We start from the raw sequence: 56435 nt of genomic DNA on the forward strand, positions 1-56435 counted from the left end.
TACAGCCGGATCGACCGGCTCCCCACCGAGGAGGTCGCCCGGCTGATGAACGCGGCCGACGCCACGGTGCCGACCGCGGTGGCCGCGGCGATCCCGGTGATCTCCGCCGCGGTCGACGCCGTCGTCGCCCGGATGAAGGCCGGAGGCCGGCTGTTCTACGTGGGCGCCGGGACCTCGGGCCGGCTGGCCGTACTGGACGCCTCCGAGTGCCCGCCGACCTTCGGCACCGACCCCGACCTGGTGCAGGGCATCATCGCGGGCGGCGAGCCGGCGCTGACCCACTCGGTCGAGGGCGCCGAGGACGACGCCGCCGCGGGGGCCGCCGCGATCGCCGGCCGGCGGCTGGGGGCGCTCGACTCCCTGGTGGGCGTCTCCGCCAGCGGCCGGGCCCCGTACGTGCTCGGCGCGCTGGCCGAGGCCGGCCGCCGCGGAGCGCTGACCGTGTCGCTCTCCTGCAACGCCGGGAGCCCGCTCTCCGGGGCGGCGCTGCACCCGATCGAGGTGATCGTCGGCCCGGAGGTGGTGGCCGGCTCGACCCGGCTCAAGGCCGGGACCGCGCAGAAGCTGATCCTCAACATGATCTCCACGATCGCGATGGTCAGGCTGGGCCGGACCTACGGCAACAGCATGATCGAGATGTCCGCGATCAACTCCAAGCTGGCCGGACGTGCGGCGCGGATGGTCGGCGACATCACCGGCGCGAGTCTCTCCGTCGCCCGTCCCGCGCTGGAGGCGGCGGGGTGGCAGGTGAAGGTCGCGGTGCTGATGATCGAACAGGGCCTCGGCCCCGACGACGCCCGCGCCCTGCTGGACGGGCACGGCGACAACCTGGAGGCGGCCCGGGCAACGCCGGCGGGGCCGGGGGAACGGGCCTCGGAGGACGCGCGGGGTGCCTGAGTCCTCCGGGGCGGCCGGAGTGATCGGCGTCCCCGGGAGATCCGGGCGGCTCGGCGCCGTTCTGGCCGCGGCCGTGCCGGGCGTGTGCTCGGCGGCGGTCGCGGTGATCTCCGTCGGCGGGACCACGGTGGCCGCGGGGGCGGTGGGGGAGCTCGTCCGGTACTCGGGCCCCTCCGAGGCGCTCCTGGCCGGGCGTCCGGCCGCCCGCCGCGACTCGATCTTCGATCTGGCCTCGCTCACCAAGCTCTTCACGACGGTCGTCGTCCTGTCGCTGGCCGAGGAGGGGCGCCTCGACCTGGGTGAGCCCGTCACGGCCTGGCTGCCGGACGCGCCCCCCGGGGTCACCCCGCGGCACCTGCTCACCCACACGGCGGGCCTGCCGGCCGGTCACCGGGCCCACGAGGAGATCCCCGGTGACGGGCCCGAGGTCCACGCCGCCCGCCTGGCGCGCGTCGTCTCGACGCCGCCGTCGCGTCCACCCGGCGGCCACCACCTCTACTCCGACGTCGGCCTGATCATCGCGGGCCGGGTGGCGGAGATCGCCGGAGCGGCTCCGCTCGACGAACTGCTCCGCACCCGGATCACCGGGCCGCTCGGCCTGCCGGACACCGGATACCGGCCCGCGCCGTCGCTGCTGCCCCGGATCGCCGCCACCGAGTACATGCCCGGGCGCGCCGGCCCCGGATGCGTGCGCGGTGAGGTCCACGACGAGACCGCCCACGGCCTGGGCGGGGTCGCCGGACATGCCGGGATCTTCGCCACCGCCGACGACGTGCTGCGTTTCGGTGAGGCGCTGCGCACCGGCGGAGCGCCGATCCTGCGCCCGGACACGGTCGCGGAGATGACCCGCGACCAGGGCGTCAGGGGGGCGGCGTTCGGCCAGGGGCTGGGGGTGCGCATCGACGACCCCGCCGTCGCCGGTCCGCTGACCGGCGCCTACGGCCACTCGGGCTTCACCGGCACCTCCGTCGTCGTGGCCCCGGAGCGCCGCCTGACCGCCGTGCTGCTGACTAACAACGTGCACCCCGTCCGGGGCCGTCCGGGCATCCGCGACCTGCGGCACGCCGTCGCGGCGGAGGCCCTGCGCCTGTCCTGACGCTCCTCGCCTCCGTGCGGGCCGGGGAGAACCTCCGTGCGGGCCGGGGAGACGGGGCACGGCAGGCCGCCGCGCCGATTCCCCGCGACTCACCTCCTCGCAGGCGCGGGAGACGGTGGCCTGTGCCACCCTCACCTGCCGCGACGGCGGGTGTCGGCCAGGAAGTCGCCAAGCGCGTCCCTGGTGGCCCGGAGCGCCGCCTCCGAGGTCTCGAAGGTTCGCTGTGCGACGCCGACGAAGATGCAGTCCACGATCAGGAGCTGACTGATCCGGCTGGCCAGCGCGCCGGGGCGGAACGCGGTCTCCCGGCCGGCCGAGACCAGGACGTGGTCGGCGAGCTCGGCCAGCGCGGAGCGCGGGTTGTTGGTGATCGCCACCGTGGTCGCGCCCGCCTTCCGCGCCACGCCCATCGGCGCCAGCACATCGGGGGTCTCGCCGGTGCAGCTCACCCCGACCGCGACGTCGCCGGCCCTTACCAGCGCCGCGCTGGTAAGGGCGAGGTGCGCGTCGGTGAAGGAGTGGCCGGGCAGGCCGATCCTCATCAGCTTCTGCGCCATGTCACCCGCCACCAGACCGGAGGCGCCGATTCCGTAGACGTCCACCCGGCGGGCACCGGCCACGGCCTCGACGACCAGGCCCAGCCGGTCCGGGTTCAGCTGCGCCGCGGTGTCGGCCAGCGCCTCGGACTCGGCCCTGGCCACCTTCGCGATCACGTCGGTGAGCGGGTCGTCGGGCCCCAGGTCGCCCGGGACCAGCCGCTCGGGCGCCTGCCGCGCCACCGCGCCGGCCAGGGCGAACCGCAGCTGGGAGTAGCCGGCGAAGCCGAGGGCCCTGGCGGTGCGCACGATCGTGGCCTCACTCGTCCCCGCGGCCGCGCTGAACTCGGTGATGGTGCTGCGGGCCACCAACGCGGGGTCGTCGAGGATGAGGCGGGCGATGCCCTGGGCCGCGGGGGTGAGCGAGGGCAGGATGGCCCGCACGGTGGCCACCAGGTTCACGGGGGTGGGGCCGTTCTGGTCGAGCATGGGGGTACCTTTTTCTGTTGAGATCAAGCCTGTCGGCCACCGTGAGATCAGGTCCTCCGGCCGCCGGCCAGCCACTGTGCGACGACACGGGCCGAAGCCCGGGAGATTCCGTGCGTGGCGACGTACACGGCGCCGCAGGGCTCGCCGGGCAGTCCGGTCTCGACGACGATCGCGTCGGGGCGGAGCCGGACGGCCCGGGCCAGCAGCTCCCGGACCCACGGGTGGCGCGCGGCGTCGTACACCACCAGCACGAGCGGGCGCCCGAGGTCGCCGATGTCCGGCAGCTCCGCCGCCTCGGCGGTGATCGTGTGTCCCGTGGTGCCCGGAAGCAGCTCGGTCACGGCGCCGATAAGGCCGGTGGGGATGTCCGGATCGACCGCCGGGTTGAGCCGGGGGGCGATGTCGAGGATCAGCGGTGGTCGCGCGAACCGGGGCGGAGCGCCCGGAACCACCGGGGCGCCCGGTGCCGTACGGTCTCCCGCCACGACCACGCGCAGTGCCGCGCGGGCGGCCAGCAGGCCGAGCTCCTCGCCGTCCCCGGGCCGATCTCCCGCCCCGTTCCGGCGGTCTCCCTCCCCGTCCCGGCCGTGCCTCCCGCCCCGGTCGCGTCCTCCGGGTCGGCCGTGCCTCCCGCCCCGGTCGCGTCCTCCGGGTCGGCCGGGCTCCCCGTGCCGGTCCCGCCCCGGGATCCTCGGTCCGGCGGTGTCCCCGGTGTCCCCGGTGCTCTCGGCGTGCCAGGCGGCCAGGGCGAGTACGCGCGCCGCCGCCTCGGCCAGGCGCTCCTCGGCCAGGCTTCCGTCGCGCACCGCCTCCACGATCGCGTCGCGCAGCGCGTGGACGCTCTCGCCGCCCGGAGAGGACCTGCTGACACAGATCGCGTCCGCCCCCGCCGCCAGCGCGCGGACCGCGATCTCGCCGGGCGGATACAGGGCGGCGACCGCGCCCATCTCGATCGCGTCGGTGACCAGCACGCCGCCGAAGCCCAGTTCCTCGCGGAGCAGCCCGGTCAAGATCCGCCTGCTCAGCGTGGCGGGGTTGACGGGATCGAGCGCCGGAACCAGCAGGTGACCGCACATCACGGCCCGTACCCCCGCCTCCACCGCCGCGCGGAACGGCGGCAGGTCACGCTCCCCGAGCAGTCCGGCGGAGGCGTGCACGGTCGGCAGCGCGTGGTGGGAGTCGGTGACGGTGTCGCCGTGGCCGGGGAAGTGCTTGGCGCAGGCGGCCACCCCGGCACTCTGCAGCCCGCTGATCCAGGCCGCGCCGTGCCGCGCGACCAGTCCGGGGTCGGGGCCGAAGGAGCGGACGCCGATCACCGGGTTGGCCGGGTTGGCGTTGACGTCCACCACGGGGGCGTAGTCCAGGGTGATGTCGGCGGAGGCGAGGAGGCGGCCGATCTCCCGGGCGACCAGCCGGGTCCGCTCGACGTCGTCGGCCACGCCGAGCGCCCGGTTGCCCGGCCACGAACTGCCGGTCCCGGCCTCCAGCCGGGTGACCGCGCCGCCCTCCTCGTCCACCGCGACCACCACGGCGGGGTTCTCCCGCCGCAGGGCCGCCACGAGCCCGGCCGTCTGCTCGGGACCTTCGAGGTTGCGGGCGAACAGCACCGCCCCGCCGAGCCCCTCGGCGAGCGCCCGGCGCAGCCAGCCGGGCGGCGAGACGCCGTCGAAGCCCGGCTGGAGCACGGTCATGGCCAGCCGGGCCAGACCGGGGCTGCTGTGCGGCATGGAGGCACCCTTCGCGGAGACGTCTCCGGGTAGATTACCGGCTAATGGCACTTTCTTTCACTTTCAATGCACTGGAAGGAATTTTCTGTCATTTCCTCCTGTCGGAACCCTCGTGATCGGCACGGTCTCCGCGCCGCGGCGTCCCGGCGGACGCCCCCGGCTCCGGCGATGCCCCCGGTCCGGGGCCCTTCGGCGCGGGACCGGGTACGGCTCCCGCCGGGGAGCCGCCTCCGCCGCTCATCGCCCATCGCGGATCAGCCGGCGGTGCGCGGCGCGGGCGTCGGCGTCCCGGCCGGAGGTGCACCCGGCAGGGGGCCCGGTGGCGTGCAGCGCGAGCGCGGCGGCTCCGGCCGCGCCGTCGCGGGCGGTGATCACCGCGCCCGGAAGGCCGGCGCGGACCCGTGCGGCCAGAAGCGTCGGCTCGGTGAGCAGCGAGCCCGCCAGCACCAGCGGGCCGGGGCAGGGGCCCAGCGACCGGACGGTGCCGGTCAGCCGCCGGGCGGCCTCCCGGAGGATCTCCGCCGCCGTCGCGTCGCCCGCCCCGGCCGCCGCCTCGACCACCGGCGCGAGCCGTGCCAGCCACGAGGGCCCGGTCTCGGCGACACCCGCGTGGACGGTGTTCACCAGCCACCGGATCGGCGTGCCGCCGGGGGGAGCCTCCCCGGGACCGGTCCCGGCATCCTCGGGATGGACCGCGCCGCCGGACACGCCGCCGGACATGAGGTCGCCGAGGAGCGCCCCGCACAGAGCGGTGGGCCCGGCCCGCCCGTCGAGCGAGGCCAGCACGGCCTGTACGGCCCGCCGCCCGATCCACGTCCCCGACCCCTGGTCGCCGAGCAGCCAGCCGTACCCGTCGGCCCGGCGGACGATCCGCCGGTCCTCGATCCGCGCGGCCACCGCGCCGGTGCCCGCGATCAGGACCGTTCCCGACGGCTCGTCGGTCGCCCCGGCGAAGGCCACGAGCATGTCGGGCACCACAGAGGGCCGCCCGGAGAGCCCGGCCGATCGCCACGCCTCCACGGCGATCGACTCGGCCCGCTCGCGCGCCGAGTCCGCGCCCGCCAGCCCGAACACCCCGGCCGTCACCCGGGCCGGGTCGAGATCGCCCAGCGCCTCCCGCAGCGCGGAGCGCAGGCTCGCGCCGGGGGCGGCGGCCGAGAGCGCGTTGGCCCCGCCGCCGTACCCCCGTCCGGCCACCTCGCCGGAGTCCGTCGCCACCACACAGCGAGTGCTCGTCCCCCCGCCGTCGACGCCGATGACCAGTGTTGTCACACGTACTCCATGTGTAGATAATCTCCTTAATATCTCATTCTTGTGAAGAATTCCTGCAAGGGGCCGGGCGAGCCCGCGGGGAGGTGTGGTCACGGCCGTGGCCACACCCCGGCAGCCGTCGTGCTTGGCCAAGAAAACACCGGTTTATGCCTGATGAGTACGGGGGATCATGTTCGTTGCCGTTTTTCCGGGGAAGGGCCGGACATGATAAAGGGCGAAGCCCGGCGGCGACGGTGCCCCGGCGGTGACCGGGAGAGTCCCCGGCGTCCCGGGCCCGGGAACCGGCGGGGCGCCGTGCCTGGCCGTACGGGGACACCGGGAGCGCGAGGGAGGACCCGCGGTGGCCGACTCGGGGGATGAACGGGCGCTGCGAGCTCTGGGGACGGCGCTCGACGCGAACGCGCCGGTGGTCCGGCACGGGCTCAGGCGGTTCCCCGAGGGCACACCGTTCCTCTGGCTGAGCTCCCCGGAGTCGGGGGACGCCACCGTCTTTCTCGACCACCGCCAGTGGATCTACCTGAACGAGCCGGAGCCGGGCCGTCCGGCCGGCCAGTTCGCCGCCGGCCGGGTGGAGGACGATCCCGAGGTCGTCGTCGAGCGGCTGATGTCCGTCATGGTGCCGGACCGCCGGCGTTCAGGCCGCCTCTCCCGCGCCCTGAAGTGCGGCGGTCCCGGCCTGGCCGCCGGTGCCGGGATGGGCTTCCTGAGCGCGATGATCATGGCGGTACTCGTCGGGGGCAACGGCTACGTCTCCGACGCCTCGACCGCCGGGGTGTACGTCCTGGCCACGCTCGTCGGCGTCGCGACCGCGCTGTGGGTGGGCATCCGCCGGTGGAGGCGGCTGCGCCGGCGGTGAGGCGCCCGCACTCAGCCGAGCGACTCCGACACCAGGCTCCTGGCCGCCTCCTGCACCCGCGCGAGGTGCTCGGGCCCCTTGAAGGACTCGGCGTAGATCTTGTACACGTCCTCGGTGCCGGAGGGCCGGGCGGCGAACCAGGCGCTCTCGGTGGACACCTTGACGCCGCCGAGGGGGGCGCCGTTGCCGGGGGCCGAGGTGAGAACCCGCGTGATCGGCTCGCCCGCGAGCGTCTCGGCGGTGACCTGGTCGGCCGAGAGCCGGGCGAGCACCGTCTTCTGCTCCCGCGTTGCGGGGGCGTCGACCCTGGCGTAGGCCGGGTCGCCGAACCTGGAGACCAGGTCGGAGTAGTGCTCGCTGGGTGAGCGGCCGGTGGTGGCGATGATCTCTGCGGCCAGCAGCGCCAGGATCATGCCGTCCTTGTCGGTGGTCCACACCGAGCCGTCGCGGCGGAGGAACGACGCTCCCGCGCTCTCCTCGCCGCCGAACCCGAGCGAGCCGTCGAGGAGCCCGGGTACGAACCACTTGAACCCGACGGGCACTTCGAACAGGTGCCTGCCCAGGTCGGCGGTCACCCGGTCGATCATGCCGCTGCTCACCAGCGTCTTGCCGACCCCGGCGTCCGCGGGCCAGCCGGGCCGGTGGGTGTAGAGGTAGGAGACGGCCACGGCGAGATAGTGGTTGGGGTTCATCAGGCCCCCGTCCGGGGTGACGACGCCGTGCCGGTCGGCGTCGGCGTCGTTGCCCGTGGCGACGTCGAAGGCGTCGCGGCGGGCGATGAGCGAGGCCATCGCGTACGGCGACGAGCAGTCCATCCGGATCCTGCCGTCCCAGTCCAGCGTCATGAACCGCCAGGTCGGGTCGGTCAGCGGGTTGACCACCGTCAGGTTCAGCCGGTGACGCTCGGCGATCTCGGCCCAGTAGGCCACGCTCGCCCCGCCCAGCGGATCGGCGCCGATGCGTACCCCGGCCTCCCTGATCGCGTCGATGTCCAGCACCGAGGGCAGATCGTCCACGTAGTGGCCGAGGAAGTCGTGACGGCCGGTGGTGTCGGCGGCCAGTGCCCTGGCATAGGGGATCCGCCTGACCTCCTTCAGCCCTCCGGCGATCAGCGCGTTGGCCCGGTCCTGGATCCACAGGGTGGCGCCGGTGTCGGCCGGTCCGCCGTACGGCGGGTTGTACTTGAAGCCGCCGTCACCGGGAGGGTTGTGCGAGGGGGTCACCACCACGCCGTCGGCTGACCTGATCGTGCGTCCTCCGTTGTGGGTGAGGATGGCGTGCGAGATCGCGGGGGTCGGGGTGTAGCCGTCGCGGTCGTCGATCAGGACCCGCACCCCGTTGGCGGCGAACACCTCCAGCGCCGACACCCGCGCGGGCTCCGACAGCGCGTGACTGTCGGCGCCGAGGAACAGCGGGCCATCCACCCCCTGTGCCGCGCGGTACTCCACGATGGCCTGGCTGGTGGCGAGGATGTGATCCTCGTTGAAGGCGGCGTTCAGCGACGAACCGCGATGCCCCGAGGTCCCGAAGGCGACCCGCTGGCCGACCTCCCCGGGGTCGGGGTGCAGCGCGTAGTAGGCGGTCACCAGGCGGGCCACGTCAATCAGGTCGGACGGCTGTGCCGGCTGCCCCGCGCGATCGTGTGTCAATGCGATCTCCTTAGCTCATCACGGCCAACGGTACCCAGCCTCAAACAGGGAGAACTGTCGTGAAAGCCGTCATTTCCCCCAATCTTCGAGTTCCGCTGGAACGCCGGGAGTGACGCGGAGAATCGGGCCGGCTGGTCAGCGGGCCCGGCCGGCCCCCTCGGTGCCGCCATCCGTGCCGCCGGAGGTCTCGCCCTTCGGGGTCTCCTCCAGCCGGGCCCGGAGCCGGGCCCGGATCTCGTCCGGGGTGTAGGCCCGCCGCCGCCGTTCGGCCCGGGCGATCACCACTCCGGTCGCCGCGACGCCCGCGACCCCGGCCAGGCCGATTACCTTCCACCATCGCATGTGCCTAGGCTACAGAGATGCCCGGCAAGAGCATCGGCCTCGACGAGGCGGTCAACCTGGCCCGTACCGGCGACGTGTGGCTGTTTCGCGGCCGCACCGTGCCCGATCGGGCCATCCAGACCGTGACCAACAGTCCCGTCAACCATGTCGGCATGTCCGTCGTCGTCGACGACATGCCTCCGTTGATGTGGCACGCCGAGCTCGGCCGGTCGCTGCCCGACCTGTGGGCCGGGGTCCACCAGCGGGGGGTACAGCTGCACGACCTGCGCGAGGCGGTCTCCGTGTGGGCCACCAGGTACGGCCAGCGCGCGTGGCTGCGCCAGCTCGAACCCCTGGTCACCCGGGAGATGGAGGACGCCGTGCTGCGCACCGTCGCCCGCCTGGACGGCACGCCGTTCCCCTCCACGGCCCGGCTCGCCGGGCGCTGGGCGCGCGGCCGGATGCCGAGGCTCCTGGGGCGGGGCGCCGGGGAGGGCGCCCTGGAGAGCGCCTACTGCGCCGAGGTCGTCGCCGTCACCTACGAGGCGATGGGACTGCTCGGGGGCGGGCGCCGGCCGAACTGGTACGACCCCGGCCGCTTCTGGAGCGGAGACGACCTCAAGCTCTCCGGGGGGTTCCGGCTCGGTGGGGAGATCACCGTGGACACGGGGGCGGCCCGGAGGGCGTGACCCGGGAGGAGGCCTCCGGCGGCGCGATTTTTGTGCCCGTGGTCTGTTGTACGGTGACGCGTCATGCTCGATTGCCGATCGGATCTTTCTGGGAGATATGTAGTCAAGAGTCACTCTATGGGGCATTTATCGTGAAAGTAGAGGGCATTGATCTACGAACAGATCGATGAGGCAGGCGGGACCCGTTCGGCGGGCCCAGACGTCCCATCCGTCCAATCAAGGAGATCATCGTGAAGAAGAAGTCTCTTCTCGCATCCGCTCTCGCCGCGGCGGCCCTGGCCGCCTTCCCCGTCGCCGCCCAGGCGACCGCCACGGGTTCCGCCCTCACCCTCTCGCCCACCCCCGAGCCCTCGGAGATGACGTCGGGCGCCCCCTCCGAGATGCCGTCGGAGGGTCCCTCGGAGAACATGTCGGGCGCCCCGTCGGAGGGCGGTGAGGCCGCCCTGCCCTTCGGGCCGGGGTGCGCCGCGCTGCCCAGCTCGGGGCCGGGCAGCATCGCGAGCATGGCCAAGGAGCGGGTCGCCACCGCCGCGGCCGGTAACCCGAGGCTGTCCCAGCTGGTCGGCGCGCTCAAGGAGGCCGGACTGGTCGACACGCTCAACTCCGCCGAGGGCATCACGGTGTTCGCGCCCAGCAACGAGGCGTTCTCCCAGATCCCGCAGGAGGTCAGGGAGAAGCTGAAGTCGGACAAGGCGTTGCTGAAGAAGGTTCTCACCTACCACGTGGTCTCCGGGAAGGTCACGCCCAAGGAGCTGAAGAGCGGGACGCTGGAGACGCTTGAGGGCGGCAAGCTGACCGTCAAGGAGGAGAACGGGGAGTACACGGTCAACGATGCCAAGATCATCTGCGGCAACGTGCCCACCGCCAACGCGGTCGTCTACATCATCGACAAGGTGCTCGTCCCGCCGCAGTAACCGCGCTCCGGCCGCCGGAGGGGTGCCCGCCGTGAGGCGCCCCTCACGACGGCCGCCCTCGCCGGCCGTCCGTCTTGCGGGCGACCCCGGCCACGGCCCATGTCTTCTCCGGGACCTGGGAGGTGAGGGGGTTGTCGGGACGCCAGTGGCGGAGGTGGACGAGCCCCGGGTCGACCAGCTCCAGCCCGTCGAAGAAGCGCAGCACCTGCGCGCGCGTGCGCGAGACGTTCTGGTCCCGGCCGAGGGCCTGGCGGTAGACGTTGAAAACCGGCTCCGCCACCTCGGGGCACATGCCGAAGACGGCGTGGGCGATGACGAGATGACTGTCGGCCGTCATCGAGTCGCGGAGCAGGGCGACGCTCTTGAAAGGGTCGTCCTCGTCGGGGATGAACTGGAGCGCGGAGCCGATCAGCACGGCCACCGGGCGGTCCAGGTCGATGAGCCGCAGCAGTTCGGGGTCGGAGAGCATCTCGTCGGGGTGGAGCACGTCGCCCCTGACCACGGTGGTGCGGGGGTTGGTGACGAGCAGGGCCTGGCAGTGGGACAGGACCACCGGGTCGTCGTCGATGTAGACCACGCGGGCGTCCGGGCGGAGGGACTGGGCGATCTGGTGGATGTTGTGCCGGCTGGGCAGTCCGGAGCCGAGGACGAGAAACTGGTCGATGCCCTGCTCGGTGAGGTAGCGCACCGCCCGGCCCAGAAAGGATCGTCCCTCGCGCGCCATGTCCCTGATCTCCGGGGCGACGGCGAGAACCTGCTCGGCGGCCTGGCGGTCGGCCGCGAAGTTGTCCTTGCCGCCGAGGAAGTAGTCGGTCATCCGCGCGAGGTTGGGCACGCTGGTGTCCAGTCCCGTCGGTGATCGCCTGACCATGTTGCCCATGCACCATCTCCTCGGTTGCCTGTGAGACAGAGGAGTCATGACGTCCATTGGCGGATGTCATGTCTCAGCAGTGAGAGAAGAAGGTTGATTGTCGCGCTTCTGACGGGCGATGTTAATAGTTTGGAGAGTTAAGGAATATTTGTTCGTTTTTATCGTGCGGGCCGGCCGGGCCGCGCCCCGGACCCTCGGCGCGGGTCTCAGTGGCAGGGCTCCAGGTGCCGCAGAGCCCTCGCCGGGAGGGTGAAGACCGCCCAGACGGCCTTGCCCCGGGTCTCCAGGGGGGTCCAGCCCCACATCTCGCTGGCTCCCTGGATCACCTGCATTCCCCGGCCGCTCTCCGCCTCGTAGTCGGGTTCGCGCAGGCAGGGTCCCTGATCGCTGGGATCGGTGACCACGCACAGCACTGAGCGTTCCGTGTGGCAGAGGATGACCCTGACGTCCTGCGGGCGGTGGGGGTCGGCCACGCCCCTGATGCCGTGCCGTACGGCGTTGGTCACCAGTTCCGAGACCACCACGCCGGTGTCGTCGACCAGCGGTTCGAGTCTCCAGGCGCGGAGGGCCGCGGAGGTGAACTCCCGGGCGGTCCGTGCCGCGCAGGGGTCGTGGCGGAGACTTCGCACCGCCATCTGTAGTTGGTTGGTGTGGCCGTCTCCGGCCGCCCATGGCGGCAGGCCGTTCGGCGGAAGTATGTGATCAAGCATTGACAACCATCGTTCCCAGCCATCGATCTCTGTCCGGAGGGGTGTGACGTGATGCCTTTGGCGAGCAGTCATCTGCGACCTTGGGGGGGGTGTGACGATCGCGTTGCGGGAGCAATCCGTGTAGTCATCTTGCACGCGCCGATGTGCAGAAGCAAGTACAGATGCACGTGCATTTGCACAAAGTCGTATGCTCCTATCGGTGTTTCCCTCCCTGAACATGTGAGAGGCGAGGATGAATCAGCTGTACAACGGCATGTCGGCCACCCTGCTGGACGGGGTCGTCTGGCGGAAAAGTCACTTCAGCAATCCCAGCGGCAACTGCGTGGAGGTGGCCGCGTTACCGGACGGGGGGGTGGCCATCCGCAACTCGCGAGACCCCCAGGGGCCCGCGCTGATCTACACCCCCCGCGAGCTCGACGCCTTCGTCCGGGGCGTCAAAGGCGGCGATTTCGACGACCTGATCCCCAACTTGATTGAAGAATAAAATTCCCTATAGCCGGGAATGAGCGACCGGAGTACGGTGAAGGCTCGCAGCGACCACAACGACCAAATAAGTTGGCAGGGACTGGTGTTCCGGGCCTGAAGGACTGTAGATGATCACACCTCACACCGAAGGCGAGCCGGTTCCCCCGACCCCCATAGCCGTGCCGCGAGGAAGTTCCACGGTGCTGAGGATCGTGCTGGGTGCCCAACTCCGGCGACTCCGCGAGCATCGGCACATCACCCTGGAGGAGGCGGGGCGCGCCCTTCGCGCCTCGCACTCCAAGGTCAGCCGCATGGAGTGCGGCAGGGTCAGCTTCCGTGCCAGGGACGTGGCCGATCTGCTCACGCTGTACGGCGTGGCGGACGGCGAAGAGCGCCAGACGCTGCTGGCCCTTGTGGAGCGGGCCAATCTCCCCGGCTGGTGGCACAACTACAACGACGTCCTGCCGAACTGGTTCGAGACGTACGTCGGCCTGGAGGAGTCCGCCACCGGCATCCGCAACTACGAGGTCCAGTTCGTGCCCGGCCTGCTCCAGAGCGAGGAGTACGCCCGGGCCGTCGTCCTGCTGGGGTACCCCAACGCCGCGGAGGCGGAGGTCGAGCGGCGGGTACGGCTGCGCCTGGCGCGTCAGCGGATCCTGCTCAGTCCCGACCCGCCCCACCTGTGGGCCGTGCTGGACGAGGCGGTGCTGCGCCGCCCGCTCGGCGGGACCGAGGTGATGCGCGGCCAGATCGACCACATCCTGCGAGCCCTCGAACTGCCCAACGTCACCGTCCAGGTCGTGCCGTTCAGCGTGGGCGGCCACGCCGCGGCCGGCGGGCCCTTCAGCATCCTGCGCTTCTCCCAGCCCGACCTGCCCGACGTGGTCTACATGGAGCAGCTCACCAGCGCCGTCTACCTGGAGAAGCGCGACGACGTCGACAGCTATCTGGAGGTCATGGAACGTTTGTGTATCGAGGCCGAGCCGGCGTCGCACACCAGGGAGATCCTCCTGCGGATCCGCGAGGAGCTGTAAGGCCCCGCCTCCCGCCGCGAAACCGCCCGGGCCACCGCACCGGTGCGCACGGCGGACCCCCGCCCGAGGCCGAGGCCGGGGGCGCCGGCCCTCGCGGGCCCGGTTCCGGCGTCACCGAGCCGTGCCCGGCGGCCCGTTCCTGGCGTTCGCCCGGGGCGGTGGAATCGATCGGTCACGCGTGATGTTCGATTGACCCGTAGGCATACCGCCAATCGGGGAGGTTTTCATGGGAAAGCTGAACGACGACGCCAAGGAGCTGCTCCGCCGGCCGATTCACGGCTGGGTGACCACCGTCAGGCCCGACGGCTCGCTGCACAGCACGGTCGTCTGGGTGGACGTCGACGGGGACGACGTCGTCTTCAACACGGCCGTCGGCCGTGCCAAGGAGCGCCACCTGCGCGCCGACCCCCGGGTGTCGGTGAGCGTCCTCGACCCCGGGGACGCCTTCCACCTGGTCAGCGTCGCGGGCACCGCGGAACTGGAACTTGAGGGCGCCGACGAGGTCATCGACCGCCTGGCGAACAAGTACCTCGGGGTGGAGACCTACCCCTACCGTCAGCCGGGCGAGCGGCGCGTCACGGTCCGGGTCAAGCCCGACCAGGTCATCTACAACGCGGGCGGCTGACGGTCGTTCTCCGGGAGCGCCCGGCTCCGGGTAGTCTGCTGCCGCGAACGACACGTGGCGGACCTGGAGGCGTTTCGGATGGAAGCAAGCGGCGAGGGCACGGCCCGGCCGATCACCTTTGTCGGCGAGCCGGTACTGCACCGCCCGTGCGCGGAGGTGACCCGCTTCGACGCGGAGCTGGCCGCGCTGGTGGCGGACATGTTCGCGAGCATGTACGCCGCCGAGGGGGTCGGCCTCGCGGCCAACCAGATCGGGGTCGGGCTGCGGGTGTTCGTCTACGACTGCCCGGACGAGACCGAGGAGTACCGCAAGGGCGTCGTGGTCAACCCGACCCTGGTGCTCCCCGCGCCCGGTGAGCGGAACCTCGCCGACTACGAGGAGGGCTGCCTGTCGGTGCCCGGGCAGCGCGCGTCGCTGGCCAGGCCGGACCTGGCCGTGGTGCGCGGATTCGACGTCACCGGCGCGCCGATCGCCGTCGAGGGCACCGGGGTGCTCGCCCGCTGCCTGCAGCACGAGACCGACCATCTGGAGGGCCGCCTGTACATCGACCGCCTCCCGGCCGAGCGCCGCGCACAGGTGCTGGCGGCCTACCAGGGGGAACGGGACGGGCAGGCCGTCACGGGGTGATCCCCCGCGGGCCCGGTGGAGGCGGTCGCCCACCGGGCACACCTCCCGGCTAGCATGTCGCCCGTTGGCAGGAGAACGGGAGGTTACGGGTGCTGGAGCATCGCGGAGACGGGTTCCACGCCTTCTGGCGGGAACGTCACCTGAGCACGCTGACCACCGTGCGGGCCGACGGCACACCGCACGTCGTCCCGGTGGGGGTGACGCTGGACGTGTCCGCCGGCGTCGCCCGGGTGATCACCTCGGACGGCTCGTACAAGGTGCGCCATGTGCGCGCCGGAGGGCCGGCCGGGGCCGCGGTCGCGGTCTGCCAGGTGGACGGCGCCCGCTGGTCGACCCTGGAGGGGCGCGCCGTCATCCGTGACGACCCCGAGTCGGTCGCCGACGCCGTGCGCCGCTACGCCGAGAGGTACCGGCAGCCCCGCGAGAACCCGGCCCGCGTCGTGATCGAGATTCGCCTCGCCCGGGTGCTGGGCAATGTCTGACCCGGTCGTCGTCGTCGGCGTCGGGGCCGACGGCTGGGCCGGTCTCTCCCCGGCGGCCCGGCGCGAGCTGCGCGCCGCCGAGGTGGTGATGGGCAGCGCGCGGCAGCTCGCGCTGGTCCCCGAGCCCACCGCCGAACGCCTCACCTGGCCCTCGCCGCTGCTCCCCGCCCTGCCCGCGCTGATCGCCTCCCACCGGGGCCGCAGGGTGTGCGTGCTGGCCAGCGGCGACCCCATGTTCCACGGCCTCGGCACAACGCTGGTCCGGCTGCTGGGCGCCGGCCGGGTCCGGGTGCTGCCGCATCCGTCCTCGGTCTCGCTGGCCTGCGCCAGGCTCGGCTGGGCCGCCGACCGGGTCGAGGTGGTCAGCCTCGTGGCCCGGCCGGTCGAGTCGGTGCACACCGCGGTCCACCGGGGCCGCCGGATGCTGGTGCTCAGCGCCGACGGCCACACCCCCGCGCGGGTGGCCGCGCTGCTCACCGCCCGGGGATACGGCGCAAGCCCGATGACGGTCCTGGAGTGCCTCGGCGGCGCCGAGGAGCGCGTCGTCTCCGGTACGGCGGGCCGCTGGTCCCCGCGGCCCGTCCACGACCTCAACGTCGTCGCCGTGGAGTGCCGCGCCGACCCCGGGACCGTTCCGCTGCCCTGCCTTCCCGGCCTGCCGGACGAGGCCTTCGAGCACGACGGCCAGCTCACCAAGAGCGAGGTCCGCGCGGTGACCCTGTCCCGGCTCGCGCCCGTCCCCGGCGAGCTGCTCTGGGACGTCGGCGCGGGCGCCGGAAGCGTCGCGATCGAGTGGATGCGCGGCCATCGGGCCAACCGGGCGGTGGCGGTGGAGGTTCATCCGGAGCGGGCCGCCAGGATCGCCCGCAACGCCTCGGCGCTGGGCGTGCCCGGTCTGGAGGTGGTGACCGGGGCCGCGCCCGGGGCGCTCGCCGGGCTGGAACCGCCCGGCGCCGTCTTCATCGGCGGCGGCGTGACCGTTCCCGGCGTGCTGGAGGCGTGCTGGGCGGCGCTGCGGCCCGGCGGCAGGCTGGTGGCCAACGCGGTGACCGTCGAGTCGGAGGCCGTCCTGGCCGCCGGGCACGCGGAACTCGGCGGCGACCTGGTCCGGCTGGCCGTCGGCAGGGCGGCCCCGGTCGGTGGCTTCACCGGCTGGCGGCCCATGATGCCGGTGACGATCTGGACGGCGGTCAAACCGGGCGCTGAGGGCGCCGAGGAGGGGAAGCCGTGACGGTACGGTTCATCGGAGCGGGGCCGGGCGCCGCCGACCTGATCACCCTGCGAGGCCGGCGGGCGATCGCCTCCGCCCCCGTGTGCCTGTACGCCGGATCCCTCGTCCCGGTGGAACTGCTGGAGAACTGCCCGCCGGGGGCGCGGCTGGTGGACACCGCCAGGATGGCCCTGGAGGAGATCGTGGCGGAGATGCTCGCCGCCCACGGGGCCGGTCGGGACGTGGCCCGGCTGCACTCCGGAGATCCGTCGGTGTTCAGCGCGATGGCCGAGCAGATGCGGCGGCTGGACGCCGCAGGCGTGCCCTACGAGGTGGTCCCCGGCGTGCCCGCCTTCGCCGCGGCCGCCGCCTCGCTCAAACGGGAGCTCACCGTGCCCGGGGTGGGCCAGACGGTCGTGCTGACCAGGACCTCGGCACGCGCCACCCCCATGCCCGACGGCGAGGACCTGGGCACGCTCGGCCGAAGCGGGGCCACGATGGTCCTCCACCTGGCCGTGCAGCGCATCGAGGAGGTCGCCGGGGAGCTCATCCCCAACTACGGGGCGGACTGCCCGGTGGCCGTGGTGGCCCGGGCCAGCAGGGACGACGAGGTGATCCTGCGCGGCACCCTGGAGGGCATCGCCGCCGAGGTCCGCGCCGCCGGGATCCTCCGCACCGCCGTGATCGTGGTCGGCCGCGTGCTGACCGCGTCCGAGTTCCCCGACAGCCACCTGTACTCGGCCGCCCGCCGCCGTGACTGAGCCCGGTGCCCCGCGCGCCGGTGGTCCACCCGAGGCGCGAGGACGCCGTGCCCACGCTCAAGCCCCCGCCGGGTACGGCGGGGCGACGTCCCGCGAGGGAAGAGACCGAGGAAGGGCCGCGGTGTGCTGAACATCCTGGTGCTGGGCGGCACGGACGAGGCCAGGCGGCTGGCCGCCGCGCTCGCCGGATGGGCCGGGACGCACGTGGTGTCCTCGCTGGCAGGCCGGGTGCGCGACCCCAGACTGCCGGTGGGTGAGGTGCACGAGGGCGGCTTCGGCGGCCCCGCCGGGCTCCTGACCTGGCTCGGTGATCGCCGGATCGACGTCGTCGTGGACGCCACCCACCCGTTCGCCGCCCGGATGACCGCCTCGGCGGTGGAGGCGACCGGCCGGGCGGGGGTGCCGCTGCTGATCCTGCGGCGCCCCGGCTGGCGGGCGGGCCCCGGCGACGACTGGCGCTGGACGCCGTCGCTCGCCGCCGCGGCCGGGCTGCTGCCCGCGCTGGGCGGGCGGATCTTCCTGACCACCGGCCGCCGCAGCCTGCCGGTCTTCGCCGGCCTCGACGACCTGTGGTTCCTGGCCCGCTCGGTGGACCCGCCGGAGCCGCCCGTCCCGTGCCGCCTTCAGGTGCTGCTCAGCCGGGGCCCGTTCACCGTGGACGGCGAGCTGGCCCTCATGCGGGAGCACCGCGTCGACGTGCTGGTCACCAAGGACAGCGGCGGCCGGATGACCACCGCCAAGCTGCTCGCGGCCCGCGAGCTCGGGCTGCCCGTCGTGATCGTACGGCGCCCGCCGCGTCCCGCCGGCGTCCCGGCGGTGGAGACCGTCGAGGAGGCACTCGCCTGGCTGGCGGTCACGCGGGATAGCGGCGGGGGGTGAACACCACCCGGCCGCCGTCGCCCCGCTCGGCGATCCGGGTGGTCGAGGAGCCCACCAGGAGCAGGCAGCGCATGTCCACCGCCGCCGGGTCCAGCTCGGCGAGGGTGGTGACGGTCACCCGCTCCCCGGCGCCGCCGACGTCGCGGCCGACGACCACCGGTGTCTGCGGCGCGCGGTGCTCCAGCAGCAGGTCCCTGGCGGCGGCGACCTGCCAGGTCCTGCTCTTCGAGGCGGGGTTGTAGATCGCCAGGACCAGGTCGGCCCGGGCGGCGGCGCCGATCCGCTCGGCGACGACCTCCCACGGCTTGAGCAGGTCCGACAGCGACAGCACGCAGTAGTCGTGGCCGAGCGGCGCCCCCGCCCTGCTGGCCACCGCGTGCGCCGCGGTCAGGCCAGGCAGCACCCGCACCGGCACGTCCGCGAACCGCGGCTCGCAGGCCGTCTCCAGCACCGCGCTGGCCATCGCGAACACCCCGGGATCCCCCGAGGACACCACGGCCACCCGGGACCCGGCCCTGGCCAGCCCCAGCGCGTGCGCGGCCCGCTCGGCCTCCACCCGGTTGTCCGTGGGGTGGCGGCGCTGGCGAGGGTTCGGCGGGACCCGGTCCAGGTAGGGGCCGTACCCGACGAGCTCGTCGGCGGCGGCCAGCGCCTCCTGCGCCTCCGGGGTCAGCCAGGGGCGCCCGGCCGGGCCGAGCCCGACCACCACCACCTCGCCGGGGATCCCGTTCCGGCGCTCCCCGGCCGCCGGGGGGCCGCCCTCGGCCGAGGCCCCGGCGGTCGCGGGCATGGGCGCGGGCGCGTCGCCCCCGGCCCCGTCCGCGCCCCGGGCCGGGGCGCCGGCCGTGTCCGCGGGCGCGTCCGCGTCGACGGGGGGTCGCGCCGGCGGCCCGGGGTGTCCCGCGTTGACCGGGCTCGGGATCAGCGCCAGCGAGAAGTACGGCACGGTGCCCGGATCCACCTCGGCCAGCGGGGCCAGGCGCTGGGCGCCGGTGGTGGCCCGTTCCACGTACCAGGCCTCGTCGAGCCGTCCGGCCTCGGCCAGCGCCTCGCGCACCTTGACGAAGGTCCGGCCGAGCTTGAGGACCGCCGCCGAGTCGGCCGCGGCGAGCCGTTCGGCGAGGACCTCCGCCGGGAGCGTCCCCGGCAGCACGGTCAGCGTCTCGTCCCGCTCGACCAGCGGCCGGCCCAGGACCGCGGCGGCGCCGCTCACCGACGTCACCCCGGGGACCACCTCGGTGACGTAACGGTGCGCGAGACGCTTGTGCATGTGCATGTAGGAGCCGTAGAAGAGCGGATCGCCCTCGCACAGCACCACCACGTCCCGGCCGGCGTCCAGGTGTGCCGCCAGCCGCAGCGCGCAGGCGGCGTAGAAGTCGTCGATGGCGCCCTGGTATCCGCCGGGATGGTCGGTGGTCTCCGTGGTGAGCGGGTAGATGAGGGGTTCCTCGATCTGGCCGTCCCGCAGGTACGGGGCGGCCACCGAGCGGGCGATGCTCCGGCCGTGACGGGCGCTGTGGAACGCGACCACGTCCGCCTCGCCGATGAGCCTGGCGGCCTTGACGGTCACCAGCTCCGGATCTCCCGGCCCGAGTCCCACGCCCCGGAGCCGTCCTGCCGACATGTCGTTCACTCGTCCTCACTCGCGATCGCGTTGACCGCCGCGGCGACCATCGCACTTCCACCCCGGCGGCCGTGCACGACCAGGTGCTCCAGGCCGGCCGGATGCTCGGCGAGGGCCTGCTTGGACTCGGCGGCGCCGATGAAACCGACCGGGATCCCGAGCACGGCGGCCGGCCGCCCGGCCCCCTCCTCGACCATCTCCAGCAGCCGGAACAGCGCGGTCGGCGCGTTGCCGATCGCGACCACCGACCCCGCCAGCCGGTCGCGCCAGAGTTCGAGCGCCGCGGCGCTGCGGGTGGTGCCCAGCCGTTCGGCGAGCTCCGGCACGCGGGGGTCGCCCAGCGTGCAGACGACCGGGTTGTCCGCGGGGAGGCGGCGGCGGGTCACCCCGGAGGCCACCATCGTCGCGTCGCACAGCACCGGGGCACCCGCGCGCAGCGCCGCGCCCGCCGACGCCACCACGCCGGGCGACCACCCCAGGTCGGTGACCAGGTCGACCATCCCGCAGGCGTGGATCATGCGGACCGCCACCCGGGCGACGTCCGCCGGCAGGCCGCACAGATCGGTCTCGGCGCGGATGGTCGCGAAGGAACGGCGGTAGATCTCCGCGCCGTCACGGACGTAGTCGATCACATTTCCCTCCTCAGGGCCGTCACCGCGGCCGTGGTCTCCTCGATGCCCGCACAGTCCAGTCCCCGGCCGTCCAGGGCCACGTGATAGCCGCCGGCGGTGGCCACCACCTCCGCCACCCGTCCCCCGGGGCGGCCGCAGCGTCGCTCACAGCCCGCCCAGTGCACGGGGAGCGTACCGGGGCGCGGGGAGCCCGCCACACCCGGGGCGGCTCCCGGCCCTCCAGCGCCGGGGGGTTCCCCCCGGCCTCGGTCGCCGGAGCCGGAGGCGCCGCCCGGGACCGCGGTACGGCCCCCCGGAGACGTGAACCGCTCCGGAGACGGCGGAACGGACCGGGCGGCGTCGGCCCGCACGTCGGCCAGCGACCTGGCGCAGCCGGGACGGCCGGCGCAGGCCGTCACGCCGATCCAGGGCGAGGCGGGGTCGGTGACCAGGCCGGCGGCGGTGAGCAGGGCGGCCGACCGGGTGGCCTCGGCACGGTCCAGGCCGCTCAGGACCACCCCGCGCCAGGGGGTCAGCCGTACCTCGCCGCCGGCCGCCAGGTCGGCGAGCAACTCCGCCTGGGCGGCGGCCAGCCGCCCCAGCGGCACCGCGACCCCGAGCGCCACCCGGCCGCCGGGCAGCTCGATCACCCCCACCGGCTCCCGGCCCGCCGCGGACGGCTCGCCACGCAGCCGCTCGGCGGCCGGGGACCGCACCCCGCCGGCGGAGTGCGCCAGGGCGGCGCGGACCCGGGCCGCGACCCGCTCGGCGCCGCCGGGCAGTTCGCCGATCCGCCAGGCACGCCCCCCCTCGGCGGCGGGCTCGGCCAGGAACGCCTCGGCGGCGGCCAGCAGGGCGGTCACCGCCGAGCCCACCGGCACGCGCAGACCGCTGTCGGCACCCGCCAGGATCAGGGCGGCCTCGTCGGCGCCGGTCGGCAGGATCCCGGCGTCCGGGCCGAGCCAGGCCACGTCACCCCGGCCGTCGTCCAGCGCGAACAGGAAACGCCCCGGCAGTCCGGCGAGGCCCGGCCGGGCGCACAGCCGCCGGTCCAGCTCGTCGACCAGCGGGCCGGCGTCGAGTGTCCCCCGCGCGTCGCAGCCGGTCAGCGGGGAGGCGAGGATGTTGCGGACCCGCTCGTGGGTGAGCGAGGGCAGCAGCCCGGCGGCCGCCATCCGGGCCGCGAAACCGGCCTGCGCCCCGTCGCCGAGCCCGCGCACCTGGACGTTCGCCCGCGAGGTCAGCTCGATGACACCGCTCCCACAGCCGGCGGCGGCCCCGGCGAGCTCGCGGAGCCGGGAGGCCGTCAACCGGCCCCCGGGCACCCTGATCCGCGCCAGCCCTCCGTCGGCGGCGGCGTGCACCTGAAGTGCTCCGGGGCAGGCGTCGGCTCGCGATCGCCGGGAAAAGTCGCCAATCTGCACGTTGAGGATGGTAGGCCCTGCCCCCGAGGTCTTCCGCCCGCGGCCGCCGCCCGGGCGGCACCCTCCGGCGGCGTCGCCGGCCGCCGCGGCACGCCGCAGCCCCCTCCTCCGCCGGGGAACCGGGCACCCATACCGGTTTCCTGCCGGAAGGACGCTGCCGTAGTCTCATCGTTGGCGACGGCAAAGGGAGGAAGCCGGTGTGAGTCCGGCGCGGTCCCGCCACTGTAACCGGGGAGCGAACCCCATCCAGGCCACTGTCCGGCGACGGACGGGAAGGCCGGGAGGAGCGTCGATCCGGGAGCCAGGAGACTCCAGCCGTCGTAGCCGACGACGACCCGGGGCGAGGACCCCGAGGGAGGAAGCCCCGTGCGTTTTTCGCCGTTCCCCCGTCCGCCGCTGGCGGCGCCGAGCCGTACCGCTCCGCCCCGCGTGGAGCGTGGCGCGTGATCCTGCTGCTCTCGACCTCCGACACCGACCTGCTCAGCGCCCGCGCGAGCGGCGCCGACTACCGGCTGGGCAACCCCGCCAGGCTCCTCGCCGAGGACCTGCCGCTCCTGGTGGAGGGCGCCGATCTGGTCGTGGTCCGGCTGCTCGGCGGGCGCCGCGCCTGGGAGGAGGGGCTGGACGCCCTGCTCGCCGGGCCCCGGCCCGTCGTCGTGCTCGGCGGCGAGCAGGCACCGGACGCCGAGCTGATGGAGCTGTCCACCGTGCCGGGCGGGGTCTGTGCCGAGGCGCACGCCTACCTCGCCCACGGCGGACCGGCCAACCTCGCCGAGCTGCACCGCTTTCTGTCGGACACCCTGCTGCTGACCGGTCACGGGTTCGCCCCGCCCGAGCCCACGCCCGGCTGGGGCGTGCTGGAGCGCCGGGAACGCCGCGAGGACGGGCCGGTCGTCGGGGTGCTCTACTACCGGGCCCACCACGTCTCCGGGAACACCGCCTTCGTCGAGACCCTCTGCTCGGCCGTCGAGGACGCCGGAGGCCGGGCGCTGCCCGTCTACTGCGCCTCGCTGCGCAGCGCGGAGCCCGGCCTGCTGGAGGCGCTGCGCACGGTGGACGCCCTGGTCGTGACCGTGCTCGCCGCCGGCGGCACCCGCCCGGCCACCGCGTCGGCCGGTGGGGACGACGAGGCGTGGGACGTCGGCGCGCTCGCCGGGCTGGACGTGCCGATCCTCCAGGGACTCTGCCTGACGAGCAGCCGGGCGTCCTGGGAGGGTAACGACGACGGGCTGTCCCCGCTCGACGCGGCCACCCAGGTCGCCATCCCCGAGTTCGACGGGCGCATCATCACGGTCCCCTTCTCCTTCAAGGAGATCGACGAGGACGGGCTGACCGTCTACACGGCCGACCCCGAGCGCGCCGCGCGGGTGGCCGGCATCGCCGTCCGGCACGCCGTGCTCCGGCACGTCCCGCCCGCCGAGCGGCGGATCGTGCTGATGCTGTCGGCCTACCCCACCAAGCACTCCAGGATCGGCAACGCGGTCGGCCTGGACACCCCGGCCAGCCTGGTGCGGCTGCTGGCCGCGATGCGCGAGCACGGCTACCGCGTCGGCGCCGAGGGCGAGCTGCCCGGCGTGACCGAGCAGGACGGCGACGCGCTGATCCACGCGCTGATCGCGGCCGGCGGCCAGGACCCCGACTGGCTCACCGAGGAGCGGCTCGCCGGAAACCCGGTGCGCATCGCGGCCGGCCGGTACCGCGACTGGTACGCCACGCTCCCCGCGGACCTGCGCTCGCGGATGGAGCGGCACTGGGGGCCGGCCCCCGGCGAGTTGTTCGTGGACCGCTCGCGCGACCCGGACGGCGAGATCGTGCTGGCGGCGCTGCGCGCCGGGAACGTCGTGGTCATGGTGCAGCCGCCCAGGGGGTTCGGGGAGAACCCCATCGCGATCTACCACGACCCCGACCTGCCGCCCAGCCACCACTACCTGGCGGCCTACCGCTGGCTGTCCGACGGCTTCGGCGCGCACGCCGTGGTGCACGTGGGCAAGCACGGCAACCTGGAGTGGCTGCCCGGCAAGTCCACCGGGCTGTCGGCCTCCTGCGGCCCCGACGCCGCGCTGGGAGACCTGCCACTCGTCTATCCGTTCCTGGTCAACGACCCCGGCGAGGGCACCCAGGCCAAACGCCGCGCGCACGCCACGCTGGTGGACCACCTCGTGCCGCCGATGGCCCGCGCCGACACCTACGGGGACATGGCCAGGCTGGAGCAGCTGCTCGACGAGCACGCCTCCATCGCCGCGATGGACCCGGCGAAACTGCCCGCGATCCGCGCCCAGATCTGGACGCTGATCCAGGCCGCCAGGCTCGACCACGACCTCGGCATCGAGGACCGCCCGCACGACGCCGAGTTCGACGACTTCCTGCTGCACGTCGACGGCTGGCTGTGCGAGGTCAAGGACGTCCAGATCCGCGACGGCCTCCACGTGCTGGGCGCGGCCCCCGAGGGACCACCCCGCGTCGACCTGGTGCTGGCGATGCTCCGCGCCCGCCAGATCTGGGCCGGCGGCCAGGCGCTCCCGGGGCTGCGCGAGGCCCTGGGGCTGAGCGAGGACGGCACGGCCGGCCGTACCGGCACCGACGAGGCCGAGGCGCTGGCCCGGTCGCTGGTCGAGGAGATGGAGCGCCGCGGCTGGGACCCGGCCGCCGCCGCCGGGACGGCCGGGACCGTCCTGGCCGCAGCCCCGGCCGGCGGCGGGGCCGACCCCGGGGCGGTGGAGCGGATCCTGCGGTTCGCGGCCGATGAGATCGTGCCCCGGCTGGCCCGCACCACCGACGAGATCGGCTCGATCCTGCACGCCCTCGACGGCGGTTACGTGCCGGCCGGGCCGAGCGGATCGCCGCTGCGCGGCCTGGTCAACGTGCTCCCCACGGGGCGCAACTTCTACTCGGTCGACCCCAAGGCCGTGCCGAGCCGGCTGGCCTGGGAGACCGGGCAGGCGATGGCCGACTCCCTGCTGGAGCGCTACCGCGCCGACACCGGGGACTGGCCGCGTTCGGTCGGGCTGTCGGTCTGGGGGACCAGCGCCATGCGCACGGCCGGGGACGACGTCGCCGAGGTGCTGGCGCTGCTCGGCGTACGCCCTGTCTGGGACGAGGCGTCGCGGCGGGTCACCGGGCTGGAGCCCATCCCGGCCCGGGAGCTCGGGCGCCCCAGGGTGGACGTCACGATCCGGATCAGCGGGTTCTTCCGGGACGCCTTCCCGCACGTCGTGGCGATGCTGGACGACGCCGTACGCCTGGTCGCCCACCTGGAGGAGCCGGAGGAGGACAACTACGTCAGGGCGCACGTCCTGGCGGACGGCCGGAGCCACGGCGACGAGCGCCGGGCCACCATGCGGATCTTCGGGTCCCGTCCGGGGGCCTACGGCGCGGGACTGCTGCCGCTGATCGACAGCCGCGGCTGGCGCGACGACGCCGATCTCGCCGAGGTCTACGCGGTGTGGGGCGGATTCGCCTACGGCCGGGGCCTGGACGGGGTCCCGGCCCGCCAGGACATGGAGACGGCCTACCGGCGGATCGCGGTCGCGGCCAAGAACGTCGACACCCGTGAGCACGACATCGCCGACTCGGACGACTACTTCCAGTACCACGGCGGCATGATCGCCACGGTCCGCGCGCTCACCGGCAAGGCTCCGGCCGCCTACATCGGCGACAGCACCCGCCCGGACGCGGTCCGCACCCGGACGCTCTCGGAGGAGACGTCCAGGATCTTCCGGGCCCGGGTGGTCAACCCGCGCTGGCTGGCCGCCATGCGCAGGCACGGCTACAAGGGCGCCTTCGAGCTCGCCGCCACCGTCGACTACCTGTTCGGCTACGACGCCACCACCGGCGTGGTCGCCGACTGGATGTACGACAGGCTGGCCGCCGTCTACGTGCTGGACCCGGAGAACCGGGCCTTCCTCGCCGAGTCCAACCCGTGGGCGCTGCACGGCATCGCCGAGCGCCTGCTGGAGGCCGCCGGGCGGGGCATGTGGGAGCACCCCGACCCCGGCATCCTGCGGGACCTCCAGGAGGTCTACCTCACGTCGGAGGGGGACCTGGAGGACGGAGCCTGACCGCTCCGGGCGGGGATCAGCGGTTGGTGATCACGCCACAGGCGACGCGACCGCCGGAGTCCCCGGCCTTGAGGGTGGCCTCGTCGGGTCCGGCCTTGCCACCGGCGCCGGTGTAGCGGGCGGGGACGTTGGCGTGGTTGTCGGCGAGGGCGTGCACGACGACGGCGCTGCCGTCCTTGTCGAAGAGCTGTTCGACCCGGAAACGGTCGGTCACCGTGGAGGCGCTGCCGGTGCCGTCGGCCCCGACCAGGAGGTTGGGCAGGTCGCCGGAGTGGTCTGCGTGGCCGCCGGCGCCGAGGGTGAAGTGGCCGCCCGCGCTGAAGTAGGGGCTGCCGGTGGCCGGGTCGACGGACCTCGGGTCGCAGACGCCGGTGGTGTGGATGTGGAAGCCGTGGTAACCGGGGGTCAGGCCCCTGACGGTGACGGTGACGCCGGACTTGCCGTACCGCCGGTGCTTGACCTGGAACCGGCCGATGATCCGGCCGCCGGCGTTCCTGATGACGGCATGGGCCTGGCGTCCGCCGCGGTCCGGCCTCGCCTCGGCCACCGCGGCGACGCCGACGGAGACCACGCCGACGCCGAACGCCGCGACCAGGGCCAGGTGGGTCTTGCGAAGCATGGCAGGGCTCCTCAGTTCGGATGGGGTTACTGAGGAGCATGCTCCGTGTCTCGCGGACGGTCCACATCTTCGGCCGCCGCCGGACAATAAAATGCGGGAAAAACATGGGGGAGCCCCATTTCATCCCTGTGTCTGCCTGTGCCGGGCCGTTCCTGTCCCCGACCCTGTCGCCGTGTCCGTGTCCCCTTCCGGTGCCGTCGCGTCTCCGGGCGCCCTCCGGCGTGGGCTCGGGCGCACGGCGTGCGCTCAGGTGTAGAGACGCAGCAGGTCCTCCTCGGTCTCCCGGCGCACGATCACCCGGGCCGCGCCGTCGCGGACGGCGACCACCGGGGGCCGCGTCACGTGGTTGTAGTTGCTCGCCATCGACCGCTGGTAGGCCCCGGAGGCGGGTACGGCGAGCAGGTCGCCGGGCCGTACGTCGGAGGGCAGCGTCAGGTCGCGGACGAGCACGTCGCCGCTCTCGCAGTGCTTGCCGACCACGGTGACCTCGCGCGGGGGGGCCGATGAGGAGCGGGAGGCCAGGATCGCGGTGTAGGCGGCGCCGTACATGGCGGGGCGGGGGTTGTCGCTCATCCCGCCGTCCACGCTGACGTAGGTGTTGACGCCGGGGATCTCCTTGACCGTGCCCACCTCGTACAGCGCGACGGTGGTGGGCCCGGCGATCGAGCGGCCGGGCTCGACGGCGAGTCGCAGGCGGGCCGGGAGGACCTCGCGCAGCGCCGCGACCACCTCGGCGGGGCGCGGGGGAAACGGGTCGCCGGGGCGGTAGACGATGCCCAGGCCTCCGCCCAGGTCGAGCTTGGGGATGCTCACGCCGTGCTCGCGCTCGACGCCCAGCAGGAAGCCGGCCATCCGGCGGGCGGCCAGCGTGAAGCCGCCGAGGTCGGTGATCTGCGAGCCGATGTGTGAGTGCAGCCCGGTCAGCTCCAGCGAGGGTGCCGCCAGGACCCGGCGGACCGCCTCGGCGGCCAGCCCGGCGCCGAGCGAGAAGCCGAACTTCGAGTCGTCGCCCCCGGTGGCGATGAACTCGTGGGTGTGCGCCTCCACGCCGGGGGTGACCCGGATCATCACGCTCTGCCGTACCCCGGCCTCGCCCGCGAGGAAGGCCAGGCGCTCCATCTCGGCGAAGGAGTCCACGACCACGCAGCCGACTCCCCAGGCGACGGCGCGGCGCAGCTCGGCGCCGGACTTGTTGTTGCCGTGGAAGACCACCCGGGCGGGGTCCATGCCGCCGGCCACGGCGACGGCCAGCTCGCCTCCGGTGCACACGTCCAGGCAGAGCCCGGCCGTGTCCAGCCAGCGCACGACCTCGGGGCAGAGGAACGCCTTGCCGCCGTAGTGCACCTCCCCGCCGGGCAGCGCCTCCCGCCACTCCGCGCAGCGGGCGTGGAACTCCTCCTCGTCGAGGATGTAGGCGGGGGTGCCGAACTCGGCGGCGAGCTCCCGTACGCCCATCCCGCCGATGCGTAGTTCCCCGCCGGTCCATGCCGCGGTGCGCGGCCAGCCGCTTTCGATGACCAAGCTCATGGGGTCGAAGGTAGAGCTTTACGGCTTTTGTTCGTTATCAGCATCGAAGATTTCGATGCTGAGGCCCGCAAGCATTCACCTGTATTGGGACCGTTACCTGCCGTCGGCACCATAAACTCAACTATTCGCAAAAGGGGAGTTTAAGTGACAAAGAGGCTGTATTCGGTCATTGCTGCCGCGCTGGTCGTCTCGGCGTTCGCCGGCGGTTGCGGGCGCTCGGCCTCGCAGACCGAGGCGACCGAGGGCGCCACCTCGGCGGCCGGCAAGACCGCCAGGGATCTGGTCCCCGAGGCCGTGCGCAAGACGGGTGAGCTCCGGATGGCGACCTCCGAGGGCTACCCGCCCATGGAGATGTACAAGAAGGGCACCCAGCAGCTCATCGGCGTCGACCCCGACCTCGCCGCCGCGATCGCCGCCAAGCTCGGCCTGAAGCCCACCGTGACCAACGCGGCCTTCGACGGACTGATCCCCGGCTTGCAGGCGGGACGGTGGGATGTGGTCATGTCCTCCATGAGCGACACCGAGGAGCGCCGGGCGGCCGTCGACTTCGTCGACTACTTCAACGCCGGCGGAGCCATCATGGTCAAGAAGGGCAACCCCGAGGGCGTCAAGACCCTTGAGGGCCTGTGCGGCCGTACCGTCGTGCTCGCCAAGGGCAGCTCGAACCTCGCCATCGGGCAGCGGCAGGACGAGAAGTGCGCCAAGAAGATGCAGATCATGCAGAGCGAGGACGCGCCGACCGGCCTGCTGAGCATCGACTCCGGGCGCGCGGTGGCCACCATCGTGGACTCGCCCGTCGCGGCGATGTACGCCAAGGAGACCGGCAAGTACGACGTGCTCTCCGAGCAGTACGACGCCGGCCCCTGGGGCATCGCCGTGGACCGCCGCAACAGCGGGCTGCGCGACGCCGTGGCCAAGGCCATGGAGGAGCTGCTGGCCGACGGCGGCTACAAGGCGATCCTGGACAGGTACGGCGTGGTGAGCAACGCCGTACCCGAGGTGATGGTCAACACCAAGCCGTGGAAGTGACCAGAACCCCCGCGACGGCCGGGGACCGGCACCTCCCGATCGACGCGCTCCGCCCGCCCCGCCCCGGCCGGTGGGTCGCGGCGGCGCTGGCCGCGTTCGCCCTGGTCTGGCTGCTCCACACGATCGTCGTCAACGAGAACCTGCACTGGGACGTGATCGCCGAGTACCTGGCCGACGGCAGGGTCCTCGGCGGCCTGTGGGTCACGATCCAGCTCACCGTGCTGTCGATGCTGATCGGCCTGGCGCTGGGCATCCTCGCCGCGGTGATGCAGCTCTCCGGCAGCCCCGTGCTGCGGGGGGCCTCGGCCCTCTACACCTGGTTCTTCCGGGGCACCCCGCTGCTGGTCCAGCTGATCTTCTGGTTCAACATCGGGCTGGTCTTCCCCTCCTTCGGCATCGGCGTGCCGTTCGACGGCCCCAAACTGATCGAGTGGCAGGCCAACCAGCTGATCACGCCCTTCACCGCGGCCCTGCTCGGCCTGGCGATCAACGAGGGCGCCTACATGGCCGAGATCGTCCGGGCGGGCATCCGCTCGGTCGACCCCGGGCAGCGCGAGGCGGCCGAGGCGCTCGGCATGTCGCACCGGCGGGTACTCCGCAGGGTGGTGCTTCCCCAGGCGATGCGCGTGATCATCCCGCCCACCGGCAACCAGTTCATCTCGATGCTCAAGACCACCTCGATGGTCTCGGTCATCGCCGGCGCCGAACTGCTGACCGTGTCCCAGCGCATCTACCTCGGCAACTTCGAGGTCATCGCGCTGCTCATCGTGGCCTCCATCTGGTACATCGTGCTCACCACCATCGCGAGCGCCGGCCAGCACTTCATCGAGAAGCGGTTCGAACGCGGCCACCGGGCACTGCGGGTCAGGGTCCGCCGCAACCTGCGGCCTTTCGGCAGGAGGAGCGCGTGATGGCCGAACCGATGGTGAAGATCCGCTCGGTACGCAAGAGCTTCGGCTCCGTCGAGGTGCTCAAGGGCATCAGCCTGGACGTGCCCGTGGGAGGCGTGGTCTGCGTGGTCGGACCCTCCGGGTCCGGCAAGTCGACACTGCTGCGCTGCGTCAACCGGCTGGAGACCATCGACTCCGGCCGCATCTGGGTGGACGGCGACCTGATCGGCTACACCGAGCGGGGAGACCGCCTCCACCACCTGCGCCCCGCCCAGCTCTGCGCCCAGCGGCAGGACATCGGCATGGTGTTCCAGCGCTTCCACCTGTTCCCGCACCGCACCGCGCTGGAGAACGTCATGGAGGGCCCGACCGTCGTCAAGGGCATCTCCAGGGGGGCCGCCAGGAAGCGGGCCATGGAACTGCTGGAACGGGTGGACCTGGCGGACCGGGCGGACCACTACCCCGCCCAGCTCTCCGGCGGCCAGCAGCAGCGCGTGGCGATCGCCCGCAGCCTGGCCATGGACCCCAAGCTCATGCTCTTCGACGAGCCGACCAGCGCCCTCGACCCCGAACTGGTCCAGGAGGTGCTCGCGGTCATGCGGGACCTGGCCGCCGGCGGCATGACGATGATGGTGGTGACCCACGAGATGGGGTTCGCCCGCGAGGTCGGCGACGACCTGATCTTCATCGACGACGGTGTGATCGTCGAGCGGGGAGACCCCCGAGAGGTGCTCGCCAACCCCCGTCACGAACGCCTCCGCGCCTTCCTCGGGCAGGTGCTGTGACCCACTTCGACCTGCTGCTCCGCGGCGGCCTGGTGGTCGACGGAACGGCGGCGCCCGGCGCCGCCCGCCACGCCGACGTCGGCGTGACCTCGGGCCGCCTCACCCTGCTGCCGCCGGGCACCCCGGCCACCGCGCGGGAGACCGTGGACGTGACCGGCCTCGCCGTCACCCCGGGCTTCATCGACGTGCACACCCACTCCGACGGCGTCACCCTGATCGACGGGGAGCTTGGCCGCGAGATGGTCCTGGCCTCCGTCCTGCAGGGGGTGACGACCGAGATCTCCGGAAACTGCGGCTCCAGCCTCTTCCCGGCGCTGCCGGAACGGCTGGCCGCGATGCGCGGGGAGACCCGCGTCCACTTCGGCGGCGACGTCGGGATGTACGAGGGCTTCGCCGAGTTCGCCGCCGCGCACGCCGCCGTGCCCCGGGCCAACCACCTCACCTCCCTCGTCGGGCACGGCACGCTCCGCGGCGGGGTGATGGGCCCCGTCGACCGGCCGGCCACCCCCGCCGAGCTGGAGACCATGTGCCTGCTGCTCGACCGGGCGCTGGCCTCGGGCGCCGCCGGGCTGTCCACCGGCCTGATCTACACCCCCGGCACCTACGCGGGCACGGACGAGGTGGTCGCGCTGGCGGCCGTCGCCGCCCGGTACGGCAAGCCGTACGTCACCCACCTGCGGGACGAGATGTCGAGGGTGGAGGAGGCGCTTGAGGAGGCCGTGGAGATCGCCGCCAGAAGCGGCGCCCCGCTGCACGTCTCCCACCACAAGACCGCGGGCAAGTACGCCTGGGGGCGCACCGAGCGCACCCTGCCCAGAATCGCCGCCCTGCGCGCGGGGGGAATGGATGTCACCTGTGACGTCTATCCCTATACTGCGGGAAGCACGGCGCTGGGCGCGATGCTCCCGCCCTGGGCCTCCGAAGGCGGGATCTCCGCGCTGACGGCACGCCTGGCCGATCCCGGCCAGCGCGACCTGATGCGCCTGGCCATCGCCGAAGGCGTCCCCGGCTGGGAGAACACCGTCGGCAACGGCGGCTGGGATCGCATCTCGATCGCCTGTGCGCCACGCCACTCCGACACGGAGGGGCTCACGATCGCCGAGCTGGCCGCCACCCGCGGTCAGGACCCCCTCGACGTGGCCGCCGCCCTGCTCGTCGCCGAGCAGGGCGAGGTTACGATCATCAGCCATTCCATGATCGAGGACGATGTGCGGCGGGTGCTGGCCGCGCCGTACTCGATGATCGGCTCCGACGGCGTGCCCAAGCCGGGCGGGCGCCCCCACCCCCGCTGGGCGGGAACGTTCCCGCGCGTGCTCGGACACTACGTCAGGGAACTGGGGCTTCTCGGCCTGGAGACGGCGGTGCACAAGATGACCGGCATGGCCGCGGCCAGGTTCGGGCTGACGGGGCGCGGTGTGATCGCCGACGGCGCCCACGCCGACCTGGTCGTCTTCGACCCCTCCTCGATCGCCGACGGCGCCACCTTCGCCGATCCGCTGGTCCCGCCGTCCGGGATCCACTCGGTGATCGTGGCCGGGCGGACCGTGGTCCGCGACGGCTCCGGGACCGGCGCCAAGCCCGGATCGGTGCTCGCCACATGAGCGGGGCTCCGGGCCGGCCCCATGACCGGAGGGAGGACGCCGTGAGCGGCCCCGGCGCGCCGGACGAGGGCGGCCCGGTCACCCTGGCCGTGTCCGTGCCGGGACTGATCTCCCTGCACGAGGACACCGAGCTGACCCTCGCCAGCACCGGCAAGCTGCTGCTGCTCGCCGCGGTGGCTCAGGGGATCGCCTCGGGGAGGCTCGACCCCGCCGAGACCGTGGACCTGGCCGACGACGACCGCTGCGGCGGGTCCGGGCTCCTTGGCGTCCTGTCCGGCCGCCGCTGGCCGATCGGGGACCTGGCGGTGCTCACCGCGTCGGTGAGCGACAACACCGCCACCAACGCGCTGATCCGGCGGATCGGCCTGGACCGGGTGGCGGAGGTCGCGGCCGGGCTCGGCCTCGTCCGCACGCGGATCCTCGACCGGATACGCGAGCCGAGACTGCCGTCGCACCCGCCGACCTTCGCCGTGGGTACGGCCGGCGAGCTCGCCCGGTTCGCGGCCGGGCTCGACGGGCGGCTGGAGTGGACCAGGATCATGCTGCGCTGGATGGCGCACAACGGAGACCGGAGCCTGGTCCCCGCCCTGCTGGCGCACGAGGCCGAGGACCGGGAGATCCCCGCCTCGGTTCCCGCCGGAATGGTCTGGGTGGCCAACAAGACCGGCACCGACGCCGGCGTGCGGGCCGACGTGGGAGTGATGATCGGCCGGGGACGCCGGATCGGCTACGCCGTGCTGGCCAACGGCCCCGCCGGGGGCGAGCACGCCCTGGTGGGACGGGTCCGGCGGGCGGGCCTGGCCATCGGCCGCCTGGCGAGCCCGGTGCCCGGCGCCTCCGGCGGCGGCGCCTCCCCGCGGGAGCCCGATCTCTAGTGCCCGCTCACCTCTGCCCGCCCACCCGTTCCCGCCCACCCGTTTCCGGACGGCCGGTGGCGGGCGGGCGCGGGGGCTCTCAGCGGAGCGCGTTGCGGATCTGGGCCGAGGCGTCGCGCAGGTAGTCGATGAAGGAGCGCAGCGCCGGGTTGGGGTTGGTCGGCCGGGTGGCGGCGCCGATCCTGCGGTAGAGCCGGGGACCGTCCAGCCGGCACACCTGGATGCCGGTCGCGCCCTGCGCGCCCAGGCTGGGCACCAGGGCCACGCCCAGCCCGGCCCTGACCAGCCCCAGCGTCACCTCGTAGTGGTCGCTGCGGCAGCGGATCGTCGGGCTGAACCCCTCCAGCGCGCCGGCCCGTTCCAGCACCGAGACCGGGGTGTCGGTGCCGAATGTGGTGATCCACGGCTCCTCGGCCAGGTCGGCGAGGCGCACCCGGGATCGCTGCCCCGCCGGGTGGCCCGGCGGCACCACGAGGAGCTGCGGTTCGTCGAACAGGTGGGTGACCTCCACCCCGTCCGGCGGCTTCCAGGGGTCGAGCGCGTGCTCGAAGACCACCAGCACGTCGAGGGCGCCGCGCTCCAGGTCGGGCAGGAGCTCGTGCGGCTGACCGAGCACCAGGTCGAGGTCCACGGCGGGGTGGCGGGCGGTGAAGGTCGACAGCGCCAGCGGCAGCAGCCGGTATCCCGCGGAGGCGAAGAACCCGATCCGCAGCTGCCCGGCGTCGGCCCGGGCCTGCGCGAGCAGGTCCTTCTCCGCGGCCTCGATGATGTCCAGGACCTCCTGCGCCCTCCTCGCGAGCCGCCGCCCGGCGGCGGTCAGCCGCAGGCTCTGCGCACCCCGCTCGACCAGGCCCACGCCGGCCTCCTCCTCCAGCTTGGACAGCTGGTGGGACACGGCGGACGGCGAGAGCCGCAGGACGCGCGCGGCCCCCGCGATGCTTCCCGTTCTGAAGACCTCCCGGAGTACCCGGAGGCGTTGACTGCTCAGCACGGTCTCAGTATCGGCGCGGACGGAGGATGCGGAGGCCGGACGGCGCTTCCCGGATCCACCGCGGGGCCGCGTCCGGGACCGGGCACCTCGCCGGCGGCGTACCGGTCACGGCGCGGTCCTCTCGCCCCCGGACGGGTGCGGACATCCCGGTGCGGTGGTGTACAGGCGAGAGGATGGAGGGGTCACACCTGCCCCTGCTTCTGGAGGACACGTGCCGTTGAGAAACAGCAGTGCCGTGACGGGCGAGCCCGGCGGGACGCCCGCGCGGGAGGCCGGCACCGGCCAGGCCGTCGCCACGGTCGAGCGAGCCGTCGACGTGCTCATGCGCTTTACCGAGACCCCGGCGATGACGCTCGGGGTGACCGAGATCGCCCAGGCGCTCGGGATCTCCAAGGCCGCCGTGCACCGGATCCTGGCCTCGCTGCGGGTCCGCGGTCTCATCGAGCTTGACGAGAGCACCCGGCGCTACTCCCTGGGCGTCGGAGCCATGCGGCTGGGCCTGGCCTACCTGGACCGGCTCGACGTCAGGCGCATCGCCGCGCCCGAGTTGGTGACGTTGTCGGAGCGCACCGGCGAGACGGCCACCCTGTCGACGCGGACCGGGTGGAACCGGGTCTACGTGGACCAGGTCACCCCGGCCCGCGAGGTCATCATGAGCGTCAGTCTCGGCGTGCCGTACCCGCTGCACGCGGGCGGCTCGTCCAAGGCGTTCCTGGCCTTCCTCTCCGAGGGGGAGATCGAGAGCTATCTGGCGCGTGCCCCGCTGGAGTCGCTCACCGACAAGACCGTGGTGGACGTGCCCGGGCTGCGCGAGGAGCTCGCGTTGATCCGTACCCGAGGCTGGGCGCGGTCCTTCGCCGAGCGGATGGCCGGGGCGGCGTCGGTGGCCGCGCCCGTGCTCGACCACCACGGCCGCCCGGTCGCGGTGGTCAGCGTCTGCGGGCCGCTGGAGCGGTTCCGTGAGGAGGTCGAGTCGTGTGCCGAGGCGCTGCTGGAGTCGGCGGGCAGGCTCTCGGCCCAGATGGGCTGGACCGGATCGGCGCCGGCGGTGACGGGGCCGGTCACCGGACGCTGAGAGGCGTGGGAGGGATGGGAGGCAGGCGCCGGAGGGGTGCGCGGAGGGAGATCGCCGGTGTGTGGCCGGCCTGGACCCCCGGTGCCCTTTTCGGGCGCCGAGGGTCCGTGTCCCGCCAAGCGGTCAGGCGCTCTTGCGGCGCTGGGCGCGCAGAATCGCCAGACGCTCGTTGAGCACCTCCTCCAGGTCCTCGATCGTACGGCGCTCCAGCAGCATGTCCCAGTGTGTCCGTGGGGGCTTGGCCTTCTTGGTCTCCGGCAGCTCACCGTCCACCCGCAGGGCGGTCGCGCCGCACATACGACACTCCCAGGTCGCCGGGATCTCAGCCTCGGCGGCAAGCGGAACGTCGAATCGATGGCCCTTCGGGCAGGTGTAGGACACCTCCTGGCGCGGGGCCAGATCGGTGTTGCGGTCGTTCTCGTAGCTGGTCGCGCCGAGTCGGGTACCGCGTAGCGCACGCTCGCCCATGTCTCAATGCCTCCTGAGGGCCCCGTCGTGAGGGGTCTGTCTCCCACGGCGTACAACGCTTGATACCGTGTGTGGATTCCCACACACGGGGTGATCCAATCGCGTGTTCTTGACCCGGTCTGCTGCGGGCCCCGGCCGGAGGACGCTCAGATGCGCTCGGGCACCGGGTTGCCGGCGGCCCGGACGGCCCTGGGAAGGTTGATCGCGCCCAGCGCGACGAGCCCGAGCAGGAAGAAGACCACCAGCGAGACGATGCCGAGCCGATAGCTGTCGGTCATCTGCAGCGCCACGCCCAGGACGAACGAGCCGAGGAACGTCGAGCCCTTGTCACTGATCTCGTACAGGCTGTAGTACTCCGCCTCCTTGCCCGCCGGGATCAGGTGGGAGAACAGTGACCGCGACAGGGCCTGGGTGCCGCCCATCACGATCGCGATGGCGAACCCGAGCGCGAAGAACGGCAGCGCCGCCCCCCTGGGCAGGAAGTAGGCCACGCCCACCACGGCCACCCAGCCCACCAGCGCGACCATCACCACGCGTTTCGCCCCGTAGGAGGCGGCGAGCCGGCCGAGCAGCAGGGCGCCGCCGAAGGCGACGAACTGCACCATCAAGATCGCCGCGATGCGCTCGGTCTGGCCCAGCCCGAGCTCCTTGTCGGCGTAGATGGCCGAGAACGAGATGACCGTCTGCACGCCGTCGTTGTAGATCAGGTAGGCGACCAGGAACGCCAGGGTCAGCGGGTAGCGGCGCAGCTCCCGCACGGTACGGCCCAGCTGCCCGAAGCTTCCGGTCACGGCCCGGCCGGCGTTCCCGGCGCCCGAGGTGAGGGTGTGCCGGTTGCGCAGCCGCAGCATCGGCACGATGGTGAACCCGGCCCACCACAGACCGGCCGAGGACAGGGAGATGCGCACCGCCTCGCCCTCGGAGACGCCGAGGGACTCGTGACCGAGGAAGAGGGCGAGGTGTACGGCGAGCAGCAGGCCGCCGCCCAGGTAGCCGAACCCCCAGCCCCGGGCGGAGACGCCGTCGCGCTCGTCCGCCGTGGAGATGTCGGGCAGGAACGAGTTGTAGATGACGAACGCGGCGGCGAATCCGAGGTTGGCGATCAGGAACAGCGCCCCGCCCAGCAGATAGCGCCCGTCGGAGACGAACCAGAAACAGACCGTGGCCCCGGCGCCGAGATAGGCGAACGCGCCCATGAGCTCCTTCTTGCGGCCGGTGTGGTCGGCCAGGGCTCCGGCGACGGGCATCAGCACGATCTGCAGGACGGCCGCGGCGCCCACCACGAAGGAGTAGTAGGCGCTGGGCCGCACGTCGAACCAGAGGACGTCCACGTATGGGCGGCCCCGGGCCGCGTTCTCGGCGATCCTCGTCAGGTAGGGGCCGAGGAAGACCGTCAGAACGGTGGTGGGGAAGGCGGAGTTGGCCCAGTCGTAGAAGTACCAGCCGCGCTGCTCGCGGCGGCGATCCGGAAGGGAGTCCGGGACGACCTGCTGGGTGGCCATGGGGGATCCTCGGTTCGATGGGGGAGTGGGGAGGTCGGAGGGGGGCGGCTCACGCGGCGAGCCGGCCGGGGTGCCACTGGCCGCGTGCCTCCAGCACCTGGCGGAGGCCGGAGATGTTGTCGGTCATCACCCCGTCCACGCCGAAGTCGAGCAGACGCCCCATCTCCCGGGTGTCGTTGACCGTCCACACGTGGATCTGCATGCCGAGAGCGTGTGCCGTGCGGATCAGCGCGGGGGTGGTGATCCGCAGGTGGCGGAAGCCCGCCGGTACCTGCGCGCACGGCACCCCGGCGCGGGCCAGCCGGGTGAGCAGGCGGCCGTAGCCGGAGGTGGTCGCCGCGGCGCGCAGGGCCGCGACCCCGCGTGGCCCGAGCGAGGAGCACACCTGGCGGCCGACCGCCGCGCGGGCGCGGGCCAGCCGTTCGTCGGAGAAGGAGGTGAGGCAGATCCGGTCGTAGGAGTTGGTTCTCCTGATCGTCTCGGCCAGCGGCCCGATGGCCGCGGACTCCTTGACGTCGATGTTGAAACGCGCCCGGGGCCAGGAGCCCAGCAGGTCGTCCAGGACCGGGATCTCGTCCACCCCGTCGATCCGCGCCTCACGTACCAGGCGGTACGGCAGGTCGGCGATCCGGCCGCGCCGGTCGGTCACCCGGTCCAGGGTGTGGTCGTGGAAGGCCAGTAACACCCCGTCGGAGGTGGCGTGCGCGTCGGTCTCCAGGTACGTGTATCCGAGCTCGACGGCACGGGCGAACGCTGCATGGGTGTTCTCCCGGCTCTCGGCGGCCCCGCCCCGGTGGGCGAAGGCGAGCGGGCCGGGATGGTCGAGGAAGGCGTAACGGCGCGACACGTGCAGGAGTATGCCCGGTACGGGCGCGGTACGTCACAGCGGGCCGGTGAACGTTTGGGTCACGGGCCCGCCCGGCCCCGGCTCTCCGCGCTCGGCTTGGCAGCCCGGAGCCCGGAGCCAGGGGTTCGGGGCACTCAGTCCTCGTGCTCGCCGGGCGGCTCCTTGCCGGCCCACTCCCGGCGGCGGGCCTCGGCCACCGCGATCGCCGTGGCGACCGCCACGTTGAACGAGCCCACCCGCCCGACCTGCGGGATGTAGCAGACGGCGTCGGCGGCCTCCAGCAGGGCGGGGGAGCAGCCGTGATCCTCGCTGCCCACCACCAGGCACACGTCGCCGCCGAGCTTCGCCTCGTGCAGCGGGACCGCGTCTCCGGTCAGCTCCACCGCGATCACGGTGAACCCCTCCGCCCTGGCTGCCCGGACCGCGTCCAGCGCGGGAACCGGCTCCTCCCAGGCCACCAGCCGGTCGGTGCCCAGCGCGGTCTTCTGCGCCTTGGGGTTGGTCGGGAGGGTGGCGTTGCCCGCCAGCCAGATCCGCTCCACGCCGAAGGCCGCGGCGGTGCGGAAGATGGATCCGATGTTGAAGGGGCCGGTCACCGACTCCAGGATCAGGGCGAGCCGTCCCTCGGTGTTCCTGCGCCAGGTGCGGTTGAGCCGCTTGACGTCGGTCGGCCGCAGCTGCCTGCGGGGGTTCGCGGTCATCGGTCGTTCACCGTTCCTTGGTCGTTCCTCGCCCGTCCCGGGTCTCCGGGGCCGTGCCGCGTGGGTGGCTGAGTCGTCGTGTGCCCGTTGTCTCCGCCGGGGGTCTCGCCGTGCCGGGCCGTTCTCACCGCGCCGGGTCCGCGGTCCTGGCCCCGACCTGGAGGACCCGGTAGGAGGACCGGGAGGCGAGGCGGGTGGCCGGCCAGCCCTGTTCGTTCAGCCAGCGCTGCAGGGAGTCGGAGCCCAGGTGCTTCTGGACCACCAGGTAGGCCGTGCCGTCCGGGGTGAGCCGGGACAGCCAGCGGGAGAGCATCTCGTGCATGGCGGCCTTGCCGATGCGGATCGCCGGGTTGGACCAGATCGCCGCGTAGCGGACCTCCGGCGGCACCTCGTCGACATGCATCGACCTTACTTTGTCAAGGGCGGCGGCCCGCGCGTTTCTGGCACAGAGTTCCACCGACCGCCGGTTGACGTCCACCGCCCAGACCGTCGCCCGGGGCGCGCGCGAGGCCATGGTCAGCGCGATCGGCCCGTAACCGCAGCCCAGGTCCAGCAGATCGCCCTCGGCGGGAGGCGCCGGGACGGTCTCCAGCAGGATCCGGGTGCCCTGATCGATCCGCTCGGGGGAGAAGACCCCGCTGTCGGTCTCCAGCCTCAGATGAAGGTCGGGGAGCACGAGCGTGACCGACCCGGGACGGCTGGCGGTCTCGGGGCGCTCCTCGAAGTAATGTGCCACGTCGTAGAACGTTACCAACGGCCGGGAGCGGGTCAGGGCAGCCGAGTTCCCAGCAGCCCGGAGGCCGCGGCGACCAGCAGCCCGGCCACGATCGCCGCCACGACGAACCACTGGCCGATCTCCTGGCTGACCGTCCGGTATCCGAGCGAGCTGCCGATCTGCTCGTACACCTCGCGCAGCTGGTTGCCCGACTCCGCCTCGTAGGCCCGGGCTCCGGTGCCGTTCGACAGGCTCTGCAGAGTGATCTTGTTCACCGGCACGTTCACCTCGCGGCCGTCGATCGTGACGGTGCCGTCCTGGGTGCCGTAGGCGATGGTGGAGACCGGCACGCGCGCGCCCCTCGCCGCCTCGATCGCCTCCGCCACCGACCGGCCCGAGGTGTTGTCGCCGTCGGACAGCAGCACGATCGCGGCGGGCGGCGGATCGGTGACCGCCTGCTGGTCGAAGGAGCGGATGGAGTCGATCGAGCTGAACACCGCCTCGCCGATGGCGGTACCCGCCCGGGTGGTCAGGTTGCCGATCGAGGTGATCACCGCCTGGTGGTCGGTGGTCGGGGAGACCACCACGGAGGCGGAGCGGGCGAAGGCGACCACCCCGACGTTGAAGCGCTCCGGCAGGTCCCCGACGAACTTCTGGGCCGCCTCCTTGGCCGCGGCGATCCGGTTCGGCTGCACGTCGGCGGCCTCCATCGACAGCGAGACGTCCAGCGCGACGATGATGGTCGCCCGGTCGCGCGGAACCCGTACCGAGTCGGCCGGCCGGGCCGCGCCGACGATCATCAGACCCATCATCAGCACGAACAGCGCGGGGGCGACGTGCCGGCGCCAGTCGGGGCCGGAGGGGGCCACCAGCGTCAGAAGCGGCAGATTGGTGAAGCGCACCGCGTAGCGCCGCCGGGCGAACTGGGCGGCCACATAGCCCGCCACGACCAGCGCGAGCGCGGCCAGCAGCCACAGCCAGGCCGGGGAGAGGAAGGTCATCGGATCCTTCCCGACGTCGGGTGCCGGTGTGTCAGGTGCGCCGTACGCCGCTGCCGCAGCACGAACTGCGCGATGTCGGCGACCCAGTCGCGGTCGGTGCGCAGCACCAGGTGGGCCACCCCGCAGCGGCGCAGCGCCGCCCGGGTCGCCGCCCGCTGCGCGGCGGCCGCCTCGGCGTAGGCCGCGCACACCCTGGCGGTGAGGCGGATCCTGCGGCTCCGCCCGGACTCCGGGTCGGTCAGGCTCACCAGCCCAACCGGCGGCAGATCAAGCTCGCGCGGGTCGATCACCTCGACGGCCAGCACCTGGTGCCGGGCGGCCAGGCGGCGGATCGGCCGCTCCCAGGGTGGCTCCGTGCCCGGCTCCAGGGCGGGCCCGGCGTCCAGGAAGTCGGAGACGATCACGCGCAGGCCGCGCCGCCGCCGCGCGGAGGCGAGCGCCTCGATCGCCTCCGCGAGGTCGGGGGCGCCTGCGAGGGGGCGGCCCCGGGGAGCGTCCATCAGCGAGTGCAGCAGGCCGTACAGGGCGGGCCGGCCGCCCCTGGCGGGCATCCGGTGGATGTACTCGTCGTGCAGGACGTAGGTGCCGAAACGGTCGCCGATCCGGCTGGTGAGAAACCCGATCGCGCCGATCGCGGCGACCACCAGGTCCCGCTTCTCCATCCCGGCCGTGCCGAAGTCCATGCTGGGCGACAGGTCGGCCAGGGCCCAGGTCTCCAGCTCCCGGTCGGAGATCAGGTCCCGCACGTGCGGGACGGTGGTGCGGGCGGTCACCGCCCAGTCCATCATCCTGATGTCGTCCTCGCCGGGGACGTACACCCTGCTGTCGCCGGACTCGCTGCCGGGGCCGGGGAGCAGCCCCTGGTAGGAGCCGTGCAGCAGCCCGTCCAGCCGCCTGACGACGGTGAGTTCGAGCCGGCGCAGGGCCTGCTCCGAGGCGCTCACGACCCCGGTCACCGGGAGTCCTGGTTCCACACCACCAGGGGTGGGGGTACCGCGGTCAGCACCTGCCTGACCACGTCCTCGGGGTCCACTCCGTCGGCCAGCGCGTCGAAGGTGAGCATCAGCCGGTGGGACATCACGTCCACGGCCACGTCGCGGACGTCGTCGGGGAGCAGGTAGTCGCGGCCCCGCAGCAGGGCCAGTCCCCTTCCGGCGGCGACCAGGCCGAGGGTGGCGCGGGGACTGACCCCGATCTCGATGTTCTCCGCCAGCTCGGGCAGGCCGTACTCGGCGGGGGAGCGGGTGGCCATCACCAGCCGGACCACGTAGTCGGCGACGAGCTGGTGCACCGAGACCCGGTCGGCCGCCGCCTGTAACGCGATCAGCCGTCCGGGGTCGAGCACCGCCTGGGGGGTGGGAGGGGTCACGCTCATCCGGTGGAGGATCTCCAGCTCCTCGTGGGCGTTGGGGTGGGTGACGCGGACCCTGAACAGGAAGCGGTCGCGCTGCACCTCGGGGAGGGGGTAGACGCCCTCGGACTCGATCGGGTTCTGGGTGGCCAGCACGATGAACGGCCTCGGCAGCGGGTGGGTCCGCCCGGCCAGCGTCACCTGGCGTTCGGCCATGACCTCCAGCAGCGCGGACTGCACCTTGGCCGGGGCGCGGTTGATCTCGTCGGCGAGCAGGAAGTTGGCGAACACCGGGCCGAGCTCGACGTCGAAGGCCTCGCGGGAGGGATGGTAGACCCGGGTTCCCACGATGTCGCTGGGCACCAGGTCAGGGGTGAACTGGATGCGGGCGAAGTCGCCGCCGACCACGGTGGCCAGAGTGGAGGCGGCCAGGGTCTTGGCGACCCCGGGCACCCCCTCCAGCAGGCAGTGACCGCGGGCCAGTAACGCCACGAGCAGCCGTTCCACCATGTGCTCCTGGCCCACGATGACCCGCCGGACCTCGGCCAGAGCCTCGCGCAGCGGTCCGGTGTCGATCCCGCTCGGCAGCTCTTCGGCGACGGTCATCGCATTCCTCCAGCGTGGAGACCTCGGGCTCCGGCCGTGGAGAGGAGGTCACGTCGATATTCCACCAAATGAAACGCCGGGTCGCACGGCTGTCGGATGCCCATCTGGTGTTGGTACCCACAGTCGGTGCCCACCCGCACCCGGATGGGCGGGGCGTGCCCGCCGCCGTGTGCTTTCATGGCAGGCGTGGCCAGTCCGCTCCAGTACGGTGACCCGCCCCGGTTGGGGCCCTTCGTCCTGCAGGCCCGCCTGAGGGTGGGGCCCGCCGGGCTGGTCTACCTCGGGTGCGGCTCCGACGGCCGGGCGGTCTCGGTCGCGGTGCTGACCAGGGGGGCCGCTCTGGACCCGGTGGCTCGCGACCGGTTCGTCACCGGGATCCGTGAGGCGGCGAGCCGTTCCGGGGTGCGGGGCTGGGTGGCCAGGGCGGCGCGCGGCCGGGCGGCGGTGGCCGACACGGCGCCGCAGGTGCTGGCCATGGACGGCGGGAGCGCGCCGTGGGTGGCCACACCGTACGAACCGGACAGGGCGGGGGCCGAGCGGTTCCTGGAGTCGGTGCTGGTGGGTGGCACGCTGATCGGTGAGCGGCACGGCCCGGACTTCGAACCGCACTGGGCGGACGACCGGTCGCCGGCGCTGCCCGCGCCGCCCCGGGAGGCCCCGCCGCCCGTGGAGACCCACCGGTCGGTGGTGGTCGCCGGGGTCGTGCTGACCGTGCTGCTGGTGCTGCTGGCGGTGATGGTCTGGCTGCTGCTGCGCCGGGAGGAGGACGGGGCGCCGCTGCCGAGGCCGTTGCCGGCGACGGAGTTCGTGCCGACCCCGCCGCCGGTCCCGGCGACCCCGGAGCCCGGGCGGCCCACCGTCTCACCGTCCCCCTCGCGGAGTGGTACGGGGACCCCGGGACCGAGGCGGGGCGACGAGGACGACGGCGCGCCCATCTGACCGATGCCCGATGCCCGATGCCCCGGGGGCCGGGGCCGGCCGGAGAACCGGGCGTCGTTCAGGGCGCTCCCCGGCCCGGTCCCGGTTTTCACCGGTGCCCGGGGCGGTGGGAAAACCCGGGGTCAAGGCGCTTTGATTTTTCCCCCGCGAAGGTATGAATGTGCTTCCCGCGGGCACCCGATTCAGCAGCCGAGTCGCCAACCGTCGAGCTTCTTCACCGTTGTCATTGGACCGCCTATGTCTATTCAGGGCAATGTCATCCCCATCATCCACTGGTCTCGCCGTTCCTCCTGTCTCAGCGAGGATCCCGAGCTTTTCTTTCCGGTCTCCTCGGAGGGGCCGGGCCGGGCGCAGTACGAGAGGGCCAAGGCCGTGTGCCGCCGCTGCCCGGTCCGGTCGCGCTGCCTGGAGTACGCGCTGAACACCCACCAGATGTACGGGGTGTGGGGTGGCACCACCCCCGACGAGCGCAGAGCGGCCATGTCGGCGCTGCGGCGCGAGGTCAGGTAGCCGAGGCCGGGCGAGCAGGGCCGGGCGAGCCCTGCCCGGGAGACGGCGCGACGCTCACGCCGGTATCCGCCCGGTGGGACGGCCGTGGTGCCGGTGCGCGGCGACCGCCTCGGCGAACGCGGAGGCGAAGTCCCCCAGGTCCTCCGCCGTTCCGGTGACCACCCCCGGCGGCGAGGCGGACTCGATCCCCGCGGCCTCCAGCAGCTCCGCCCCGGCGCCCAGGGCGCCGACGGCCTTGCCGTGTTTGAACGCCTCGGAGACGAAGTGCAGGGCGTCGCCGTCCTCGGCCAGCGCCTGGACGCTCCGCCTCCCACCGGGAACCAGTACCGCGTCGTACAGCACCGAGGCCACGGTGGTCAGCGGGCGGGTCACCTCCAGCCGATCGCCGTTCTCCCCGAGTACGGCGCCACCCCGCGCGGCGAGCACCTCGCACACCGCCCCCATGCCGGCGAGCGCGCCGGAGACCGCGGCCACCTGGGTGACGTCCACGCCGTCGGCGACGAGGACGGCGATCTTCCGGGTGGACACGCTCCGCACCGGTTCGTGATCCTGGCTGAGGGCGGGGGAGCTGCGGCCGTGGTTGGGCGTGGTGACCTCTCGCGGCGGCTCGGCCCCGATGCCCTCGGCGACCAGCACGGCCAGGTCGTGGTCGACGTTGTTGAGGTTGCGGACCACGCCTTCGCGGATGTGGGCGTGCTCGACCTTGCCGAGTTCGAAGCGGAAGGCGGCGACGATGTGCTCCCTCTCCCAGCCGGCCATGCTGTTCCAGAACAGGGTGGCCTGGCCGTAGTGGTCGGCGAAGCTCTCGCTGCGCCTGCGGATCTTCTCGCCGTCCACCCGCTCCTGGTGGTGCCGGTAGGCGTTCTCGCCGCCGACCACGGGGTAGCCGCCGCCGAGTGAGCTGGGGTGGTAGCTCGCCCGGCCGCACGGGATGACCGACTGGTGGTAGCCGTCGCGCTGGTTGTTGTGCACCCCGGTCACCGGGCGGTTCACCGGGATCTGGGCGAAGTTGGGCCCGCCGAGCCTGATCAGCTGGGTGTCGAGATAGGAGAACAGCCGGGCCTGGAGCAGTGGGTCGTTGGTGAAGTCGATGCCCGGTACGACGTTGCCCAGGTGGAAGGCGACCTGCTCGGTCTCGGCGAAGAAGTTGTCGGGGTTGCGGTCGAGGACCAGGCGCCCGACCGGGCGCACCGGTACCTCCTCCTCGGGGATGATCTTGGTGGCGTCCAGGAGGTCGAAGCCGAAGGCGTGCTCGTCCTCCTCGGCCACCAGCTGGACGCCCAGCTCCCACTCGGGGAGGTCACCGTTGGCGATCGCCTCCCACAGGTCCCTCCGGTTGAAGTCGGGATCCCTGCCGGCGATCTTCTGGGTCTCGTCCCAGACCAGCGAGTGCACCCCGAGCCTCGGCTTCCAGTGGAACTTCACGAAGGTGCCCCGGCCGGAGGCGTCGACGAGGCGGAAGGTGTGCACGCCGAAACCCTGCATCGTCCGGTAGCTGCGGGGCAGGGCCCGGTCCGACATCAGCCACATCATCATGTGGGTGGTCTCCGGCTGGAGGTGCACGAAGTCCCACAGCGTGTCGTGCGCCGACGACGCCTGCGGGATCTCGTTCTGCGGCTCGGGTTTCACCGCGTGCACGAAGTCGGGGAACTTGACGCCGTCCTGGATGAAGAAGACCGGCATGTTGTTGCCGACGAGGTCGAAGTTGCCCTGCCGGGTGTAGAACTTGACGGCGAAGCCGCGCACGTCCCGCACGGTGTCCGCCGACCCGCGCGATCCGGCCACGGTGGAGAAGCGGACGAACACGGGGGTCCGCGGGCTCGGTGAGGTGAGGAAGCCGGCGGTGGTGAAGGCGGCCAGCGAGTCGTCGTAGGCCTCGAAGTAACCGTAGGCCCCCGCGCCGCGGGCGTGTACCACCCGCTCGGGGATCCGCTCGTGGTCGAAGTGTGTGAGCTTCTCCCGGAAGTGGAAGTCCTCCATCAGCGTCGGACCGCGTTCGCCCGCCTTGAGCGAGTTGTCGGTGTCGTCCACCTGGACGCCCTGGTCGGTGGTCAGGACGGTGTCCTCGTAGTCGACGCGGGCCTCGTCCAGTCGCCGATCCTTCTCCGTGCGGTGGTCGCCGGTCATGAGTCCTCCCGTTGGAACGCCGGGACCGGGATGCCCCGGTGCAGGACGGCTATACCCGACTCATATCGACGAAACGGTCAAGTGCTGGTGCTTCCCGCCTCCTTTGCCACTGCTTTTCCCGCTCGTCCGCGGGGTGTGCCGACGGGCCCGTTCGCGGCCACCGCCGCCCGCGGGAGCGGGGCGCGGTGAGCACGGGGCACGGCCGGTGAGGTCTCAGGCCAGGGCGAGCGCGGCGTAGAGGGCCACCCCGACGGTCAGGGCGTCCTCGTCCAGGCGCATCAGCGGCGAGTGGTTGGGGGCGGGGGGCTCCGCGCCCGGCGGCCGGGTGCCGAGCTGGAGCAGGGCTCCGGGGACCTTCGCCAGGATGTGGCCGAAGTCCTCGGAGGCGAAGGCGGGACGCTCCAGCGTGTGGACCCGGTCGGCGCCGATCAGCGCGGTGGCCGTCCCGAGGGCGAAGGAGGTCTGGTCCGGGTCGTTCACCGTGGGCGGGGCGACCGGTGACCACGTGACGTCCGCGGCGCAGCCGTGGGCCGAGGCGACCCCCTCGGCGACGTGCCGGACGAGGGCCATGGCGCGTTCGCGGCCGGTCGCGTCCATCGCGCGGACGCCGCCCTCCAGCACGGCCCGGTCGGCGACGACCCCGGGTGCCGTGCCCGCGTGACAGGTGCTCACCGCGACCTGCCAGGGGTGGGCGGGGTCGGCCGCCCGGGTGACGCGCGCGTGGAGCGTCTGCACGAAGGCGGTGGCCGCGCCCAGGACGTCGTCGGCCTCGTGGGGGCGGGAGGCGTGCCCGCCTCGCCCCGTGACCGTGACCGTGAACTGGTCGCTGGAGGCGAGCAGCCGTCCGGGGCGGCCGGCCACGTGACCGGAGGCCAGGGTGGGCGACTGGTGGAGGGCGAACGCCCGGTCGGGGGAGTGGTCGTCGAGCAGCCCCTCGCCGAGCATGGCCAGGCAGCCGCCGTACCCCTCCTCACCGGGCTGGAAGACGAGCACCGCCGTGCCGGCGAGCCGCTCGCGCCGCCGGGCGAGAACGTGCGCCGCTCCTGCCAGCATCGCGGTGTGCGCGTCGTGGCCGCAGGCGTGCATGGCCCCGGGCACGGTGCTCGCGTACGGCTCGCCCGACCGCTCGGTGATCGGCAGGGCGTCCATGTCCGCGCGGAGCAGCGTGGTGGGACCGGGCAGCGCTCCCTCGATCCGCACCACCACCGAGCTGCACGAACGTCCGGTCGTGGTGGTCAGGCCGAGCGGGGCCAGGGCCTGTAGCACGGCCGCCTGGGTGGCGGGCAGCGTCAGGCCGACCTCGGGCCGCCGGTGTACGGCGCGGCGGAGTCCGATGACGAGTTCGTGGACCTCCGAGGCCTCCTGAATGAGATTTCCAGGTACAGAAGGTACGGAAAGTATAGACAAGCGATACCTCTCATATGTATCTGTAGTTGCAACCTGATGCATCAGAAGTCTATGGTGCTTTTAACACATTTCCCGCCGTTTTGGTGGTAAATCATTAGGAGGTGCCGTGAGGCGCCCAATGTTGTTGATCAGCGCTGCCGGGCTGGCAGTCGCCCTGCTCGCCGCCTGTGGTACCGAAGCGGAACCGAAGCCCGGCGCGAGCGCCGCGGAGGGTCCCGAGATCACCTTCCTGTACTCCCCGTACGCCGACTACGGCGCGTTCTTCCTCGCCGAGGACAAGGGCTACTTCGACAAGCAGGGCGTCAAGGTCAAGCTGGAGCCCAAGGGCGGTTCGTCCGGCGAGACGTTCCAGCTGGTCAGCGCGGGCAACGTCACCTCGGGCGGCGCCTCCTGGGGTGCCGGCCTGTTCAACGCGGTGAAGACGGGCGCCTCGCTCTCCGTCCTGGCCAGCGTCTCCCGCGTCCCGACCGAGGGCCGTGACCCGTCGCCGTTCATGGTCGGGGCCGACTCCGGCATCACCTCGGTGGCCGGGCTGAAGGGCAAGAAGGTCGGCGTCCCCGGCCCCGGCGGCTTCGGCGCCTACTCCGTGGCGCTCGCCCTGGCCACCGGGGGCCTGACCCTCAAGGACGTGGAGCTGGCCAACGTCAGCCCGCCCGACGTCGGCGCCGCGCTGGCCAACGGCGCCATCGACGCCGCCTGGACGATCGAGCCGCTCTCCACCGCCCTGGAGGACAAGAAGATCGCCACCCGGCTGGTCGAGCACCACGCCGCGGGCACCGAGCTCGGCGCCATCGTGTTCAACACCGACTTCGTGTCCAAGAACGAGGACGCCGTCGTCAAGTTCCTGACCGCCTACCTCAAGGCCGCCGACGAGCTCGCCAAGGGTGGCTGGAAGGACGCGGCGAACAAGGCCATCATCGCCAAGTACACCGACCTGCCCGTCGAGACGATCGACCGCATCGGCCTCACCGAGAACGACCCGACCGGCGCGATCGACTGGTCCTCGGTCGCCAAGCAGGAGGAGTTCTTCGCCAAGCAGGGTGACCTGGAGTACAAGGGAACGGCGGACGTCAAGTCCGTCTTCCGCCAGGACCTGCTGGACCGCGCACTCGCGGCCGCGAAGAATTGACGACCGTGAGCGCTCCCCCCATCGACCTCCGGGGCGTCTGGAAGGGCTTCCACGACGTCCGGCGCGACCAGACGGTGATCGCGGTCGAGGACGTCTCCTTCTCCGTCGGCCAGGGCGAGTTCGTGTGCCTCCTGGGCCCCTCGGGATGCGGGAAGAGCACCCTGCTGCGGATCCTCGCCGGTCTCGACCGCCAGGACCTCGGCGAGGTCGAGGTGGACGGCCACACCTCGGTCGTCTTCCAGGAACACGGCGTGTTCCCCTGGCTCAGCGTGGAGGAGAACGTCGGCTACCCGCTGAAGGTCCGCGGAGCCGGCCGGGCCGAGCGGCGGCGGCTGGTCGCCCCGCTGCTGGAGCTCACCGGCCTCACCGACTTCCGCGGCGCCTACCCGCACCAGCTCTCCGGCGGGATGCGCCAGCGCACCTCCGTCGCCAGGGCGCTGGCCGACGACGGCGAGATCCTGCTGATGGACGAGCCGTTCGGGGCCCTGGACGAGCAGACCAGGCTGGTCCTCCAGCAGGAGCTGCTGCGCATCTGGCAGGACAGCGGCAAGAGCGTCGTGTTCATCACCCACAGCGTCGACGAGGCGCTGACCCTCGCCGACCGGGTGCTGGTCATGTCCGCCCGGCCGGGCAGGATCCTGGCCGACGTGCCCGTGCCGTTCGGACGCCCGCGCGACATCCTGGAGCTGCGCAGGGACCCCCGCTACGGTGAGATCACCTACGAACTCTGGCGGCTGCTGCGCCAGGGTGCCGCCTCCGCCTCCCCGGACGACCCCTCGGACGTCCCCCCGGACGCTCCGTCGAGCGCCTCCCCGGACCAGGACGTCCCGGCCCCCTCGGAGGTGAGGGCATGGTGAGCACGTCGCCTTCGCGGGAGCTGCTGGTGGGCCGGCTGCGGAGCGAGCGGTCCGGGCGGGCCGCCAGGATCGCCGGGCCCTTCACCCCGATCCTGCTGCTGCTCGTCTGGGAGGTCGCGAGCCGGTCCGGCGTGCTGGACGCCCGGTTCTTCCCGCCGCCGACCTCGATCGTCGGTACCTTCGCCGACCTCGTGGCGGCGGGAACGCTCCAGAACCACGCGCTCGCCACGCTGAGCCGCGTGGGCGTGGGCCTGGTGCTCGGCGCGGTGCCCGGTCTCCTGCTCGGCATCGCCCTCGGCGCGGTTCCCCTGCTCCGCGCGCTGTTCGGGCCGATCTTCGCCAGTCTCCTGCCGATCCCCAAGATCGCGATCCTTCCCCTGCTGCTGCTCATCTTCGGCCTCGGCGAGGCGAGCAAGTGGGTGATCGTCGCCATCGGCGTCTTCTTCTACGTCTTCTACAACACGATGGGCGGCGTGCTCCAGATCCAGCCGATCTACTTCGACGTCGCCAAGAGCAGCGGCGCGAGCAGGTGGCGGACCTGGACCACCGTGGCGCTCCCCGCCGCGCTCCCCAGCATCTTCACCGGTCTCAAGCTCTCCGTGGGCGGCGCCTTCGTGATCATCGCGGCCTCGGAGTTCGTCGGATCCCGCACCGGCATCGGCTACCTGATCTGGAGTGCCTGGGGCACCCTCTCCGTCGCCAAGATGTACGTCGGCATCGTGACGATCTCCCTGCTCGGCTACCTGGCCGGGCTGCTGGTCGCCTTGCTCGAACGCCGTCTTGTCCCCTGGTCACGCCAGTGACCCCGATTCAGAGCGAGGTCCTTTGATGTACGCGCGTTACAGCACGCTGGAGTTCGACGCCGGCAAGCGCGCCGAGGTGGTCGGCTACTTCGGGGCGGAGGGTACGGCGGGCCCGTCGGGCCGGCCCGGCTGGCGCGGCTCCGTCGTGCTGGAGTCCGAGATCCCCGGCCGTCTGCGCACGGTCACCTTCTGGGACTCGGCCCGGCATTTCACCGACTTCCACTCCGGCCAGGCCCACTCCGGCATCAACAACAGCTTCGCCGACCTCGGCGTCCGGGTCACCGAGCGGGAGGGGGCCGACACCGTACTGCCCCCGATCATCGCCGGTGGCCACGTGCGCGCGGTCACCGTGCGGATCGCCGCCGAGCGGCGGCCCGGGGTGGAGGAGTTCTGGCGGGAGCGCGGCCGGCCGCTCATCCTGCGCCAGCCGGGAGCGATCCGGGCCGAGGCGTTCTGGACCGGTGAGGAGTTCACCCTGCTCATGGAGTGGGTCGACGAGGCCGCCGCCGCGGCGTTCGTGACTGGGGACGACCACGTCGAGTTCGCCGACGGCATGGGCACCGGCCCCGAGGACGTGGTGTCACGGCGGGGCATGAACCGGATCAGCGCATGATCGACGCCCGTCGCGACGGGGGCGCGGCGGGGCTCCGGGAAAGCGTCTACGCCAACCTACGCCGCCGTATCCTCGTCTGTGATCTGCTCCCCGGCCACCCCCTGGACATCGGTGACCTGGCCGCGGAGTTCGGCACCTCGCGGACCCCGGTCCGCGACGCGCTGCACCGGCTCTCCCACGAGAACCTCGTGGAGATCTCCCCGCGCAGCCAGACCCGGGTCGCGCCGGTCACCCTGCAGGATCTGATCGACCTGCTCAACCTGCGCGAGGCCATCGGCCCGATGGCGGCCAGGCTGGCCGCGCAGTCCCCACCGGCCGAGCTGGAGAAGCTGTCGGAGGAGACGGAGTTCGGGTACGGCCTGGCCGCCGACTCCTCCTCGGTGCTCTCGGCCTCGCACCTGTTCCACTGCACGATCGCCCGGCTGTCCGGCAACGTCCGGCTGCACCGCATCACCGAGAGCCTGTTCGAGGACCTCGAACGGATCCTCCGGCTCTGCTCGGCGCGTCCGCTGGAGCCCGGCGAACCCCTCGACGATCATCGCAAGCTCCTCGACGCCTTGCGTGACCGCGACGGGAAGCGGGCCGCGGAGATCGAGTTGCGGCACATACGGAAGGCGCGCGAGGTGGTCATCCGTCTCGCTCTCGACTCCGGGGTGTTCGCCAACCAGCGCCTGCACTCCTGAATTCCCCTATTGAAAGGCAGTTCGATGTCCAAGATCGGTGTTGGCCTCCTCGGTGTGGCCGGCAAGACCCCCTTCGCCTATATCGGTCAGCGCGGCCTCGGCCTGTTCGGCGACCACCCGTGGTTCGACGTGCGGGCGATCATCGCCGACGACCCCGCCGACGTGGGCCGCACGCTCGGCGAGGCCGTGGCCGACCGCTGGCTGCTGGACGAGCCCCTCCCCGCCCAGTGGGCCGACGTCCGCCTGGTCGGCATCGACGGCCCCGCGCTGCGCGAGGCCGGGGTCAGCCTGGTGCTTTCCGGCCTGCCGGGTCCGCACGCCCGCGAACTCGACCCGCAGCTCGCCGCCCTGGGCTTCGGCGTGATCAGCGAGTCGGGGGGGCTCCGCCTGGAGGACGACGTCCCGCTGGTCGTCCCCGAGATCAACCCCGGGCATCTCGCGCTGGTCAAGAGCCAGGCGGCCACCCGTGGCCACGACCGGGGCTTCCTCGTCGCCAGCCCGCTCTGCACCGCGGTCATCGTCGGCCTCGCCGCCAAGCCGCTGCAGGACGCCTACGGCGTGCGCTCGCTGGTGACCACGACCATGCAGGCGCTGTCGGGCGCGGGCAAGAGCGGCGTGGCCGCGCTCCAGGTGATCGACAACCTGATCCCGTACATCTCCGACGAGGAGCAGAAGCTCGACTCCGAGCTGGCGAAGATCTTCGGCACCCTGCAGGGCGACCGCGTCGTGCCCTGGAGCGCGCCCATGGCCTCGACCTGCACCCGCGTCCCGGTACGGGACGGTCACACCGCCGTCCTCTCGGCGGGCCTGGGCGCCACCGCGTCCGCCTCGGAGATCGCCGAGGTTCTCGGCTCCTTCACCGGGAACGCCGCCGAGTACAAGCTGCCCTCCGCCCCCGGCAGGCTGATCGCGGTCCGCGACGAGCCCGACCGTCCCCAGCCGTTCCTGGACCGGGACGCGGGCGACGGCCGTACCGTCAGCGTCGGCCGGATCCGCACCCACGAGGCCCTGGAGTCGGGGGTCTCCCTCGTCGCGGTCGGCCACAACCACGACCGGGGCACGGTCGGCAACGCCCTGCTCCTCACCGAGCTGGTCGCGGCGGCCGGGCTGGTCGGCCCGGCGTGACCCTGGCCGCGGCCGGGCAGGCGCGGGCACTCCTTACGGGGGTGCTCGCGCCCTACCCCGACGACCGGACGCTGGTGGCCGAGGCGCTGGTCTCCGCGCACCTGCACGGCCATCCGGAGTTCGGGCTCCCGCTGCTCGACCGGGAGCTCACCGGGCCCGGATCCCGGTGCGCCGTGCCGGCGCTCCGGGGGGCGGGAGCCGTACGCACCCTGGACGCGCTCGGTGTGCCCGGCCCCGTCGCGATGGCGGCGGCCGTACGGCACGCCGGGCGGATCGCCGGTGAGCTGGGCGCCGGGCTGGTCGCGGCACGGTCGGTGACCGGGACGGGCCGGCTCGCCCCCTACGTCGCCGCGCAGGCACGAGCCGGCCGGGTCGCACTGCTCCTCGCGCACGCTCCGCGCACGGTCGCCCCGCACGGCGGCCACACCCCCGTCCTGGGCACGAACCCGATGGCCTACGCGCTGCCACGGGCGGACGGCCGGGTTCTGGTCGCCGACTTCGCCACCGCGGCGATGACCCAGGCCGGCCTGGGCGGGTACCGCGCCCGGGGAGAGGAGCTGCCCGCCGGGGTGGCCGTCGGCGCGGACGGCGGCGCGGTGACCGACGCCGCCGCCGTGCACGCGCTGCTCCCGGCGGGGGGACTCCTGGGCACCCTCACCGGCCTGCTGGTCGAGTCCGTCGCGGGCGCCCTCCTCGACCAGCGTGACGGCGCCACCGGACGGGGGATCGTCGCCCTGGTCGTCGACCCCGCCTTCCTCGACGCCGCCGAGGGGCCGGCCGACCGGGTCGAGGCGCTCTGCCTCGAACTCGGTACGGCGGGCGGCCACGTGCCGGGCTCCACCGAGGGGACGCGTTCCGGGGACGTGATCGACGTCGACGACGAGGTGTGGTCGCGCCTGCGGGACCACGCGGCCCGGTACGGCTGAGCGGGCCGCCGCCGGGGTGACCCGCCGACCTTCTCAGGGGGAGGTGTTGTCGCGATCCCAGACGAGTTTGTCGATCACGTCGACGACCCCGCTGACCTTCCTGGTCATCCACACGGCGATCTCGGTGTCCTTGCGCAGGGACATCCGTCCGCTCAGCGTCACCACGCTGTTCCTGACCTCGACGTGGACACGCGAGGTGTCCATCCACAGCGACCGCGTCAGGACGTCCAGGCGCACCTCGCGTTCGATGTCCTCGTCGGATCGGATGAACGCCTTCAGCAGGTCACGGCGGCTGACGACGCCCACCAGGCGGCCGTGGTCGTCCACCACCGGCAGTCGCTTGACGCTGTGGTCGGCCATCAGGCGTCCGGCGATCACCACGGGCGCGTCCATCGAGACGGTGATCGCGGGAACGGTCATCAGCTCCCGGGCCACGCCTCTGCCCCTACCTCCGACGTGGCCCGTGTCCGTGTCCGGCTTCCGGTCCGGTCCGGGCCGCTCGCTCGCCTCCCTCTCCCCACGCAGTAGATCGGCCTCGGAGACGACACCGATCACCCGGTTCTCGCCGTCCACCACCGGCACCGCGCTCACCGCGTGGCTGAGCAGCGCCTCTGCGATCTCCTTGTGGCGGGCGTTCTCGCCGACCGAGATCACCCGCCTGGTCATGACGTCATTGACGGTGACACGCATCTCTGCCTCCCAGCGTGCGCGCGGGGCGGACGCGGCGGACCGGTCATCCGAGCCGCCTGCGCAGGGGCGACGGCGGTGCGACCGCGGGGGCCAGCCGTATCCGCACGTCCACGGCGACCGCCCCGCCCGGGCCGGCGATCACCGGGTTCAGGTCGAGCTCGGCCACCTCCGGCAGGTCGTTCAGGAGCCGCCCGACGCCGACGATCTGCTCCCGCAGCGCGCCGGTGTCGGCTGGCGGGCGCCCCCGGTATCCGGAGAGCAGCGGCGCGCAGCGCAGTTCGGCGAGCATCGCCGCCGCGTCCCGATCGTCGACCGGCGGCACCCGGAAGGAGCGGTCGGGCAGCAGTTCGGCGGTGACCCCGCCCATGCCGACCATCAGCAGGGGGCCGAAGGCGTCGTAGGCGACACCGCCGATGATGATCTCGACGCCCGCCGTGACCGCAGGCTGGACGACGGCGCCGGTCATGGCCGGTCCGATCGTGCCGGCCATCTCCCGATAGGCGCGCCGGACCTCGTCCGGCGTGCCGAGGCCGGTACGGACGCCTCCGACGTCGCTCTTGTGCACCAGGTCCGGGCCGGTGGCCTTGAGGACAGCCGGAAACCCGACCGTCACGGCCGCCGCCGCCGCGCCGTCCGCCCCGTCGGTCGCGACCGACTCCACGACGCGAACCCCGTAGCAGCCCAGCAGGCGGGCGGCGCCGTCGTGGTCGAGCCACCGGCCGTGCGGGTACCGTGCCAGCTCCGCCTCGACGAGGCCCCTCGCCGCGGCGGTGTCCGCCCGTCCCGGTTCGGTGGTCGGCGTCCGCGGCGAGGCGCGCCAGGACGCGTAGTCCACCGCGTGCCGCAGCGCCCGCACGGCCTGCTCGGGGTAGGCGTAGCAGGGCACCCGCCCCTCCAGCAGGCCGTCGTGCCCGGTGACGCACGCGAGCACGGTCTTACTCGTCGTGGCCGTCGCGGAGACGATGGCCCGCCGCGTGGTGGACAGCCCGGAGCCGAACGGCGGCGTGTAGACGACCAGCACGCTGTCCACACCCGGATCGGCCAGGACGGTCTCGACGGCGAACGCCAGGTCCCGCGCGCTGCCGTCGGTGGTGAGGTCGACGGGGTTGCCGACGGCCGCGGCCGCCCGCAGCCGGGAGCGCAGCCGTCCGCGCGTGACGGGGGTCAGTTCGGGGACCGGCAGGCCGCGCCGTTCAGCGGCGTCGGCGGCGAGGATCTGTGGCCCGCCGGAGTTGCCGACGACGGCCACCCCCGGCCCCCTCGGCAGCGGCTGGGCGGCCAGCAGCCGCGCCGTGTCGAGCATGTCCTGAACGGTGTCCACCCGGATGACCCCCGAGGCCCTCAGCAGGGTCTCCACCGCCACATCCGTGCCCGCGGCGGCCGCGGTGTGCGAGCGGATCGCTCGCTCTCCCGAGCCGCCCCGGCCGCTTTTGATCACGATGATCGGTTTGCGCCTGCTCACCCGCCGGGCTATACGGCCGAAGCGGCGCGGGTTGCCGAACGACTCCAGATACAGGGCGATGACGCCGGTCGCCGGGTCGTCCTCCCAGTACTCCAGCAGGTCGTTCCCGCTGACGTCGGCCTTGTTGCCGACCGAGGCGAAACAGGAGACACCCATCCCCAGGTCGGTCGCCCGGTTGATCAGGGCGACCGCGACCGCCCCGGACTGCGACATCAGCGCCAGGGGACCGGGAACGGGTGAGGCGGGCAGAGAACTGGCGTTGAGCCGGGCCCCGGTGCTGACGACGCCGAGGCAGTTGGGGCCGACCAGCCGCATGCCGCCCTCCCGGCAGATCCTCAGCAGCTCGTCCTCGGCGGCCGCCCGCCCGGCCTCGGCGAACCCGGCCGTGACGACGACGAGGCCGCGCACGCCGTGATCGGCGCAGTCGCGGGCGACCCGCGGCACCGTGTGCGCCGGGGTCGCGATGACCGCCAGGTCCACCGGGCCGGGGACCTCCGTGACGGCCGGGTAGGCGGGCAGGCCGCGCAGTGTGGCCGCGTGCGGGTTGACCGGGTAGACGGGGCCGGGGAAGCCGCCGGCGAGGAGGTTGCGCAGGATCCGGTGACCGACCCCGCCCGGGGCGCGGCCGGCGCCGATCACGGCGACCGACTCCGGATGGAACAGCCGCGCCAGCGAGGCCGACGCCGCCTGGTGCGCCCGCTCCTCCACCCTTTCCAGCAGGCCGGGGGTGGGCCGGGGGTCCATCCTGACCTCG

General features: G+C 73.0%; 54 protein-coding genes and 1 riboswitch (2 of these 55 cut by a window edge). Of the genes, 29 read left to right on the forward strand and 25 right to left on the reverse strand.

The window, feature by feature from the left end; genetic code table 11:
* Together murQ and ABZ194_RS15760 are read left to right on the forward strand one after the other, a co-directional pair.
* Positions 1-897 carry the 3' portion of an N-acetylmuramic acid 6-phosphate etherase gene (gene murQ / locus ABZ194_RS15755; protein WP_355596624.1) on the forward strand. 48 nt of this gene lie to the left of the window's left edge, so the window shows 897 of its 945 coding nt (coding positions 49-945); its start codon lies beyond the left edge, outside the window; it ends in the stop codon at positions 895-897.
* Entirely contained in the window at positions 890-1993 is a 1104-nt protein-coding gene (locus ABZ194_RS15760; protein WP_355596626.1) for a serine hydrolase domain-containing protein, read from the forward strand. The genes murQ and ABZ194_RS15760 overlap by 8 nt, the downstream gene beginning before the upstream one ends.
* A 131-nt stretch (positions 1994-2124) precedes the next feature.
* Here ABZ194_RS15760 and ABZ194_RS15765 read toward each other — a convergent pair whose 3' ends face one another.
* The 3 genes from ABZ194_RS15765 to ABZ194_RS15775 all read right to left on the reverse strand — a co-directional run bounded on the left by ABZ194_RS15765 (position 2125) and on the right by ABZ194_RS15775 (position 6017).
* Complete coding sequence (locus tag ABZ194_RS15765) at positions 2125-3018, reverse strand: MurR/RpiR family transcriptional regulator (protein WP_355596628.1); 894 nt, start codon at positions 3016-3018, stop codon at positions 2125-2127.
* A 47-nt stretch (positions 3019-3065) separates the two neighbouring features.
* Positions 3066-4745 carry a glycoside hydrolase family 3 N-terminal domain-containing protein gene (locus tag ABZ194_RS15770; protein ID WP_355596630.1) on the reverse strand — a complete coding sequence of 560 codons (1680 nt, stop codon included), beginning with the start codon at positions 4743-4745 and terminating at the stop codon, positions 3066-3068.
* Positions 4746-4982: 237 nt separating this feature from the next.
* Entirely contained in the window at positions 4983-6017 is a 1035-nt protein-coding gene (locus ABZ194_RS15775) for a BadF/BadG/BcrA/BcrD ATPase family protein (protein ID WP_355596632.1), read from the reverse strand.
* A gap of 244 nt (positions 6018-6261) precedes the next feature.
* Here ABZ194_RS15775 and ABZ194_RS15780 point away from each other — a divergent pair, with 244 nt between their 5' ends.
* Positions 6262-6873 carry a hypothetical protein gene (locus tag ABZ194_RS15780; protein ID WP_355596634.1) on the forward strand — a complete coding sequence of 204 codons (612 nt, stop codon included), beginning with the start codon at positions 6262-6264 and terminating at the stop codon, positions 6871-6873.
* 11 nt (positions 6874-6884) lie between these two features.
* On the opposite strand, the gene pgm is transcribed toward ABZ194_RS15780, so the two are convergent.
* Together pgm and ABZ194_RS15790 are read right to left on the reverse strand one after the other, a co-directional pair.
* Positions 6885-8522 (reverse strand): phosphoglucomutase (alpha-D-glucose-1,6-bisphosphate-dependent), encoded by a 1638-nt coding sequence (pgm, locus tag ABZ194_RS15785; protein ID WP_355596636.1) that lies wholly within the window; start codon positions 8520-8522, stop codon positions 6885-6887.
* A 135-nt stretch (positions 8523-8657) separates the two neighbouring features.
* Positions 8658-8864 carry a hypothetical protein gene (locus ABZ194_RS15790; RefSeq protein WP_355596772.1) on the reverse strand — a complete coding sequence of 69 codons (207 nt, stop codon included), beginning with the start codon at positions 8862-8864 and terminating at the stop codon, positions 8658-8660.
* A 17-nt stretch (positions 8865-8881) separates the two neighbouring features.
* Here ABZ194_RS15790 and ABZ194_RS15795 point away from each other — a divergent pair, with 17 nt between their 5' ends.
* Together ABZ194_RS15795 and ABZ194_RS15800 are read left to right on the forward strand one after the other, a co-directional pair.
* Entirely contained in the window at positions 8882-9532 is a 651-nt protein-coding gene (locus tag ABZ194_RS15795) for a hypothetical protein (RefSeq protein WP_355596638.1), read from the forward strand.
* Between the two features lie 230 nt (positions 9533-9762).
* On the forward strand, positions 9763-10446 hold the full coding sequence (locus tag ABZ194_RS15800) for a fasciclin domain-containing protein (RefSeq protein ID WP_355596640.1): 684 nt from the start codon (positions 9763-9765) through the stop codon (positions 10444-10446).
* A 43-nt stretch (positions 10447-10489) separates the two neighbouring features.
* Here the strand turns inward: ABZ194_RS15800 and ABZ194_RS15805 are convergent, their stop codons facing one another.
* Positions 10490-11326 (reverse strand): SAM-dependent methyltransferase, encoded by an 837-nt coding sequence (locus ABZ194_RS15805; protein WP_355596642.1) that lies wholly within the window; start codon positions 11324-11326, stop codon positions 10490-10492.
* Positions 11327-11523: 197 nt separating this feature from the next.
* The gene (locus tag ABZ194_RS15810; RefSeq protein ID WP_355596644.1) at positions 11524-12027 is read right to left on the reverse strand and encodes an ATP-binding protein; all 504 of its coding nucleotides are present in this window, start codon (positions 12025-12027) and stop codon (positions 11524-11526) included.
* 232 nt (positions 12028-12259) lie between these two features.
* On the opposite strand from ABZ194_RS15810, the gene ABZ194_RS15815 reads away from it, so the two are divergent.
* The 8 genes from ABZ194_RS15815 (at position 12260) to ABZ194_RS15850 (ending at position 18110) form a co-directional block, all read left to right on the forward strand.
* A complete protein-coding gene (locus ABZ194_RS15815; RefSeq protein WP_355596646.1) occupies positions 12260-12511 on the forward strand; it encodes a DUF397 domain-containing protein in 252 nt (83 codons plus the stop codon).
* A 109-nt stretch (positions 12512-12620) separates the two neighbouring features.
* Complete coding sequence (locus tag ABZ194_RS15820; protein ID WP_355596647.1) at positions 12621-13526, forward strand: helix-turn-helix transcriptional regulator; 906 nt, start codon at positions 12621-12623, stop codon at positions 13524-13526.
* Between the two features lie 226 nt (positions 13527-13752).
* Positions 13753-14151, forward strand: coding sequence for a PPOX class F420-dependent oxidoreductase (locus ABZ194_RS15825; RefSeq protein WP_355596649.1), 399 nt, complete (start codon positions 13753-13755; stop codon positions 14149-14151).
* 78 nt (positions 14152-14229) lie between these two features.
* A complete protein-coding gene (gene def, locus ABZ194_RS15830; RefSeq protein ID WP_355596651.1) occupies positions 14230-14778 on the forward strand; it encodes a peptide deformylase in 549 nt (182 codons plus the stop codon).
* 89 nt (positions 14779-14867) lie between these two features.
* On the forward strand, positions 14868-15260 hold the full coding sequence (locus ABZ194_RS15835; protein WP_355596653.1) for a TIGR03618 family F420-dependent PPOX class oxidoreductase: 393 nt from the start codon (positions 14868-14870) through the stop codon (positions 15258-15260).
* Complete coding sequence (gene cbiE, locus ABZ194_RS15840) at positions 15253-16491, forward strand: precorrin-6y C5,15-methyltransferase (decarboxylating) subunit CbiE (protein ID WP_355596655.1); 1239 nt, start codon at positions 15253-15255, stop codon at positions 16489-16491. Before ABZ194_RS15835 ends, cbiE begins: the two co-directional genes overlap by 8 nt.
* Entirely contained in the window at positions 16488-17231 is a 744-nt protein-coding gene (gene cobM / locus ABZ194_RS15845) for a precorrin-4 C(11)-methyltransferase (protein ID WP_355596657.1), read from the forward strand. The genes cbiE and cobM overlap by 4 nt, the downstream gene beginning before the upstream one ends.
* A 123-nt stretch (positions 17232-17354) precedes the next feature.
* Positions 17355-18110 (forward strand): cobalt-precorrin-6A reductase, encoded by a 756-nt coding sequence (locus tag ABZ194_RS15850; protein WP_355596659.1) that lies wholly within the window; start codon positions 17355-17357, stop codon positions 18108-18110.
* Here ABZ194_RS15850 and ABZ194_RS15855 read toward each other — a convergent pair.
* The 3 genes from ABZ194_RS15855 to ABZ194_RS15865 are packed head-to-tail and all read right to left on the reverse strand — an operon-like array spanning position 18085 to position 21769.
* Positions 18085-19734: a precorrin-2 C(20)-methyltransferase gene (locus ABZ194_RS15855; protein WP_355596766.1), complete on the reverse strand. Its 1650-nt coding sequence runs from the start codon at positions 19732-19734 to the stop codon at positions 18085-18087. The genes ABZ194_RS15850 and ABZ194_RS15855 overlap by 26 nt on opposite strands.
* A 5-nt stretch (positions 19735-19739) precedes the next feature.
* Positions 19740-20366 carry a precorrin-8X methylmutase gene (locus tag ABZ194_RS15860; protein WP_355596661.1) on the reverse strand — a complete coding sequence of 209 codons (627 nt, stop codon included), beginning with the start codon at positions 20364-20366 and terminating at the stop codon, positions 19740-19742.
* On the reverse strand, positions 20363-21769 hold the full coding sequence (locus tag ABZ194_RS15865; protein WP_355596663.1) for a precorrin-3B synthase: 1407 nt from the start codon (positions 21767-21769) through the stop codon (positions 20363-20365). The genes ABZ194_RS15860 and ABZ194_RS15865 overlap by 4 nt, the downstream gene beginning before the upstream one ends.
* Before the next feature lie 135 nt (positions 21770-21904).
* A riboswitch (cobalamin riboswitch) is annotated at positions 21905-22104 on the forward strand.
* A gap of 108 nt (positions 22105-22212) precedes the next feature.
* On the opposite strand from ABZ194_RS15865, the gene cobN reads away from it, so the two are divergent.
* Positions 22213-25827 carry a cobaltochelatase subunit CobN gene (gene cobN / locus ABZ194_RS15870; protein ID WP_355596665.1) on the forward strand — a complete coding sequence of 1205 codons (3615 nt, stop codon included), beginning with the start codon at positions 22213-22215 and terminating at the stop codon, positions 25825-25827.
* 16 nt (positions 25828-25843) lie between these two features.
* Here cobN and ABZ194_RS15875 read toward each other — a convergent pair whose 3' ends face one another.
* Positions 25844-26446, reverse strand: coding sequence for a superoxide dismutase family protein (locus tag ABZ194_RS15875; RefSeq protein WP_355596667.1), 603 nt, complete (start codon positions 26444-26446; stop codon positions 25844-25846).
* Between the two features lie 246 nt (positions 26447-26692).
* The gene (gene lysA / locus ABZ194_RS15880; protein WP_355596669.1) at positions 26693-27973 is read right to left on the reverse strand and encodes a diaminopimelate decarboxylase; all 1281 of its coding nucleotides are present in this window, start codon (positions 27971-27973) and stop codon (positions 26693-26695) included.
* A 144-nt stretch (positions 27974-28117) separates the two neighbouring features.
* Between lysA and ABZ194_RS15885 the strand changes: the two genes are divergently transcribed.
* The 5 genes from ABZ194_RS15885 to ABZ194_RS15905 are packed head-to-tail and all read left to right on the forward strand — an operon-like array spanning position 28118 to position 33153.
* Positions 28118-29002 carry an ABC transporter substrate-binding protein gene (locus ABZ194_RS15885; protein WP_355596671.1) on the forward strand — a complete coding sequence of 295 codons (885 nt, stop codon included), beginning with the start codon at positions 28118-28120 and terminating at the stop codon, positions 29000-29002.
* Positions 28993-29913, forward strand: coding sequence for an amino acid ABC transporter permease (locus tag ABZ194_RS15890; protein ID WP_355596673.1), 921 nt, complete (start codon positions 28993-28995; stop codon positions 29911-29913). The genes ABZ194_RS15885 and ABZ194_RS15890 overlap by 10 nt, the downstream gene beginning before the upstream one ends.
* Entirely contained in the window at positions 29913-30677 is a 765-nt protein-coding gene (locus ABZ194_RS15895; RefSeq protein ID WP_355596675.1) for an amino acid ABC transporter ATP-binding protein, read from the forward strand. The genes ABZ194_RS15890 and ABZ194_RS15895 overlap by 1 nt, the downstream gene beginning before the upstream one ends.
* On the forward strand, positions 30674-32278 hold the full coding sequence (locus tag ABZ194_RS15900) for a D-aminoacylase (RefSeq protein ID WP_355596677.1): 1605 nt from the start codon (positions 30674-30676) through the stop codon (positions 32276-32278). The genes ABZ194_RS15895 and ABZ194_RS15900 overlap by 4 nt, the downstream gene beginning before the upstream one ends.
* 41 nt (positions 32279-32319) lie before the next feature.
* Positions 32320-33153 (forward strand): serine hydrolase, encoded by an 834-nt coding sequence (locus tag ABZ194_RS15905; RefSeq protein WP_355596679.1) that lies wholly within the window; start codon positions 32320-32322, stop codon positions 33151-33153.
* Between the two features lie 79 nt (positions 33154-33232).
* Here the strand turns inward: ABZ194_RS15905 and ABZ194_RS15910 are convergent, their stop codons facing one another.
* The gene (locus ABZ194_RS15910; RefSeq protein ID WP_355596681.1) at positions 33233-34144 is read right to left on the reverse strand and encodes a LysR family transcriptional regulator; all 912 of its coding nucleotides are present in this window, start codon (positions 34142-34144) and stop codon (positions 33233-33235) included.
* Positions 34145-34361: 217 nt separating this feature from the next.
* Here ABZ194_RS15910 and ABZ194_RS15915 point away from each other — a divergent pair, with 217 nt between their 5' ends.
* A complete protein-coding gene (locus ABZ194_RS15915) occupies positions 34362-35219 on the forward strand; it encodes an IclR family transcriptional regulator (protein WP_355596683.1) in 858 nt (285 codons plus the stop codon).
* 123 nt (positions 35220-35342) lie between these two features.
* Here ABZ194_RS15915 and ABZ194_RS15920 read toward each other — a convergent pair whose 3' ends face one another.
* From ABZ194_RS15920 to ABZ194_RS15955, 8 genes are all read right to left on the reverse strand, one after another.
* Positions 35343-35687, reverse strand: coding sequence for an RNA polymerase-binding protein RbpA (locus tag ABZ194_RS15920; protein ID WP_355596685.1), 345 nt, complete (start codon positions 35685-35687; stop codon positions 35343-35345).
* 146 nt (positions 35688-35833) lie between these two features.
* The gene (locus ABZ194_RS15925; RefSeq protein ID WP_355596687.1) at positions 35834-37189 is read right to left on the reverse strand and encodes an MFS transporter; all 1356 of its coding nucleotides are present in this window, start codon (positions 37187-37189) and stop codon (positions 35834-35836) included.
* 49 nt (positions 37190-37238) lie between these two features.
* Positions 37239-38036 (reverse strand): glycerophosphodiester phosphodiesterase family protein, encoded by a 798-nt coding sequence (locus ABZ194_RS15930; RefSeq protein WP_355596689.1) that lies wholly within the window; start codon positions 38034-38036, stop codon positions 37239-37241.
* 134 nt (positions 38037-38170) lie between these two features.
* Positions 38171-38737, reverse strand: coding sequence for a TrmH family RNA methyltransferase (locus tag ABZ194_RS15935; RefSeq protein ID WP_355596691.1), 567 nt, complete (start codon positions 38735-38737; stop codon positions 38171-38173).
* Between the two features lie 124 nt (positions 38738-38861).
* The gene (locus tag ABZ194_RS15940; RefSeq protein WP_355596693.1) at positions 38862-39473 is read right to left on the reverse strand and encodes a methyltransferase; all 612 of its coding nucleotides are present in this window, start codon (positions 39471-39473) and stop codon (positions 38862-38864) included.
* Between the two features lie 32 nt (positions 39474-39505).
* Positions 39506-40453 carry a VWA domain-containing protein gene (locus ABZ194_RS15945; RefSeq protein WP_355596695.1) on the reverse strand — a complete coding sequence of 316 codons (948 nt, stop codon included), beginning with the start codon at positions 40451-40453 and terminating at the stop codon, positions 39506-39508.
* Positions 40450-41409 carry a DUF58 domain-containing protein gene (locus tag ABZ194_RS15950; protein ID WP_355596697.1) on the reverse strand — a complete coding sequence of 320 codons (960 nt, stop codon included), beginning with the start codon at positions 41407-41409 and terminating at the stop codon, positions 40450-40452. Before ABZ194_RS15950 ends, ABZ194_RS15945 begins: the two co-directional genes overlap by 4 nt.
* The gene (locus ABZ194_RS15955; RefSeq protein ID WP_355596699.1) at positions 41406-42410 is read right to left on the reverse strand and encodes an AAA family ATPase; all 1005 of its coding nucleotides are present in this window, start codon (positions 42408-42410) and stop codon (positions 41406-41408) included. Before ABZ194_RS15955 ends, ABZ194_RS15950 begins: the two co-directional genes overlap by 4 nt.
* 177 nt (positions 42411-42587) lie before the next feature.
* Here ABZ194_RS15955 and ABZ194_RS15960 point away from each other — a divergent pair, with 177 nt between their 5' ends.
* Both ABZ194_RS15960 and ABZ194_RS15965 read left to right on the forward strand, forming a co-directional pair.
* Positions 42588-43349: a hypothetical protein gene (locus tag ABZ194_RS15960; protein ID WP_355596768.1), complete on the forward strand. Its 762-nt coding sequence runs from the start codon at positions 42588-42590 to the stop codon at positions 43347-43349.
* 237 nt (positions 43350-43586) lie between these two features.
* Positions 43587-43859: a WhiB family transcriptional regulator gene (locus ABZ194_RS15965; protein ID WP_355596701.1), complete on the forward strand. Its 273-nt coding sequence runs from the start codon at positions 43587-43589 to the stop codon at positions 43857-43859.
* A gap of 54 nt (positions 43860-43913) precedes the next feature.
* Here the strand turns inward: ABZ194_RS15965 and ABZ194_RS15970 are convergent, their stop codons facing one another.
* Both ABZ194_RS15970 and ABZ194_RS15975 read right to left on the reverse strand, forming a co-directional pair.
* Positions 43914-45986, reverse strand: a complete 2073-nt coding sequence (locus ABZ194_RS15970) for a catalase (protein ID WP_355596703.1) — start codon at positions 45984-45986, stop codon at positions 43914-43916.
* A gap of 213 nt (positions 45987-46199) precedes the next feature.
* Positions 46200-47393 carry a M20 family metallopeptidase gene (locus ABZ194_RS15975; protein WP_355596705.1) on the reverse strand — a complete coding sequence of 398 codons (1194 nt, stop codon included), beginning with the start codon at positions 47391-47393 and terminating at the stop codon, positions 46200-46202.
* A gap of 118 nt (positions 47394-47511) precedes the next feature.
* Here ABZ194_RS15975 and ABZ194_RS15980 point away from each other — a divergent pair, with 118 nt between their 5' ends.
* Genes ABZ194_RS15980 through ABZ194_RS16010 form a run of 7 tightly spaced genes read left to right on the forward strand, consistent with a single transcriptional unit; the run spans position 47512 to position 53529 of the window.
* Positions 47512-48522 carry an ABC transporter substrate-binding protein gene (locus ABZ194_RS15980; protein ID WP_355596707.1) on the forward strand — a complete coding sequence of 337 codons (1011 nt, stop codon included), beginning with the start codon at positions 47512-47514 and terminating at the stop codon, positions 48520-48522.
* Between the two features lie 5 nt (positions 48523-48527).
* Positions 48528-49379 (forward strand): ABC transporter ATP-binding protein, encoded by an 852-nt coding sequence (locus ABZ194_RS15985; RefSeq protein ID WP_355596710.1) that lies wholly within the window; start codon positions 48528-48530, stop codon positions 49377-49379.
* Positions 49373-50182, forward strand: coding sequence for an ABC transporter permease (locus ABZ194_RS15990; protein ID WP_355596712.1), 810 nt, complete (start codon positions 49373-49375; stop codon positions 50180-50182). The genes ABZ194_RS15985 and ABZ194_RS15990 overlap by 7 nt, the downstream gene beginning before the upstream one ends.
* A 25-nt stretch (positions 50183-50207) precedes the next feature.
* Positions 50208-50795, forward strand: a complete 588-nt coding sequence (locus ABZ194_RS15995; protein ID WP_355596714.1) for an antibiotic biosynthesis monooxygenase — start codon at positions 50208-50210, stop codon at positions 50793-50795.
* Complete coding sequence (locus tag ABZ194_RS16000) at positions 50792-51478, forward strand: GntR family transcriptional regulator (protein ID WP_355596716.1); 687 nt, start codon at positions 50792-50794, stop codon at positions 51476-51478. Before ABZ194_RS15995 ends, ABZ194_RS16000 begins: the two co-directional genes overlap by 4 nt.
* Before the next feature lie 24 nt (positions 51479-51502).
* Complete coding sequence (locus tag ABZ194_RS16005) at positions 51503-52603, forward strand: aspartate-semialdehyde dehydrogenase (protein WP_355596718.1); 1101 nt, start codon at positions 51503-51505, stop codon at positions 52601-52603.
* Positions 52600-53529, forward strand: coding sequence for an Ldh family oxidoreductase (locus tag ABZ194_RS16010; RefSeq protein WP_355596720.1), 930 nt, complete (start codon positions 52600-52602; stop codon positions 53527-53529). The genes ABZ194_RS16005 and ABZ194_RS16010 overlap by 4 nt, the downstream gene beginning before the upstream one ends.
* A gap of 33 nt (positions 53530-53562) precedes the next feature.
* On the opposite strand, the gene ABZ194_RS16015 is transcribed toward ABZ194_RS16010, so the two are convergent.
* A complete protein-coding gene (locus ABZ194_RS16015; protein WP_355596722.1) occupies positions 53563-54219 on the reverse strand; it encodes a CBS domain-containing protein in 657 nt (218 codons plus the stop codon).
* A gap of 43 nt (positions 54220-54262) precedes the next feature.
* Positions 54263-56435, reverse strand: the 3' portion of a protein-coding gene (locus tag ABZ194_RS16020) for a GNAT family N-acetyltransferase (protein WP_355596724.1). It continues 482 nt past the right edge of the window; the window shows 2173 of its 2655 coding nt (coding positions 483-2655); the start codon falls outside the window, past its right edge — the gene reads right to left on this strand; it ends in the stop codon at positions 54263-54265.

This window comes from Streptosporangium sp. NPDC006007 (assembly GCF_040614315.1).
GTDB lineage: Bacteria > Actinomycetota > Actinomycetes > Streptosporangiales > Streptosporangiaceae > Streptosporangium.

Bases quoted from the DNA above. Each gene is read 5' to 3' on its own strand.
- ABZ194_RS15765 (WP_355596628.1), bottom strand. From the start codon at position 3,018: ATGCTCGACCAGAACGGCCCCACCCCCGTGAACCTGGTGGCCACCGTG.
- ABZ194_RS15770 (WP_355596630.1), bottom strand. From the start codon at position 4,745: ATGCCGCACAGCAGCCCCGGTCTGGCCCGGCTGGCCATGACCGTGCTC.
- ABZ194_RS15790 (WP_355596772.1), bottom strand. From the start codon at position 8,864: ATGCGATGGTGGAAGGTAATCGGCCTGGCCGGGGTCGCGGGCGTCGCG.
- ABZ194_RS15795 (WP_355596638.1), top strand. From the start codon at position 8,882: ATGCCCGGCAAGAGCATCGGCCTCGACGAGGCGGTCAACCTGGCCCGT.
- ABZ194_RS15805 (WP_355596642.1), bottom strand. From the start codon at position 11,326: ATGGGCAACATGGTCAGGCGATCACCGACGGGACTGGACACCAGCGTG.
- ABZ194_RS15810 (WP_355596644.1), bottom strand. From the start codon at position 12,027: ATGCTTGATCACATACTTCCGCCGAACGGCCTGCCGCCATGGGCGGCC.
- ABZ194_RS15815 (WP_355596646.1), top strand. From the start codon at position 12,260: ATGAATCAGCTGTACAACGGCATGTCGGCCACCCTGCTGGACGGGGTC.
- ABZ194_RS15820 (WP_355596647.1), top strand. From the start codon at position 12,621: ATGATCACACCTCACACCGAAGGCGAGCCGGTTCCCCCGACCCCCATA.
- ABZ194_RS15825 (WP_355596649.1), top strand. From the start codon at position 13,753: ATGGGAAAGCTGAACGACGACGCCAAGGAGCTGCTCCGCCGGCCGATT.
- def (WP_355596651.1), top strand. From the start codon at position 14,230: ATGGAAGCAAGCGGCGAGGGCACGGCCCGGCCGATCACCTTTGTCGGC.
- cbiE (WP_355596655.1), top strand. From the start codon at position 15,253: ATGTCTGACCCGGTCGTCGTCGTCGGCGTCGGGGCCGACGGCTGGGCC.
- ABZ194_RS15855 (WP_355596766.1), bottom strand. From the start codon at position 19,734: ATGTCGGCAGGACGGCTCCGGGGCGTGGGACTCGGGCCGGGAGATCCG.
- ABZ194_RS15875 (WP_355596667.1), bottom strand. From the start codon at position 26,446: ATGCTTCGCAAGACCCACCTGGCCCTGGTCGCGGCGTTCGGCGTCGGC.
- lysA (WP_355596669.1), bottom strand. From the start codon at position 27,973: ATGAGCTTGGTCATCGAAAGCGGCTGGCCGCGCACCGCGGCATGGACC.
- ABZ194_RS15895 (WP_355596675.1), top strand. From the start codon at position 29,913: ATGGCCGAACCGATGGTGAAGATCCGCTCGGTACGCAAGAGCTTCGGC.
- ABZ194_RS15920 (WP_355596685.1), bottom strand. From the start codon at position 35,687: ATGGGCGAGCGTGCGCTACGCGGTACCCGACTCGGCGCGACCAGCTAC.
- ABZ194_RS15925 (WP_355596687.1), bottom strand. From the start codon at position 37,189: ATGGCCACCCAGCAGGTCGTCCCGGACTCCCTTCCGGATCGCCGCCGC.
- ABZ194_RS15935 (WP_355596691.1), bottom strand. From the start codon at position 38,737: ATGACCGCGAACCCCCGCAGGCAGCTGCGGCCGACCGACGTCAAGCGG.
- ABZ194_RS15945 (WP_355596695.1), bottom strand. From the start codon at position 40,453: ATGACCTTCCTCTCCCCGGCCTGGCTGTGGCTGCTGGCCGCGCTCGCG.
- ABZ194_RS15955 (WP_355596699.1), bottom strand. From the start codon at position 42,410: ATGACCGTCGCCGAAGAGCTGCCGAGCGGGATCGACACCGGACCGCTG.
- ABZ194_RS15960 (WP_355596768.1), top strand. From the start codon at position 42,588: ATGGCAGGCGTGGCCAGTCCGCTCCAGTACGGTGACCCGCCCCGGTTG.
- ABZ194_RS15965 (WP_355596701.1), top strand. From the start codon at position 43,587: ATGTCTATTCAGGGCAATGTCATCCCCATCATCCACTGGTCTCGCCGT.
- ABZ194_RS15970 (WP_355596703.1), bottom strand. From the start codon at position 45,986: ATGACCGGCGACCACCGCACGGAGAAGGATCGGCGACTGGACGAGGCC.
- ABZ194_RS15980 (WP_355596707.1), top strand. From the start codon at position 47,512: ATGTTGTTGATCAGCGCTGCCGGGCTGGCAGTCGCCCTGCTCGCCGCC.
- ABZ194_RS15990 (WP_355596712.1), top strand. From the start codon at position 49,373: ATGGTGAGCACGTCGCCTTCGCGGGAGCTGCTGGTGGGCCGGCTGCGG.
- ABZ194_RS15995 (WP_355596714.1), top strand. From the start codon at position 50,208: ATGTACGCGCGTTACAGCACGCTGGAGTTCGACGCCGGCAAGCGCGCC.
- ABZ194_RS16000 (WP_355596716.1), top strand. From the start codon at position 50,792: ATGATCGACGCCCGTCGCGACGGGGGCGCGGCGGGGCTCCGGGAAAGC.
- ABZ194_RS16005 (WP_355596718.1), top strand. From the start codon at position 51,503: ATGTCCAAGATCGGTGTTGGCCTCCTCGGTGTGGCCGGCAAGACCCCC.
- ABZ194_RS16015 (WP_355596722.1), bottom strand. From the start codon at position 54,219: ATGCGTGTCACCGTCAATGACGTCATGACCAGGCGGGTGATCTCGGTC.